The organism is Changpingibacter yushuensis (assembly GCF_014041995.1).
GTDB lineage: Bacteria > Actinomycetota > Actinomycetes > Actinomycetales > Actinomycetaceae > Changpingibacter > Changpingibacter yushuensis.
In genome coordinates this window covers 2,016,913-2,074,583 of sequence record NZ_CP059492.1, presented here as the reverse complement: position 1 = coordinate 2,074,583, position 57,671 = coordinate 2,016,913, and the positions used below count along the sequence as shown (strand labels likewise).

38 protein-coding genes and 1 tRNA gene (2 of these 39 only partly in view) are annotated in these 57,671 nt (G+C 57.7%); 25 read left to right on the top strand and 14 right to left on the bottom strand.

From position 1 onward, the window contains the following. A protein-coding gene (locus H2O17_RS09075) for a YceI family protein (RefSeq protein WP_182049385.1) crosses the window boundary here: on the top strand, positions 1-511 show its 3' portion. 17 nt of this gene lie to the left of the window's left edge; the window shows 511 of its 528 coding nt (coding positions 18-528); the start codon falls outside the window, past its left edge; the stop codon is at positions 509-511. Between the two features lie 257 nt (positions 512-768). Here the strand turns inward: H2O17_RS09075 and H2O17_RS09070 are convergent, their stop codons facing one another. Together H2O17_RS09070 and H2O17_RS09065 are read right to left on the bottom strand one after the other, a co-directional pair. Continuing rightward, on the bottom strand, positions 769-1,749 hold the full coding sequence (locus H2O17_RS09070; protein WP_182049384.1) for a DMT family transporter: 981 nt from the start codon (positions 1,747-1,749) through the stop codon (positions 769-771). Positions 1,750-1,825: 76 nt separating this feature from the next. Continuing rightward, on the bottom strand, positions 1,826-2,581 hold the full coding sequence (locus H2O17_RS09065; RefSeq protein WP_182049383.1) for a TetR/AcrR family transcriptional regulator: 756 nt from the start codon (positions 2,579-2,581) through the stop codon (positions 1,826-1,828). Between the two features lie 264 nt (positions 2,582-2,845). Here H2O17_RS09065 and H2O17_RS09060 point away from each other — a divergent pair, with 264 nt between their 5' ends. Then, entirely contained in the window at positions 2,846-5,413 is a 2,568-nt protein-coding gene (locus tag H2O17_RS09060) for a glycoside hydrolase family 94 protein (RefSeq protein ID WP_182049382.1), read from the top strand. Between the two features lie 145 nt (positions 5,414-5,558). On the opposite strand, the gene H2O17_RS09055 is transcribed toward H2O17_RS09060, so the two are convergent. Then, a complete protein-coding gene (locus H2O17_RS09055; protein WP_182049381.1) occupies positions 5,559-7,028 on the bottom strand; it encodes a catalase in 1,470 nt (489 codons plus the stop codon). Between the two features lie 495 nt (positions 7,029-7,523). Further along, positions 7,524-7,967, bottom strand: a complete 444-nt coding sequence (locus tag H2O17_RS09050; protein WP_246311211.1) for a Fur family transcriptional regulator — start codon at positions 7,965-7,967, stop codon at positions 7,524-7,526. A gap of 306 nt (positions 7,968-8,273) precedes the next feature. Between H2O17_RS09050 and H2O17_RS09045 the strand changes: the two genes are divergently transcribed. The 8 genes from H2O17_RS09045 to H2O17_RS09010 all read left to right on the top strand — a co-directional run bounded on the left by H2O17_RS09045 (position 8,274) and on the right by H2O17_RS09010 (position 21,041). After that, the gene (locus tag H2O17_RS09045) at positions 8,274-10,343 is read left to right on the top strand and encodes an HtaA domain-containing protein (RefSeq protein ID WP_182049380.1); all 2,070 of its coding nucleotides are present in this window, start codon (positions 8,274-8,276) and stop codon (positions 10,341-10,343) included. 96 nt (positions 10,344-10,439) lie between these two features. After that, entirely contained in the window at positions 10,440-11,537 is a 1,098-nt protein-coding gene (locus H2O17_RS09040; protein WP_182049379.1) for a heme/hemin ABC transporter substrate-binding protein, read from the top strand. Then, a complete protein-coding gene (locus H2O17_RS09035) occupies positions 11,534-12,631 on the top strand; it encodes a FecCD family ABC transporter permease (protein WP_182049378.1) in 1,098 nt (365 codons plus the stop codon). The genes H2O17_RS09040 and H2O17_RS09035 overlap by 4 nt, the downstream gene beginning before the upstream one ends. 40 nt (positions 12,632-12,671) lie before the next feature. Beyond that, positions 12,672-13,481 carry a heme ABC transporter ATP-binding protein gene (locus H2O17_RS09030; protein ID WP_182049377.1) on the top strand — a complete coding sequence of 270 codons (810 nt, stop codon included), beginning with the start codon at positions 12,672-12,674 and terminating at the stop codon, positions 13,479-13,481. Between the two features lie 108 nt (positions 13,482-13,589). Further along, positions 13,590-15,308: an ABC transporter ATP-binding protein/permease gene (locus tag H2O17_RS09025; protein ID WP_246311209.1), complete on the top strand. Its 1,719-nt coding sequence runs from the start codon at positions 13,590-13,592 to the stop codon at positions 15,306-15,308. Beyond that, the gene (locus H2O17_RS09020; protein WP_246311208.1) at positions 15,305-17,143 is read left to right on the top strand and encodes an amino acid ABC transporter ATP-binding/permease protein; all 1,839 of its coding nucleotides are present in this window, start codon (positions 15,305-15,307) and stop codon (positions 17,141-17,143) included. The genes H2O17_RS09025 and H2O17_RS09020 overlap by 4 nt, the downstream gene beginning before the upstream one ends. Positions 17,144-17,319: 176 nt before the next feature. Beyond that, positions 17,320-19,152 (top strand): dihydroxy-acid dehydratase, encoded by a 1,833-nt coding sequence (gene ilvD, locus H2O17_RS09015; protein ID WP_182049376.1) that lies wholly within the window; start codon positions 17,320-17,322, stop codon positions 19,150-19,152. Between the two features lie 287 nt (positions 19,153-19,439). Continuing rightward, positions 19,440-21,041, top strand: a complete 1,602-nt coding sequence (locus tag H2O17_RS09010) for an aspartate:alanine exchanger family transporter (RefSeq protein WP_182049375.1) — start codon at positions 19,440-19,442, stop codon at positions 21,039-21,041. An 88-nt stretch (positions 21,042-21,129) separates the two neighbouring features. Here the strand turns inward: H2O17_RS09010 and H2O17_RS09005 are convergent, their stop codons facing one another. Together H2O17_RS09005 and H2O17_RS09000 are read right to left on the bottom strand one after the other, a co-directional pair. Continuing rightward, entirely contained in the window at positions 21,130-22,533 is a 1,404-nt protein-coding gene (locus H2O17_RS09005; RefSeq protein WP_281363048.1) for a threonine/serine exporter family protein, read from the bottom strand. A 117-nt stretch (positions 22,534-22,650) separates the two neighbouring features. Then, the gene (locus tag H2O17_RS09000; protein ID WP_182049374.1) at positions 22,651-23,229 is read right to left on the bottom strand and encodes a hypothetical protein; all 579 of its coding nucleotides are present in this window, start codon (positions 23,227-23,229) and stop codon (positions 22,651-22,653) included. A 540-nt stretch (positions 23,230-23,769) separates the two neighbouring features. Here H2O17_RS09000 and H2O17_RS08995 point away from each other — a divergent pair. From H2O17_RS08995 to H2O17_RS08980, 4 genes are all read left to right on the top strand, one after another. Next, complete coding sequence (locus H2O17_RS08995) at positions 23,770-25,560, top strand: acetolactate synthase large subunit (protein WP_220456861.1); 1,791 nt, start codon at positions 23,770-23,772, stop codon at positions 25,558-25,560. A 19-nt stretch (positions 25,561-25,579) separates the two neighbouring features. Continuing rightward, on the top strand, positions 25,580-26,110 hold the full coding sequence (gene ilvN, locus H2O17_RS08990) for an acetolactate synthase small subunit (RefSeq protein WP_182049372.1): 531 nt from the start codon (positions 25,580-25,582) through the stop codon (positions 26,108-26,110). A 172-nt stretch (positions 26,111-26,282) separates the two neighbouring features. Beyond that, positions 26,283-27,311 carry a ketol-acid reductoisomerase gene (gene ilvC / locus H2O17_RS08985; protein ID WP_182049371.1) on the top strand — a complete coding sequence of 343 codons (1,029 nt, stop codon included), beginning with the start codon at positions 26,283-26,285 and terminating at the stop codon, positions 27,309-27,311. 441 nt (positions 27,312-27,752) lie between these two features. Continuing rightward, positions 27,753-31,139: a PPi-type phosphoenolpyruvate carboxykinase family protein gene (locus H2O17_RS08980; RefSeq protein WP_425486313.1), complete on the top strand. Its 3,387-nt coding sequence runs from the start codon at positions 27,753-27,755 to the stop codon at positions 31,137-31,139. A gap of 264 nt (positions 31,140-31,403) precedes the next feature. On the opposite strand, the gene cas5e is transcribed toward H2O17_RS08980, so the two are convergent. From cas5e to H2O17_RS08965, 3 genes are all read right to left on the bottom strand, one after another. Then, entirely contained in the window at positions 31,404-32,132 is a 729-nt protein-coding gene (cas5e, locus tag H2O17_RS08975) for a type I-E CRISPR-associated protein Cas5/CasD (RefSeq protein ID WP_182049369.1), read from the bottom strand. A gap of 1,100 nt (positions 32,133-33,232) precedes the next feature. Beyond that, a complete protein-coding gene (locus tag H2O17_RS08970; protein ID WP_182049368.1) occupies positions 33,233-33,916 on the bottom strand; it encodes an ABC transporter ATP-binding protein in 684 nt (227 codons plus the stop codon). 8 nt (positions 33,917-33,924) lie between these two features. Then, positions 33,925-34,974, bottom strand: coding sequence for an ABC transporter permease (locus H2O17_RS08965; RefSeq protein ID WP_182049367.1), 1,050 nt, complete (start codon positions 34,972-34,974; stop codon positions 33,925-33,927). A 233-nt stretch (positions 34,975-35,207) separates the two neighbouring features. Here H2O17_RS08965 and H2O17_RS08960 point away from each other — a divergent pair, with 233 nt between their 5' ends. The 5 genes from H2O17_RS08960 to cimA all read left to right on the top strand — a co-directional run bounded on the left by H2O17_RS08960 (position 35,208) and on the right by cimA (position 41,295). Next, positions 35,208-35,843: a SanA/YdcF family protein gene (locus tag H2O17_RS08960; RefSeq protein WP_182049366.1), complete on the top strand. Its 636-nt coding sequence runs from the start codon at positions 35,208-35,210 to the stop codon at positions 35,841-35,843. A 118-nt stretch (positions 35,844-35,961) separates the two neighbouring features. Beyond that, positions 35,962-37,068, top strand: a complete 1,107-nt coding sequence (gene tal, locus H2O17_RS08955; protein ID WP_182049365.1) for a transaldolase — start codon at positions 35,962-35,964, stop codon at positions 37,066-37,068. 144 nt (positions 37,069-37,212) lie between these two features. Beyond that, a complete protein-coding gene (locus H2O17_RS08950) occupies positions 37,213-38,274 on the top strand; it encodes a 3-isopropylmalate dehydrogenase (protein ID WP_182049364.1) in 1,062 nt (353 codons plus the stop codon). 173 nt (positions 38,275-38,447) lie between these two features. Continuing rightward, positions 38,448-39,593, top strand: coding sequence for a branched-chain amino acid aminotransferase (locus H2O17_RS08945; protein ID WP_182049363.1), 1,146 nt, complete (start codon positions 38,448-38,450; stop codon positions 39,591-39,593). 73 nt (positions 39,594-39,666) lie between these two features. Continuing rightward, the gene (gene cimA / locus H2O17_RS08940; RefSeq protein ID WP_182049362.1) at positions 39,667-41,295 is read left to right on the top strand and encodes a citramalate synthase; all 1,629 of its coding nucleotides are present in this window, start codon (positions 39,667-39,669) and stop codon (positions 41,293-41,295) included. Positions 41,296-41,315: 20 nt separating this feature from the next. On the opposite strand, the gene H2O17_RS08935 is transcribed toward cimA, so the two are convergent. Then, the gene (locus H2O17_RS08935) at positions 41,316-42,071 is read right to left on the bottom strand and encodes a YggS family pyridoxal phosphate-dependent enzyme (RefSeq protein ID WP_182049361.1); all 756 of its coding nucleotides are present in this window, start codon (positions 42,069-42,071) and stop codon (positions 41,316-41,318) included. After that, entirely contained in the window at positions 42,072-44,798 is a 2,727-nt protein-coding gene (locus H2O17_RS08930; RefSeq protein ID WP_182049360.1) for a DEAD/DEAH box helicase, read from the bottom strand. Between the two features lie 204 nt (positions 44,799-45,002). Between H2O17_RS08930 and H2O17_RS08925 the strand changes: the two genes are divergently transcribed. Then, a tRNA-Lys gene (locus H2O17_RS08925) sits at positions 45,003-45,075 on the top strand. A gap of 141 nt (positions 45,076-45,216) precedes the next feature. On the opposite strand, the gene H2O17_RS08920 is transcribed toward H2O17_RS08925, so the two are convergent. Next, on the bottom strand, positions 45,217-46,419 hold the full coding sequence (locus H2O17_RS08920; RefSeq protein ID WP_246311178.1) for an IS1249 family transposase: 1,203 nt from the start codon (positions 46,417-46,419) through the stop codon (positions 45,217-45,219). A 769-nt stretch (positions 46,420-47,188) separates the two neighbouring features. Between H2O17_RS08920 and H2O17_RS08915 the strand changes: the two genes are divergently transcribed. The 3 genes from H2O17_RS08915 to H2O17_RS08905 all read left to right on the top strand — a co-directional run bounded on the left by H2O17_RS08915 (position 47,189) and on the right by H2O17_RS08905 (position 53,255). Beyond that, a complete protein-coding gene (locus tag H2O17_RS08915; RefSeq protein ID WP_182049359.1) occupies positions 47,189-50,620 on the top strand; it encodes a DUF5979 domain-containing protein in 3,432 nt (1,143 codons plus the stop codon). Positions 50,621-50,741: 121 nt separating this feature from the next. Then, entirely contained in the window at positions 50,742-52,232 is a 1,491-nt protein-coding gene (locus H2O17_RS08910) for a SpaH/EbpB family LPXTG-anchored major pilin (RefSeq protein ID WP_182049358.1), read from the top strand. Between the two features lie 87 nt (positions 52,233-52,319). Further along, complete coding sequence (locus H2O17_RS08905) at positions 52,320-53,255, top strand: class C sortase (RefSeq protein WP_182049357.1); 936 nt, start codon at positions 52,320-52,322, stop codon at positions 53,253-53,255. A 184-nt stretch (positions 53,256-53,439) separates the two neighbouring features. Here H2O17_RS08905 and H2O17_RS08900 read toward each other — a convergent pair whose 3' ends face one another. Continuing rightward, the gene (locus tag H2O17_RS08900) at positions 53,440-55,011 is read right to left on the bottom strand and encodes an aspartate:alanine exchanger family transporter (protein ID WP_182049356.1); all 1,572 of its coding nucleotides are present in this window, start codon (positions 55,009-55,011) and stop codon (positions 53,440-53,442) included. Positions 55,012-55,186: 175 nt separating this feature from the next. Between H2O17_RS08900 and H2O17_RS08895 the strand changes: the two genes are divergently transcribed. Then, positions 55,187-56,113 (top strand): ATP-grasp domain-containing protein, encoded by a 927-nt coding sequence (locus tag H2O17_RS08895; protein WP_182049355.1) that lies wholly within the window; start codon positions 55,187-55,189, stop codon positions 56,111-56,113. A 64-nt stretch (positions 56,114-56,177) separates the two neighbouring features. Continuing rightward, positions 56,178-56,843, top strand: coding sequence for a TetR/AcrR family transcriptional regulator (locus tag H2O17_RS08890; protein ID WP_182049354.1), 666 nt, complete (start codon positions 56,178-56,180; stop codon positions 56,841-56,843). A gap of 102 nt (positions 56,844-56,945) precedes the next feature. Here H2O17_RS08890 and H2O17_RS08885 read toward each other — a convergent pair whose 3' ends face one another. After that, positions 56,946-57,671: the 3' portion of a hypothetical protein gene (locus H2O17_RS08885; RefSeq protein WP_182049353.1), read on the bottom strand. It continues 27 nt past the right edge of the window; 726 of the gene's 753 nt are visible here — the last part of the coding sequence; its start codon lies beyond the right edge, outside the window — the gene reads right to left on this strand; its stop codon occupies positions 56,946-56,948.

Here is a 57,671-nt window from a genome sequence, read left to right as displayed (position 1 = left end):
CGATCCCAGCCACTCGACCCTCGGCTTCACCGTTCGCCACGCAGGCATCGGCAAGACTCGTGGATCTTTCGAAGAATTCTCAGGCTCCATCAGCGTTGCTGACGAGTCCACCCCCGCCGGTGCGTCCGCCGCGGCCACAATCAATGCAGCATCTGTCAACACCGGCAATGGCGATCGCGACAACCACCTGCGTTCGGCAGACTTCTTCGAGGTTGAGAAGTTCCCAGAGTGGACCTTCACCTCCACAAGCACGTCGGGTTCCCGCGACGAATTCGTGCTTTCCGGTGACCTGACCATCCATGGCGTTACCAAGAAGGTAGACATCGATGTGACGTTCGAAGGCACTGCTACTGACCCGTTTGGCAATGAGCGTGCAGCTTTCGAAGGTTCGACGAACATCTCGCGCAAGGACTTCGGCTTGACCTGGAATAAGGCACAGGCCGCTGGCGGAGTGCTCGTTGGTGACAAGATCGCGATCACACTTGAGATTGAGGCCACCAAGGAGGCCTGATCCACCTAGGAGGCCTCGGCTTCCGGGGGAGTTGAGTGCCCGGAGGGCCTCACTTCCACTGCACTAATGGTTCCTGTGCTTGTCTTAGGTGAGCGCAGGAACCATTTCTGTTTAGTGCGGGCGCTGGGTTCCTTGCTGTTAAGTGGGGGACCTGTTTAGTGCGGGCGCGGTAACCATTTCTGTTTAGTGCGGGCGCAGGGTTCCTTGCTACCGCCGAATTGAGTGGAGGTCGTTTAGGGGCGGTGGGGAAGCGACTCTCACGATTTCTTCTGTGTCGGCTGCTGGGCGACCAACAAGGTCGCGAGCACCATGATGATTGCCGATGCTACTGTGATCGGCGACAGCCCAATCCCAGAGAACGCATCTACGACCAAAGCTGTGACCATCTGCCCGGCCACAACTGCGAGCGTCAGGCGGAATGTGCCAAGCCTGCGCACAGCCCACGCTGCGCAGAAGGTGATGCCAGCACCCACCGGCCCACCCAGATACATCCACCAGTTCGAGCTCCCTGGGAAGCCATACCCGTCGAGTCCACCCACGATCCACGATCCACCCGCGATGAGCGAGATAAGAATGGTTCCGCCGATTGAGCTTGTCAGAGTTGCCATGAGCGGGTTCCCGATATGGGCGACGACGGCGCCGTTACCCGCGCTTTGTACGGTGAGAATTGCGCCAGAAAGAAAGACGAGCACGCAGGCCGCAATGGCGATGATGAGATCGGCATCGCTGGTGCCGGATGTGATGGCAAGGCTCACCCCTACTAACGCGATGCCTGCGGCGAGGAGCCGACGGGTTGTGAGTGGGATTCTTGCAGGCAGTCCGACCCCGTATCGGTCCAAAATGAGGCTCATGATTGTCTGGCCGGCTACCGAACATACTGAGGTGATTGCAATGCCAACGATCGGGATGCCCCACGACATCGAGATGACAATTGGTACGCCGCCGATGCCGACGCAGTACCACCACCACTTGCTTTGGTGGCGGAGGATCCGCCACATGTTTGGGGCGTTGCCTCCAATGACGAAGACAAGAATCACGGCAAGAAGCGTTCCGATGTAGGAGACCCAGCCCGCAATGAGTGGACCTCCACCCGCCGCAGTGAATGCACCGTTGAAGATTCCTTGCACAGCCACGAGAGCACCAGACAACACTGCCACCAGCACCGCAGCAAGAGGAGCTTCGTGGCGGGCGGTTGCGGGGGAACTCGATGCTGCTGGCGGAACCGGAGATGTGCTCATAAGAGGAGCTTAGTGGGCGCGCGCCGCGCGGTTTGACATCCCGTTGATTGCTCAGCGTTGCATGCTGATTGCGCTGCTATGTGCCTTGTGTAGCTTCGGTGGGATCTCGGAATCCCTTCCAGACTTGCTCGGGGAACAGCTCATCGGAGAACGCAAGCCATTCGGTGAGCATGTCGGCGGCATCGTCGGCGAGCCACTGGTACTGCAACCCATCCATCGCGCTCATTGCGAGGGTGTAGAGCGCTTGGAATCGTGGCACATCATATTCCGTGGGAAGGGACCACTGCATCGTGCGTACATGGTTCCACAAGCGTCGCTGGCGGCCAACAAAGTAGTCATGGGCAGGATGCTGAGGCGCAAGTGCCTCCCCATTGAGAGTGGCAAAGAGCTTTACCATCTCAATGCGCCCCACGTTATAGGCGACGATGTTGAGGCAGTAGCGCGGGAAGAAGTAGAGGTGTTGACCGTTTGGGAGCTGACGGGATGACGAGGCGTCGATGAATTCGTCGGCTTCTCGGGTGTCATAAGCGCTTTCGAGGACCATGGTCAGGAGGTCCCCTTTGGAGCGGATGTAGTGGTAAAGGCCAGCTTCTGTGATTCCAACTTCGTCGGCAACATCCTGCAAAGCCATTCCCCAGAAGCCCTTTTGTCCGATCACTCGCGTCGCGGCGGAGATAATCTGTTCGCGTCGTTCGCTTGGCGACTTCCTTTTGCGCGCGTCCAGCGGAGCAGCCAGTGGGATTTCGCGAGCCAAAGGCGTGCTTGATGTGGCAAATGTGGTGGAGCGTGAGGATGCGTGGTTGCGAAACTGGTCCCATGCTTCGATTGTCATGTTGCCTCCTTCTAGCATCGACGCTGGTCAGATAACTCAAACAGGCTATACGGAATCAGGCAAGATTTCAGCCGATTCCAGCGGGCTTTCGCCCTTTTCGATCTGTTCATAATCAGTCGCTGATAAGTCTATAGATAAGTGGTAACATCGCATTTGATCAAGATGAAAGCGCTCTCAACGATGACGTTGATACGCGGTTCACGCATGCAACTGGACTCCCGGCTGCACAGCCGCTTCGAGCGCAGCGCCTGAATGGGGACAAGGATGAGATTCGGACAGTTCGACGACGACGCGATGGAATACCGCATCGACACGCCAGCCACACCTCTGCCGTGGATTAACTACTTGGGCAACTCTGACTTCTTCTCGCTCATTTCTAATACAGGTGGCGGCTATTCCTTCTACAAGGATGCGAAGCTGCGGAGGCTTACGCGCTACCGCTACAACAATGTGCCTGCCGATGATGGAGCGCGGTTCTACTACATCAGCCGGATGGTGCCTGCAGATGCGCCAGCAAGTGGCCAGGCACATCATGAACGTGGCGCCGAGGTGGAAGAACTTGTCCCAGAGGCTACGTGGTCTCCCGCATTCTTGCCGGTTCGCACGCCTCTCGATTCCTACGTGTGTAGGCATGGTCTGGGCTACACGATCATCGAGTCCAGCTACCAGGGAATCGCAACTGCGTTTACGGCCTTTGTCCCGCTGGGTGCGACCTGCGAAATCAACCGGTTGGAGCTGCGCAATGAGACCTCCGCTCCTGTGACGCTCGATGTCACGGGCGCTGTGGAATGGTGCTTGTGGAATGCGGTGGATGACGCCAATAACTTCCAACGCAACTTCTCCACAGGAGAGGTGGAAGTAGAACGAAACGCTGACTCCACCGTTATCTACCACAAGACGGAATACCGCGAACGCCGTAATCACTACGCCTACTACTCGGTCAATGCCCCGGTGCTGGCATTCGATACCTCGCGCGATGCCTTCCTCGGTACTTTCAACGGGTGGGATCGCCCTGAGGCGATTGCCCGCGGATCACTCTCTGATTCCATTGCCCATGGTTGGTCTCCCATTGGAGCGCATCGCGTTCGGGTTGAGTTGGCGCCAGGTGAAGCCCGTACGCTCGTGTTCAGCACCGCATATGTTGAGGTTTCCAAAGCCGAAAAGTGGGAGGATCCTGATGATCCGGCAAAGGTTGGGATCATCAACAAGGCGCCGGCCCATGATCTGCTTGCTCGCTTCAATACACCCGAGTCGGTGGAAGCAGCTTTCAACGAGCTCCGCGAACACTGGCTCAATCTGCTTGGGATTTTCCATGTAGATACGGGAGATGCCCGCCTTGACCGCATGGTGAACATTTGGAACCAGTACCAGTGCATGGTCACCTTCAATATGTCGCGTTCGGCTTCTTACTACGAATCCGGGACGGGCAGAGGAATGGGCTTCCGCGATTCCAATCAGGATCTCCTCGGATTCGTCCACCTCATCCCGGATCGCGCTCGCGAACGCATCCTTGACATCGCTGCCACCCAGCTGCCCGACGGATCGGCGTGGCACCAGTACCAGCCACTGACCAAGCTGGGAAACGCGGAGATCGGCGGAGGCTTCAACGACGATCCATTGTGGCTGATAGCTTCCGTCCATGCGTATCTGGCGGAAACGGGAGATGCATCGATCCTCAGCGAGCTGGTCCCGTTTGACAACACGCCGGGAAGTGAGAGGACCCTGCTGGAACACGTGCGCCGGTCGTTCAGCTACTCAACTGCCCACCTCGGCCCCCACGGTTTGCCCTTGATTGGACGTGCGGACTGGAATGATTGCCTGAATCTCAACTGTTTCTCTGTCACCCCTGGGGAGAGTTTCCAGACGGTTGAGAACAATGACACCGGCGTAGCCGAATCCGTGTTCATCGCAGGAATGTATGTGCTGTATGGCGGCCAATTCGCAGAAATCCTTGAACGTTGGGGGACCAGTGTGACGGCCGCGGGGCAGGTAGATTCGAGTGAATCGGATATTGCGGAAGAAGTCTCGTACGTTCGCGACGCCGTCGTCGCCATGTCCGCGACTGTGGAGGACGCAGGGTGGGATGGCGCATGGTTCCGCAGAGCCTACGATGCCTATCAAAACCCCGTTGGGACTGCCGCCGATTCCGAAGGACAAATCTACATCGAACCGCAAGGTATGTGCGTTATGGCGGGCATCGGTGTGGCCAGCGGAAAGGCCAAGCTCGCGTTGACTTCGGTTAAGGAGCGCCTCAGTTCAAGATGGGGAACGGCACTGCTCGCACCCACCTACTCGACGTACCGGGTGGAGCTTGGTGAGATCTCGTCCTACCCCCAGGGATACAAGGAAAACGGTGGGATCTTCTGCCACAACAATCCGTGGATATCGATCGCACATGCGATTGTGGGGAACGACGCCGCCGCCTTCGACGTATATCGCCGGACCAGCCCTGCATACGTAGAGGAGCATTCCGAGATTCGGCGCACGGAACCCTACGTGTATTGCCAGATGGTGGCAGGGCCAGAATCCGCATCTTTTGGTGAGGGCAAAAACTCGTGGCTGACTGGAACGGCAGCCTGGACCTTTGTGAACGTCTCCCAATACCTCTTGGGAGTGCGGCCGAGCTTTGACGGGCTGACGATCCAGCCTCACCTACCCGAAGAGTTCTCGCATCTGCACATCACGCGCATGTTCCGCGGGGTCAGGTATGACATCACAATTGAACGCACCGGTCACCGCTCCTTGACAGTGGATGGCACAGAGGTGGCAGGAGACACGATTCCGTTGAGCGCCGCCGGTGTGGAATCTGTTCACGTGGAGGCCACATTCTGAGGTGCGCGTAAAGCCCAGCGCATGCGCCTTCTGAAGAGGGACAGCGTAATAGAGCTGCCCAATGATCGCCCGGCAGCAGATGGCAGCTCGGCCGCTGGCAACTGGGCGGGTGGGAAGCAGATTGCTTCCCACCCGCCCTACCACATCAGCCTTCGGTAGTCTGCGCCTTAACGCGCGCTTCGATTGCCGAGCCGACCTCCTCATCGATGTTCTTCCAGTACCTGAACACATGAGAGAGCACAGGCTCACGGACGGAGCCAACTAAGCCACCCGTGACTGTCTCGATAAGGCGCTCGCGGGCGGCGTCGTCGTACACATCCCGAACCAGAGTGTGGGCCTGCCCAAAATCATCATCTAGCTCATGGAGAGAGTAAGCCGAGCGAACCAGCTGGCCATCAGACTCCCAACCGTTCTCCACAATGCCGTCGTCATCTTGGTAGGCACGGCCGTAAGAATTGGGGGAGTAGACAGGAGCATCGCCCGAATGGAAGAACTGCATCGAACCCTCCTTGTCATATGAGTTGGTCGCGTTCTTGGGCTGATTCACGGGAAGCTGGTTGTAATTGGTACCAATGCGGTTACGTTGTGAATCGGGGTAGGAGAACACCCGGCCCAACAGCATCTTGTCAGGCGAGAAGCCTGTTCCAGGAACGAGGTTCGACGGGCTGAAGGCGGCCTGTTCTATCTCTGCAAAGTGGTTCTTGGGGTTCTCATTAAGGGTGAAACGGCCAACTTCGAGCAGCGGGTAATCTGCGTGCGGCCACACCTTGGTCAGATCAAAGGGGTTGTACTTGTAGGTCGCCGCGTCAGCGTACGGCATGATCTGCACCTTGAGGGTCCACGAGGGGAATTCACCGCGCTCAATGGCATCGAAGAGGTCCCGGCGGTGGAAGTCGGCATCGGTCCCAGCCATCTGCGCTGCTTCGGCGTTTGTCATGTTCTCAACTCCCTGATCCGTTAGGAAGTGGTACTTGACCCAGAACTTCTCGCCGGTTCCATTGACCCACATGTAGGTGTGGGACGAGTATCCGTTCATGTTTCGCCACGTGCGGGGAAGCCCTCTGTCACCCATAAGATATGCAACCTGGTGTGCGCTTTCCGGAGAGAGTGACCAGAAGTCCCACTGCATGTTGTTATCACGTAGGCCGGAGGCAGGCAGACGCTTCTGAGAGTGAATGAAATCGGGGAACTTCATGGGGTCACGGATGAAGAACACAGGAGTGTTGTTTCCGACCATGTCAAAGTTTCCTTCTTCGGTGTAAAACCGCAGCGCGAATCCGCGCACGTCCCGCCAGGTATCTGGCGAACCCAACTCGCCAGCCACCGTGGAGAAGCGGGCCAACATGCGAGTCTTCTTTCCTTTCTGGAGGAAGTCAGCTTTTGTGTATGCGCTGACGTCGCCCAAAACTTCGAACTCACCGAAGGCTCCGGAGCCCTTGGCATGAGGGCTGCGTTCGGGTACGCGCTCGCGGTCAAACCGAGCAAGCTTCTGCACCAAGGCGACGTCGTGCAGCAAGATCGGGCCATCGGGTCCAACCGTCAAAGAACTCGCGTCAGATTCCCGTGGCGCTCCATTCTCAGTGGTGGATGGATGTGTGGCATCGAATGTAGTCATCGATTCTTCTCTTTCTGTACGTTGCCATTGACATGAGTAATGTGCGTTGCCATTGGCGGTGATACTTGGCATCGACCAGCAGGTATGCGCCGCTGATGTCAGCCACTTGTTGGTGGCAGTGCGATTGCACTGCCAGGTCATATGAGCGTGGATCTGTGTAATAACGCCTAAAAATGGGCGCACTGATCACCGGCCTTGGGTGGGTCGTGAGAGTTACGCAGTGATCTACGTGTGGAGGTTAGGGGATCCTGAGATGTGGTCCGCACTGTGTGAGACGTGAACGAGATCGGGGAGCGCGTAACCGAGAGGATTGAACGCAGGACCAGGAATGGTGAGCGCGTGACCGGGATGAGTGTGCGCGTGACCGAAGACAGGTTTCCCTACGCGATATCTGTTAACCGCTAGCTTGGGCAGTGACTAGGTTGAGCCATTCTGAGTGACTAGGTTGAGCCATTCTGATCCAAAGGTCGCCTACTCTGAACGTGCGAGGCAAGCTCAGCTTGCGGCTTCCTCGGATCTCACCTTTGCTGTGCAAGAGGAGCACAAGCCGCGGTACACGACTTCCGCTATGTGGACAGTGACCCCGCTTTCTTCGGGTGGTTCCATGCAAGGTGCATGTCCGGTTTGACAGGGGACGTCTTCGATTCGGCCGCATTCATTGCATACCAGGTGATGATGGTTATCGTGATGCTCCAGTTCGTAGATTGAGCCATGTCCGTCAGTGATGACGCGGCGGACGATGTGGTGGCGGGAAAGTGTGTGGAGCACGTCGTAGACGGCCTGCTTCGATGCTGTGCCCAGCTGTGCACGCACCGAAGTGAGTATGGAATCTGCATCGGTGTGGGGATTGCTAGCAAGAGCTGTCATTGTGGCTAGCCGGGGGGCGGTCACCCGCAGGCCGGCCGAGCGCAGCATCTTGTCGAAGTTCTCGTTCTCCACGGTCATCACCTTAACAACTTATTTGGACAAGTTCCAGAAACGGAAACCTTCGATTCTTCGAACCGGTGTCTCAATCCGTGAACATTCGAGTGTTTCGCACAGTTTGGACTTCTTCCAATCGGCCTGAAACGGCCTTGATAATTCGCCGTTCCTGTGCCATTTCTGTAGAGTTTAGTTCCGCTGGCATCCAATAACGAAATGTCTTTGTTGCGAAATCAAGATTAGGTAATGCTAACCTTACCAAGGCGACTGTTGGGTGTCGCCACTTCTCCCGCGAACTGCTGGAGATATATGGAAAGGACAAGCATGTCGTCATCGCTGAAGGACAGGCTCATTGCGGGCATCGCTGGCCTGTCAGTGCTCGTTGGTGGATTGGCAGTAGCTGGTGCTGCATCGGCTGATGGGCCGCAGACCAAGGCATCTGCCACAGAGACACTCGATGGGTCACTTAGTTGGGGTATCAAGCAGACGTTCCGCAACTATTTCTGGGGACCTTATGCAGATGGTGCTACCACCGCATCTGGTGGTGCCAGCGTAACCGCGAATGATTCTTCTGGGCTCTTCACTTATTCGCTGGCTGAGGGTCAATCGTTTGACGCAGCTAATCCTAGCGATCTGACTTTTGAGGGCTCAGTCAACCTCACCGCCCACGCGGGCGCATTGAACTTCACCCTCTCTGACCCAGTCCTAGACATCACTGGCACAACAGGTGTACTCAAGTTGACGGTTACAACGGATCCGGCGGGCGGAACGCCCACCAATTATGGCCAGATCAGCTTCGCCACTATTGCCAACATAACTGTTACTGGCGATGAGCTGACTCCTACCATTACCGCCACGGGTCTTGCGCTCACAGCAGAGGCGGTCCCCATCCTGCAGAGCTACAGCGCAGGCACGGTACTTGATGATCTGACCGTATCCCTCACAAAGACGGTCACCACTGTGGATCCAGATCCAACCGCATCGGCCACTACCCCCACGGATGATCCGACGGCCACGCAGTCCCCGTACGCTTCTGCAACACCGTCTACGCCGACGACGTCGACCTCTCCCACGGCATCTGCACAGACGTACGATAAGGGCGCGTTGAACTGGGGAATCAAGTCAACGTTCATCTCATACGTCTCTCGCTTCGGCACAGTCACTGCCGGTGATGGCGCAACAGGTACGTTCAGTTTTCCGCTGGCCAGTGGTCAAGACATTGATCTAGATGACCTTACGAGCCTCGCCTTTACTGGAAACGTCCATCTTTCGGCGCACGACGGGGTCCTTGATATCACTCTCTCGAACCTGAGCGTTGTCCAAGAAGAAGGTAAGTGGGTTCTCAAGGCCACGGCATCTTCTCGGAGCATGGGCACGGGTGAAATGGTTGAGTACGGAGAGATCGTTATTGCCGAACTCGACGGTATCAATGTTGCCGTGGACGACGACGTCGCCACGATCACCTTCGCAAGCGCCGTGCTGAGCGAAGCGGCTGTGCCCGTCTTCGGCTCCTACGCAGCTGGCACAGAAATGGATCTTCCGGCCATTACCCTCACAGCCGCTACGGCTCCCACCACCGAGCCAACCGAAGGACCCACCACCTCTGCACCAACCACCGCGCCAACCACGTCGGCACCCACCACGCCGGGCAACACCGCGTCAGCCACCCCGGCCCCGTCAGCAAGCTCGTCCGCCACGGATGTCAAGGAATGCACGGTTGATACCGCACAGACCCGAGTAACCTCCGGTTCCTTCTCATGGGGCATCAAGTCTTCTTTCACCACCTACATTCGCAGCTCCATTGCGAACGGTGGATGGACGCTGAGCGGCGCCACATGGAACGGCTCGAACTTCGGGTTCTCCGCTTCTGGTGGTCTCTACAACACGAGCACCCGCACTGGAACGCTGTACTACACGGGCTCAGTGCACTTCACGGGGCATGACGGCGTCTTGGACTTGACGATGTCCAACCCCACGCTGAAGATCTCGGGTAATTCGGCCACGCTTTCGATGATTGTCAAGGGAAGCGATATGGCTGGCACTGTCACCAACTATGGCACTGTGGCGATTGCGAATGTGACATTGTCAAACGTATCGGTCTCTGATTCGAAGCTCAGCTACTCCAGTTCATCGGTGGCGTTGACGTCCACGGGCGCCAAGGCGATGGCGGGGTTCTATTCAGAAGGCGAAGCCATGGATCTTCTTTCGGGTTCGGCTTCTTTGACGCCAAACAGCCAGTGCGATCCTGAGACGGGCGAGCTGAGCGTGTATGACGCATACGGCAACTTGGCCTATACGGGCACGAACACTGCTGGTGTCGCGCTCGCTGGTTTGCTCATGATCGGTCTGGGCGCGACCGCTCTGGTGGTTCGCCGCCGTGGAGCCAAGGCCTGATTAATCCTTAGGGGCCTGTGTGGTTACGACGTGATTCGTAACCACACAGGCTTTTGGGTGAGTGCGGCCTGGTGAGAGGCCAATGTGAGAGGAAAAATGAAGAAGCGATTCTTCGCAGTCGTAGTAACCGCAAGCCTGCTGTTGGGGGGTTGCGGTGCTTCCAATTCTGAGAGTGATGCTAGCGCAGCTGGTCTGCCCACAACCGCGGCGGCAACGCCTGAGGCCACACAGACCTCAGAGGCAGTAGAACTTCCAGACCCGCACACCATGACGGGTTTGACAGAGGCGGCCAGTCTGCCTGATCCGCAGCCTTTGGACGATGATTACCCGCAGAAGCTGCCTGCGGCGGTAACGGACGCCGAGGGTCGATCAGTCACTGTTACTGATACTTCTAGGGTCCTCGCCCTTGACCTCTATGGCACGCTCTCTCGCACGGTCATCTCGCTCGGATACGGTGAGAACCTCGTCGGCAGAACAGTATCTTCCACCGAAGAACAACTAGCCGATCTGCCGGTGGTTACCGAAAACGGGCATTCGCTCAATGCAGAAGCGGTTCTTTCTCTGAACCCCACTCTGATCATTGCCGATCGCTCGATCGGCCCGACGGAGGCCATTGAGCAGCTTCGTTCCGCAGGTATTCCCGTGGTGATCGTGGATTCTGAGCGTTCCATCGATACGAATACCGAACTCATCGAGCAGATCGCAAACTCCCTCGGTGTGCCGGAGGCAGGGGCCGCCCTTGCCGAACGAACCGAACAAGAAACCCAAGCTGCTCTGGACCAGATCGCCCAATGGACGCCGGAAGTGCCCCTTGCGGCAGCATTCCTCTATGTCCGCGGCACCGCGAGTGTGTTCTTTATTCTGGGCGCTGACGAAGGCGCTGACGCTCTTATCACTTCCTTGGGCGCTACCGACGTCGCCACCGCCAACGGAATCACCACCACTACGCCTGCTAACGCGGAGTCTCTTGTGGCGTTGAATCCTGAAGTTATCCTCACCATGACTGAGGGCTTGGCATCGGCTGACGGCTTGGATGCATTTCTTGCGCGCCCCGGAGTGAGCCAGACAAGAGCTGGGCAGAACTCGCGTGTGGTGGCCATACCTGATGGCATAGCTCTCTCCTTTGGCCCCCAAACGGGCGATATCCTGCTCTCCATCGCGCGGGCTATCTACGGTGTGGAGGACCCGCGATGAGCACCACAGCCGAGCCTCGCGTGAGCGTGGGTGACGCGCATCGGATTGTTCACCACGGAATTGCACGCCGGCGCCAGCGTCGAATCGTGACTTTCGTGTGCCTGCTTGTGGTGCTCTTCCTGTCGATCCTGGTTTCGTGCGCGATGGGGCAATACCCGATCTCGGTTCCAGACGTGATGCGTGGCTTCTTTGCGCACTTCGGTCGGGCGCGCGAACCTACTGACCCCGTGGTGATCTCTACTCTGTGGAGCATCCGCTTCCCCCGAATCGTCTTGGGTCTTGTGGTCGGTGCCGCATTGGGTGTCGCAGGTACTGTGATGCAGGCAGTGTTTTCGAATCCGCTGGCCGAACCTGGCGTTATCGGAGTCTCTTCTGGTGCCTCAGTAGGCGCCTCGCTAGCAATGGTTTTTGCGCCCACGGCGCTCGCGGGATTTGGTGTGCCGGTGGCAGCGTTCGTCTCTGGCCTTGCGGCAGCGTTGATCGTCTATTTCGTTTCGCGTTCAGGTGGGCGAGCTGAGGTTCTCACTTTGGTTTTGACGGGAATCGCAGTTACAGCGGTCTGTAGTGCACTGACGTCGATGGCAACCTATATCGCACCGACGACGGCGCGTGATCAGATCGTGTTTTGGCAGATGGGTTCGCTAAACGGTGCAACCTGGACCCAAGCGGCCACCGTTGCGGTCGTGGTGGGTGTTGGAGTCTCATGGGCGTGGCACATTTCCGCGAAACTAGACACGCTGGCATTGGGGGAGAGAGCTGCGGGTCACGTTGGAATCAATGTGCAGTCACTGCGCATTTCTTCGATTGTCCTGGCTGCGTTGCTCACTTCGGCAGCCGTTGCCTACGCCGGAGTCATCTCATTTGTGGGCCTCATCGTGCCGCACGTGCTGCGATTGGCAATAGGACCCTCGAATCGTTACCTTGTTCCGGCATCGATGCTTGGTGGTGCGCTTCTCATAACGCTTTCTGACATCGCTGCGCGCAATCTGGTTGCTTTCTCTGATTTGCCCATCGGGATTTTCACTGCCTTGGTGGGCGGGCCCACGTTCTTCATCCTCTTGCGCCGCAGGATTCGTCCTGGAGGCCATTCATGAGTACACCAACACGTCTGCCAATCCAGGTTCGGAGGATCCCATGACGCGGCTCGCAACTGCACTGACCGCTTCGAATATCGACTTCTCGTACGGCGAGAAGAAGATTCTCCACTCAACTTCGATCGAGGTGCTTCCGGGGCAAGTAGTGGGGTTGCTGGGCCCAAATGGCACAGGGAAATCGACACTTCTTGGAGTGCTTTCAGGAGATCTTGATGCGACTTCGGGAAGTGTGGAGCTGTTTGGCCGGCCGCTCACGAGCTACGGCAGGAAGGAGTTGGCGCAGACTCGTTCCGTCATGCCGCAGGCGTCCGAGTTTCCGTTTGCCTATCTGGTTCGTGACATCGTGGCGATGGGACGGTCGTGTTGGTCCGGTTCGGATAACGAGGACAGAACCATAATCGAGGATGCCATGTCTAGCACAGACGTGTGGGATATGGCAGATCGTGACGTCACCCGGCTTTCAGGCGGTGAGAAGGCACGTGTGACGTTGGCGCGCGTGATCGCTCAGAAGGCGCGGCTGGTGTTCCTTGATGAACCGACAGCTGCGCTCGATATCTCTCATCAGGAGCGCACCATGGAAATGTGCGGGCAGATGGCTGACGAGGGTTGTGCAGTGGTAGCGGTCATGCATGATATTCAATTGGCGGCGGCCTACTGCGATGCCATTGCATTGATGAGCGGTGGCCGGATTGTTGCTTACGGCAAGCCGCGAGAGGTCCTAACCACGGAGGCATTATCGGAAGTCTATGGTTGGCCCATCAGCGTCATGGAGTTGGCGACCGGAGATTTAGCGATTATTCCGGGACGCACCGCCCGCTCGGCGCGGAGCAGTGCCGAAAAGTGGGGATGACGACACGCGTCGCCATCTTGGAGGTTCGGTGGGGTTAGGGTAGCCTAACTGCGTGGCGCGATTCGTCACTTTCGAGATGCTTATGTTGCGAAAACAAGGGGAAGCGCCGTGGCAAGAGAAGCCCGAGGCAAGAAGGCCAAGCGGCCGTCCTATAAGAAGGTCGTGTTGTCACGGCCAGGTCAGCGGGATATCAAGCTTGTTGCGCTAGGACGGTTGCTTTCCGCACTTGGCGTGGGTACAGCTCTGGTTAGCGTGGCACACATTGTGGGTTCGTACTGGGCTGGCGAGAGTATCGAGCAAGGGCGTTGGGTACTTCCCATCATGGCAGCCATCGTGGCAGGCGCTGGAGCCTTCTATGAGATCTGGTACGGAGGGCGTGCGGCGCGCAACGAAGAGAAGCGTATTCGCCATCGTCTCCTTGGCACGGTGTTCGATTCGGCTTCGCTCCCAACCGATGAGGAGTCAGGATTGGGCTCAGGCAAGCTCATCACTCTCATGACGGACAACGCCGAACGCGTCACTGAATACCGCCAAGTGTACTTCGGTGCAACGGTTGCGGCTATGGCCATCCCGTTTGTCACTCTCGCCTACGTTGCGATCGCAATTGATCCGGTAGTTGGCCTCTCAATCATGGTGCTGTGCCCGCTCATCCCCGTCCTCATCGGCGCATTCATGAGCCTCTTCCGCAAGACCTCAGCTAACTCACGCAAGGAACGCGGCATTCTTTCGGGTCAATACCTTGACGCCATCCGAAACCTCGTGACAATTCGTCTATTGGGTGCAGGCCCACGCACGGAGAAGCACTTGCGCGAACAAGGCGAACGCAACCGTGGCGCCATTATGAAGTTGCTGGCAGGCAACCAGATCGTCATCATCATCATGGATGGCCTCTTCTCACTCCTCCTCATCTGCTGCTCCGCGTTCCTAACCGTGGGCCGTTACCACGCCGGCGCGCTGGACCTAGGCGAAGCCCTCGCCGTCATGTTCTTGACGGACCTCCTCATCGAACCGTTGGTGCAGGTAGCAGGCTTCTTCTACATCGGGATGGGCGGCATGGCCTCGGAGCGGGCGATCGGTTCGTACCTGGCGTCGTCGTCGAAAAACAACGATTCCACGTCCCAAGGGACCGCGATCACCGATGCGGGCAATATGGCCATAGCAGCCAGAGACCTCGAATTTGATTACGGCCGCGGAACGGTGCTGGGCGGTATCAGGCTAGATGTGCCGCGCGGGGCAAAGGTGGCAATCATTGGGCGATCGGGCGCTGGAAAATCAACGTTGCTTTCGCTGCTGCGGGGCTCACTCCCACTTCAAAAGGGTGGAATCGCGATCGACGGCGCCAACGTGAACGGTTTAGGCTCCACGGAGGTTCGCAAGCTTACTGCGTCTGTCTCTCAAGCAACGTGGCTCTTCACCGGGACCATCGCAGACAATCTGAGGATTGCGGCGCCCGAGGCCACGACCGAAGAGATGTGGGAGGCTCTGCGCAAGGCCCAGGTGGCTGATGAAATCGAGCGCATGGCTCAGGGCATTGACACGTACGTGGGCGAACAGGGCGTCCTCATCTCTGGAGGGCAGGCCCAGCGGATTTCGCTCGCCCGGGCACTCCTTTCTGGGCGCCACATCCTCCTCCTCGATGAGCCGACCTCCCAAGTGGACATCGAATCGGAGGAACGGATCATTCAAGCAATTCGTGAGCTTGGGCCTGAATGGACGCTGCTCATGGTGACTCATCGCCGTGCGCTACTTGAAATCGCTGATCAGACATGGGAAATGAAGGGTGGCGTGCTTTCACCGTTCGTCACACAGGTAGGGAGTGCACAGTGAGCCACACAGTACGTGAGACGCCGAAGCCGTCTCAGGTTGCCATGTCAGCAGCTTCGCCCGCATCTCCGGCGAGTTCTGGAGATACAACGAACTCAACGAATCCGCCGAGCCCAACGCTCCGCCAGCTTCTTATCTGGCTGACCGGAATCACCCGGCCGGTGCACAAACCTCTCTACGTCTCCACCATCTTCCGCATTATCAATCTGACGCTGGATATAGTGCTGTTTGGTCTCGCCGGAGGCGGGGTTGTGGCCATCGTGGCGGACTCTGCGCGGGCGTGGCCGATCTTCCTCTGGTTGGTCGTGGTGGCCATAGTCAAGGCAACGGCGTACTACCTTGAGCAGCTGACCGGCCACTATGTTGCGTTCAAGGCACTCGAACTCCTGCGCACAGCCGTTTTCGCCAAGCTGTGGCCGAAGGCCCCGGCGATCGTCACGCATTCGAAGTCTGGTGACATCCTCACGAGCCTTACACGCGACGTCGACCGAATTGAGGTGGTCTACGCTCACACGTTCGCTCCCGTGATCTCGGCGTTCGTGGTTCCCACGGCAGTGCTCATCGTTACGGGTGCGAATGTGGGGTGGGGCATCGTGTTGGTCCCAGCCATCTGCATCGCGCTGGCACTCCTCGTGGTTCCCTTCGTTGGATTCAAGCGGTCGATGGATGCCACCCGTGGAACGCTGGCGATTCGCCGCGAACTCTCCCATCACATCTCCGATTCCGTCTTTGGTGTGGAAGAAGTGGTGAGTTACGGGCGCCAAGGCGAACGCCTAGACCAGACCGATGTGCTGGGTGAGAAGGTGGCACTTTCCTCGAGCACCTCGAAATCGTTTAACGCTTTCCGCCGCGCTGCAAACGTCATCCTCATGCTCGCTTCCGTGATCGGCGTGACGATGGCCTGTGTGTCCGCTTCTGATTCAGTGGTGCTGACCGCGGCACTAGCGGCCGGAACGCTCCGACTCTTTGAAGGCCCGCGTGGCATTGAGGACGCCGTCGGCTACCTAGACCACTCCTTTGCCGCGGCCCGCCGGCTCTGGGAAATCAGCCACGCTCCCGAAGCGGTGTCAGACGGTCCGCGCGTGTACTCGCCGTCGTCTTCGCCAACTGTGACCTTTGAATTGGTCTCCTACGCCTATACAAACGAGGATGGTAGCCCGGCAGGGTTTGCGCTCGACGACGTCGCCGTCTCGGTTCCAGCAGGTACCCGCACGGTCTTTGTGGGTCCATCGGGTTCAGGAAAATCCACAACAATTCAGATGCTCCTGCGCTACGACGATCCGCGGTCTGGACGCGTATGCCTCGATGGCGTGCCCGTCAGTGAATACACGCTCGATTCCTTGCGCGCCAATGTTGTGGCGGTCTCTCAGAAGAACCAACTGCTCAACGCAAGCATCTGGGAGAACGTTACGCTGGGCGCGCCGGAGGCGAGTGAGGATCAGGTGTGGAGGGTATTAGAAGCTGTTCACCTGGACAAGGAGATTCGCAGCATGCCCGAAGGTCTCCAGACCAGCACAGGTCAGGGTGGCTCCGCACTTTCGGGTGGCCAAGCGCAGCGTTTGTGCCTAGCGCGGGCATTGCTCATGAACCCGCGGGTGTTGGTGCTTGATGAGTTCACGGCTAACTTGAACGTGGATCTTGAGCAGGCAATCCGCAGCGATATCGCCGCGGCGCTTCCCGGTGTGACGATCATCGAAGTGACCCATCGCCTCGAATCCGCCGCCGACGCGGACCACGTCGTGTTGTTGGACCGTGGGCGCGTGGTGGCCCAAGGTGAACCACGCGAAATGGCTGGATCCGATGGCACGCTTGGAGATTTCTTCCGCCGCAACGTGTGACGTGTGGGCGCGCATGGAACAAGCTGAGTGATTCGCGCGTTGCTGAAGTAAGCTCCGGGCCGCGGTACAACGGTGGTTCTTTGGGGGCGTTGTGTAATAGTTCGGGTGGCGGGCGTCATCCATCCCTCGCGGCCCGGACTAGTAAGCTGGCAGCAACCGCTTCCTTAGGAGGAGTCATGCCTACGTTGCGCTCCGCAACATCGACCACCGGCCGGAACATGGCCGGTGCCCGCGCCCTGTGGCGCGCCACAGGAATGGGATCTGAAGACTTTGGCAAGCCAATCATTGCCATTGCTAACTCGTTTACCCAGTTTGTACCGGGCCACGTTCACCTCAAGGACATGGGGCAGCTTGTTAAGAGCGCAATCGAGGAAGCGGGCGGCATCGGCCGCGAGTTCAACACCATCGCTGTAGATGATGGCATTGCAATGGGACACGGCGGCATGCTCTACTCGCTGCCTTCACGCGAAATCATTGCCGATTCTGTGGAGTACATGTGCAACGCGCACACCGCCGACGCCCTCGTGTGTATCTCCAACTGCGACAAGATCACCCCGGGAATGCTCATGGCGTCGCTGCGCCTGAACATTCCGACGATCTTCGTTTCCGGCGGTCCCATGGAATCGGGTAAGTCGGTTGCCGGCGTGATCGATCACAGCATCGACCTCATCGACGCGATTGCAGCTTCCGCCGATGATTCCATTACAGATGCTCAGCTCGGCATGGTGGAAGAGAACGCGTGCCCCACCTGCGGTTCGTGCTCCGGCATGTTCACAGCCAACTCTATGAACTGCCTGACTGAAGCCTTGGGCCTTTCGCTTCCGGGTAACGGATCCACCTTGGCCACCGCGCTCAAGCGCAAGGATCTGTTCGTTGAAGCCGGCCATCGCATTGTTGAGTTGGCGAATCGGTATTACAAGGACGACGACGATTCGGTGTTGCCCCGTTCTATCGCCACGCGTGATGCTTTCTTGAATGCAATGGCCATGGATATCGCGATGGGTGGTTCCACCAACACGGTGCTTCATATTCTTGCCGCGGCACAAGAAGGCGACGTGGATTTCAATTTGAAGGATATTGACGAGCTTTCGCGCCATGTCCCGTGCCTGTCAAAGGTGGCCCCAAACTCCACGCAGTTCCATATTGAGGATCTACATCGCGCAGGTGGTATTCCAGCGCTTCTCGGTGAGCTGTACAGGGCGGGCCTGCTGCGCGATTCAGTTCATTCTGTGCATTCGTCGGATATGAAGTCATGGCTGGAGAAATGGGATATCCGTGGAGTAGCACCGAGTCCGGAAGCCATCAGCTTGTTCCACGCCGCGCCGGGTGGTGTGCGCACCACGCTGGCCTTCTCACAGAACAATGAATGGGAATCCCTCGATACCGATTCCCAGGCTGGGTGTATCCGCGATCTTGAGCACGCTTACACAAAGGATGGCGGGTTGTGCATTCTCTTTGGCAATCTGGCCGAAGATGGGGCAGTGGTTAAGACTGCTGGTGTGGACGAATCCCTGTTCCACTTTGAAGGTCCTGCCCGTGTGGTGGAGTCCCAGGAAGAGGCAATCGAACTCATTCTCTCCAAGTCGGTGAATCCGGGCGACGTGGTGCTCATCCGCTACGAGGGACCAAAAGGCGGGCCCGGCATGCAGGAAATGCTCTACCCAACCTCCTTCCTCAAGGGGCTGGGCTTAGGCAAAGTGTGCGGTTTGATCACTGACGGCCGCTTCTCTGGCGGGACATCTGGCCTTTCTATCGGCCACGTTTCACCAGAAGCTGCTTCAGGCGGCCTTATTGGGTTGGTTCACGAAGGCGACAGGATCGTTATTGATATCCCGTCACGCACCCTCAAGGTGGACGTTCCCGATGAGGAACTCGAAGCACGGCGTAAGGCTCACGGGCCAACCCCATGGAAGCCAGCGAACCGCGACCGCCCCGTATCAAAGGCATTGCGCGCATACGCCTCTATGGCAACCTCTGCGGCTACCGGGGCTGTGCGCCACGTGGAGTGATACACGCTAGGTGGTGTGAGCCAGATAGTGCAAGCCCCGTGGTAGCGGCTGCACTGAAAGACTGGTGGCGCTGCTGAATCTATGAGATGGGCCGCGTTCCGGGTGGAGTGCGGCCCATCGTTTTGTAGCGCGGAATGTGCGCTACGTAACATCGGGACAATCGACCCCAATTGCTGAGTGTGACGTACGAGATACTTAAGGAGCCGCTTCGGCGGTGCAATCACGATGATTCGAATGCTGATGTTCGATTCATCACCTGAATACGGATGAAAGTAGCGCCGGCCAGCATGACTAGTGTTTTTACTTATCTGGAAGAGCAGCCCATTGTGCTGCTCTTCGCTCTTATTGGCTTTGGAATGGTCATTGGCCGCACCAAGGTAAAGGGAGTCGGGTTGGGAGCGGCAGCAGTACTGTTCCTCGCAATCGGAACTTCTGCATGGGCGCAGGCCTACGGCATTGAAGTTCGCGTTCCACCTGTCATGGGCACGTTTGGACTTGCGCTCTTCGCCTTCTCAATCGGCAACAACTCAGGCGCCACCTTCTTTCAAAGCCTCAAGCGGGCGGCGGGCCCAATTGCAACGATGGTGTTGCTTTTCATCGTCGCAGCCGCTGCAGGTCTTCTCATCGGACGTCACGTCTTGGGGATGGACACGGCAACCATTGCGGGTACCTTTGCTGGTGCCACCACGAATACGCCGGCGCTCGCGGCAGCAGGCGAGGCCTCTGGTGACCCGGGCGCTGCCACCGTTGGATACGCGGTGGCCTACTTGTTCGGTGTGATCGGAATGATCATTGCTTCTGGAATGGCGCTGCGCCACGCAGCTGAGGATCTGGACAATCCAACTCCCGTTACCCACACAACCATCCGAATCGAACGCGATGACAATCCGACCGTTGCTGCATTTGTGAAAGAAGTTGATGGCGCGGTGGAGATCTCGCGCCTGCGGCGAGGCGAAGAGGGAAAGATCTGGGTTCCCGATCGCACCGACATTCTTGAGCGCGGTGACCTCATGACGGTGGTTGGCGAGGTAGACAAGGTCAACGAAGCAGCTGCCTTGGCTGGTCACAAATCCACCCATTCGCTGCGATCGGACAGGCGATACCTCGACTTCCGGCGCATCACCATCTCACAGACGCGCTTCGCAGGCATGACCGTTGGGGAACTAGACGTGCTGCTCGAAGAGAAGTGGGGCGCGAAGATCTCTAGGGTACGCCGAGGTGATTCGGACATGTTGGCAATCCCGAACTTCATGCTGGAGCTTGGCGATCGTGTGCGCGTTGTGGGTCCAACCTTGAAGCTGAAAGAGATTTCGAGGTTCTTGGGCGATTCCTCGCGAGGACTCACTGACATCAACCCGGTGGGCCTAGGTATCGGCTTGGCGCTTGGCGTGATGTTGGGTGAAGCAGAAATCCCGATTCCTGGTGGAGGTCACTTTTCACTGGGCGCCGCCGCAGGCGTGCTTATCATGGGCCTCATCATGGGCAAGTTGGGGCGCATTGGCCCTGTGATCACAGCGCTGCCAAACTCTGCGAATGCTGTTCTGGGTGAGCTGGGCCTGCTCATGTTCCTCGCACAAGCTGGTACCAACGCCGGTGGTCAGATTGCCGTGGCGTTCACTGGTGGAAGCTGGTGGAGGATCTTGGTGCTTGGCGTCATCATCACTGCCATTATGGCCTTTGGTCTCTACTTCTCAATGCGCAAGATCTTCAAGGTTGGTGGGACAACGCTTTCGGGTCTGCTGGGCGGTGCCCAGACTCAGCCAGCTGTGCTGGCCTTTGCTAATGACAGGACCGGCGCGGATCCTCGCGTGGCGCTCGGATACGCGTTGGTGTACCCCGTTGCCATGATTGGCAAGATCCTCGTGGCTCATGTGTTGGGTGGAATGTAGACGGTAGCTGTAAGCGGGGTTCCCCGGAAGTTGCACCAACTTCCGGGGAACCCCGCTTTTGTGCTGTGAAGCCGGTGAGCCGACCGAACTATTCGTCGGGACTGCTCGCGGCTACGATTTCCTCAATTGTTCTATCTTCTGGGATGAGCTGCGAGGGAATCGTGGTGATGGAGTCACCCAATGAGGGGACCGGGTGATGCTGGTCAAAGAGCCAATTGCGATCTGTTGCCATTCGCGCCACTGCCAACCCCACACCGATCGAGGTAATCACGAGGATCACCGTGACGACTTGGGACAATGCATCGGTGACTTGACCATTGTTGATGGCAACCACTGCGCGATAGAGCGGCACGCCCGGGATCATGACCACCACAGCGGGCACCGAAAGGGTGACGCGAGAGAACTTGCTGACGTTAGAAAGAGGTTCGGCCAGCAATCCCGCGGCCAAGGCGGCTAGACCCACAGCCGCCAGCCATGCCAGCCCTGCGTCTTGGGCAGTGAGGCGCCCAGTATTAATAACTGCGCCGATCGCTGCTGCCAGAAGGCAGGCCTTCTGCGGTGCGTTGAAGAGCATTGCAAACCCGTAGGAGGCAATAAAAGTCATGATGGCGCGCCCACAGAACAGTGCCCAGGGCGCCAGAGTGTATCCGTCATCCGTGGGAAAAACCGACCACGAAAACACAGCGGTGGTGGCCCACACTGCAACCGCAATCGCGATCAAGAGCATGGCCACATATACTGCGCGGGATATCCCCGCTGAGAAATCCTGACGAATGATATCGAGGATCGATGTGACCAACGGGAAGCCCGGAATCAGGAAGAGAATGGCAGAGACTGCACCGGCTTCATGCGTGGAGCCAATTGCGTTGACATGAACAAGCCCCCACACCAGGCCAATGTAGATCGTGACGGCAACAACGCCGCACACCAGCCATACTCCGAAGTGATTCATGTGGCGCTTCATGAGGCTCTTGCGAAGGAGCTGACCAAAAAGTGCCGCCACCAAGACGGCTAGACACTCAACAACGCCACCCTTGTTGAGGAAGCAGAATCCCGCACAGGCAACACCGGAAGCGATGGCGGAGACAAAGGGGGAGTAGAGCGGGCCGCGTGCTGCGATCACATCGAGTTCGGCATCGGCCTGTTCAACTAGGAGCTGATCGGGCAGTGTCATGACAAAGTGATTGAGCCGGTCAATCCGGGCAGCGTCCACCCCCATCGCGCGCTGTTCAGCTATTTCGGTCCGAAAGGTGCCGTTGGCGTAGGACGTGGTGGTGATTTCGGTGTAGGTCACTTGAGCATGGTGTTCTTCGATACCCACGGCCCTTGCCAGCCGAGCCATTCCATCTTTCACACGAAAGGATGAGGCTCCGGCTGAGAGCAACATAACGCCCAGACGCAGGACAACTCGGGACTGGTGAGCCAGTCGCGTGTGCGCGGCGAGCCGTTCGCTCTCCGAGGCGTCGTTGACGGGCAAGTCAGGATTGTTCACACAAAAAACTCTAGTTTGCCCTCTCAGGCACGCCAAGGACCGAAAGCACAAGATTGGACCTTCGTCCGTGTGTTCTATACAACGTCGCGGCGGGACCTAGGGTCCACCTCTGACCGGCTAGTTTGCCGTCTCACGAGCCAAATACGCATCCAAGACGTCATCATCAACAATGCCACGAAGCGCGGAGGCGGCTTCCTCGGGTGTGGAGAGAATAGAGGAAACGCCGTTCCAATCGGACTGGACCACCTCGCCGTCTTCAGTCCAGTGGGTGGAAGCGAGTTCGCCATTGGTCTCGATCTCCCACAAGTTGAGGCCAGGACTCCAAATGGATGCTTCCTGTGCAACCCCGTGGAAATCGGCGGGGGAGAGCACATGGTAGGAAAGCGTTTCTTCCGAATCAGGAGCCATATGGGCGATTGCTCCCTTCAAGAGCAGGAACTCCATATAGCTGGGTACTGCGTCTTCTTCCTCAATGAGGGTCTCAGCATCAATGACGATGGGGTCGTTGCCGTCCTCGCTGTAGGTGGAGCGGCGCCACTTGGCGTCCTCCAGCGCAATTCGACTGGTGATCCGGTGGGATTCTGGCTTTCCGAAGATGATGTCGGTAAGAAGCTCGGAATCATCCCATGCTCGATAGAGCAGCCCGATTGGGGCGCCTTTTGAGATGTAGATTTCCCATCGGGTCTGCATAGTCATGCGGATAATTCTATATTCGTCTGGCGGGCCGCTTTGCACATTCCGGCAAGCCGTCTTCAACCAGATCGCATAACGGGAGGTTGGTGGCCCTCTGGAGAGGCACGTATGGCAGCCATCAAATCCTACGATCGTGTTACCGGCGGCTGGGAACGCGCATGCGAACACCCGCGATGAGTATCTGTTAAACGTTGACGCGACGCCAAAATGTGTGGATTGCGGGCGACGACGTCGTCGTTCCATTGGTTCCGAATAGTGAGAACATGGACCAATATGTGAGACAAATGCTTCTTGGGTTGGCATGTGCCGCGCGCCTCAGCTAGGCTCGCACCATGACGAAATCACTGGTACTTATCTAGCGCGGCACAGCCCAGCTAGTCATGTGCCGCGCGCCCCTCGAAGGATCGAGGGGTTTTTTAGTGCCCGTGGGCGGGTACACATTGTGAATCCACCCCTTGGAGATCAAGGGACTGTAGAAGAAAGAAGGAGGGACACATGGCAAAGTCACCGACACCTGCTGATGTGGCCGCCGGCCGTGCTCCAATGACGGAAGCCGCCGCAGAGCCGCACGTCATTCGCGAAAAATCAACAGGCGCACGTTCGATCATTCGCTCCCTGGAAGAGATTGGCGTCGATGTAGTGTTCGGCCTGCCCGGTGGCGCGATTCTTCCGACTTACGATCCGCTCTTTGATTCCAAGCGGCTCACCCATGTTCTGGTTCGCCACGAACAGGGAGCAGGGCATGCTGCCGAAGGCTATGCGGTTTCTACCGGCAAGGTGGGCGTATGCATCGCCACGTCCGGACCGGGCGCCACCAACCTAGTTACCGCCCTGCTCGATGCCAACATGGACTCCATCCCCATGGTTGCCATCACCGGGCAGGTGGGCGCCAGCCTCATCGGCACTGACGCCTTCCAAGAGGCCGACATCGTGGGTGCCACCATGCCTGTGACCAAGCATTCATTCCTTGTCACTGAGGCATCGGAGATTCCCGCACGCATTGCTGAAGCTTTCTACATCGCCTCCACCGGCCGCCCGGGCCCCGTACTCGTGGACATCACGAAGAGCGCTCAGGTTGAAGAAGCGGACTTCATCTGGCCGCCAGTGCTGGACCTGCCCGGCTACCGCCCGGTCACAAAGCCCAACATGCGCCAAGTACGCGAGGCCGCCCGCCTCATGGCAATCGCCCAGCAGCCCGTGCTGTACGTGGGTGGCGGCGCGATTCGCGCTGATGCCTCCCCGGAGATTCTGGCGCTCGCGGAGCTCTCCAAGTCACCAGTGGTTACAACGCTGACTGCTCGCGGCGCGATTCCGGATTCGCATCCTCAGAACCTTGGAATGCCGGGCATGCACGGAACCGTGCCGGCGGTTGCCGCACTGCAAAAGTCTGATCTCATTGTTGCCCTCGGTGCGCGATTTGATGATCGCGTGACTGGCAAGCTGGACGCCTTTGCTCCCAATGCGAAGGTGGTCCATGTGGATATCGATCCCGCTGAGATCTCCAAGAACCGCGAGGCCGATGTGCCGATCGTAGGTGACCTCAAGCTGACGGTTGCGGACCTTGTGGAGGAACTCAAGGCTGCTTATGGCCAGTACGGCCGCCCGGACCTCAACAATTGGTGGAAGCAGCTCAACCATCTGGTGGAAACCTACCCAATGGGATGGGCGGAGCCGAAAGACGATCTCATGTCCGCCCAATACGTGGTCTCCCGCCTCTCCAAGGTTGTTGGGTCCGACGACGTCATTTGGGTCACGGGCGTGGGCCAGCATCAGATGTGGGCGGCGCAGTTTATTGATTTTGAGCATCCGCGCCAGTTCATTAGCTCTGGTGGAGCCGGAACGATGGGCTTCGGAGTGCCCGCGGCTATGGGCGCTCAGGCAGCCAACCCGGAGAAGACCGTGTGGCTGATTGACGGGGACGGTTCATTCCAGATGACCAACCAAGAGCTGGCTACCTGCCGTCTCAATGGCATCAATATCAAGGTGGCGATCATCAACAACTCGTCACTCGGAATGGTCCGCCAATGGCAGACCCTGTTCTACAACCAGCGCTACTCCAACACTGACCTTGAGACTGGTAAGGGTACGCAGCGCATCCCTGACTTCGTCAAACTCTCTGAGGCATACGATTGCGTAGCGTTCCGCTGCGAAGTGCCCGAGGATGTGGATGAGACGATCCGTCAGGCGATGAACGTGACGGACCGACCCGTCGTCGTCGACTTCGTGACGTCCCCAGAATCCGAAGTGTGGCCTATGGTTCCAGCCGGGGTGCCAAACGACGAAATCATGTACGCCCGCGATCTGCGGCCGGCATTCAACGAAGAATCCAACTAACGAGGGAGAGGAGACAAGCATGAATACCCGACATACGCTTTCCGTGCTCGTGGAGAACAAACCAGGCGTCCTCACCCGAGTGGCTGGCCTATTCGCGCGCCGCGCATTCAACATTCACTCACTGGCCGTGGGGGAGACGGAAGATCCGGATCTATCCCGCATTACCGTGGTGGTGGACGCGGCCGAGCTGCCGCTCGAACAGGTGACCAAGCAGCTCAACAAGCTAGTCAACGTCATCAAAATCGTGGAACTCGAAGAGAATTCCTCGGTTGAGCGCGAACTCCTGCTGGTGAAGGTGGCTGCCAACGATGCCTCCCGCGCCAACGTGCTCCAAGTAGTGGACCTGTTCCGTGCCCATGTTGTGGACATGGTTCCGGACACAGTGACGATTGAGGCCACCGGATCCTCCCACAAGGTGGATGCGTTCCTCGCGGCGCTGGAGCCATACGGCATCAAGGAGATCGTCCAGTCTGGTGGCGTGGCCATTGGCCGTGGCTCCCGGTCGCTTTCCGAGCGCGTTTCGCAGGAGATTCAACTCCGCAGGGCGTGAGTTGGTGATGAGAGTTGGCGATGTGTTGGTGATGAGGTGGCGGCCGGCGTTTGTTCGTGACGTGCGGGCGCACCGGGCCCAACAGATCGACTCGTGAACTACGCACAAGAACCTCAAGCTTTTTTCATATAGTTAGACCGAATTCAAGCCCAACTTCTAAAGGAGAAGAACCGTGGCAGAGATTTTTTACGACGACGACGCAGACCTTTCGCTGATCCAGTCCAAGCGCGTTGCGATCATTGGGTATGGCTCACAGGGGCACGCCCATGCGCTCAACCTTCGCGACTCAGGCGTTGAGGTTGTTGTTGGCTTGCGTGAGGGCTCGTCATCCATCGAGAAGGCACAGGAGCAGGGCCTCGAGGTCAAGTCTGTTGGGGACGCGGTCAAGGATGCCGACGTAGTGATGATTCTGGCGCCTGATCAGTCGCAGCGCACCATCTGGGCGAACGATATTGAGCCTAACCTCAAGGATGACGCCGCGATCTTCTTCGCACACGGCTTCAACATCCACTTTGGCTACATCAAGCCTGCTGCTGGCCATGACATCTGCATGGTTGCTCCCAAGGGCCCGGGCCACACAGTTCGCCGCCAGTACGAAGAGGGACGCGGCGTGCCGGTCCTAGCGTGCGTGGAGCAGGATGCTTCAGGCAAGGCCTTTGATCTGGCACTTTCCTACGCCAAGGGAATCGGCGGCACTCGCGCAGGCGCAATCAAGACCACGTTCCGCGAGGAAACTGAGACGGACCTGTTCGGCGAACAAGCAGTGCTCTGTGGCGGCGTTTCCCAACTCATCACCTACGGTTTTGAGACTCTGACCGAAGCTGGCTACCAGCCTGAAATGGCCTACTTCGAGGTGTGCCATGAGATGAAGCTCATCGTTGACCTCATCAATGAGGGTGGCCTCACAAAGCAGCGCTGGTCGTGCTCGGATACCGCTGAATACGGCGACTACATCTCTGGCCCGCGCGTGGTAACCCCGGATGTCAAGGAGAACATGAAGGGCGTTCTGGCCGATATCCAGAGCGGTGCGTTCGCCAAGCGCTTCATCGACGATCAAGATGCGGGCGCACCGGAGTTCAAGAAGCTCCGCGCCGAGCATGCCGAAGCTCCAATCGAGAAGACTGGTCAGGAAATCCGCAAGATGTTCTCGTGGAACACGGGCGTCGACGCCGATTACCACGAGGGTCAGGCTCAGCGCTGATCTAGCACGTGATGCGGGCGGCGTGGCTGCCAGCGGGCCGTTGGTCTAGTGGCGGCACGTGCATCATGAGCAATAACTGAAGAAGTCAAGAAGTGGGGGTCCAGCTAAACAGCTGGACCCCCACTTCGTGCCCCGCCTGCGCGGTTGCTTATGCCGTCAGTTTTCGAGATTTGTCCGAATGTTGAACCTCTCATGATCGTTCGCTGTTGGGGCAACGCCGTCGTGTAAGCCTTGGGTTTTCGTCGTTGAGCCGTACAGGGAAGAAAGGCCCAATAGGCATAACGGCGCGGTTTCTGGAGACCCGATGGCGCTTGTTTGTACAGTGCAGCAAGCCCAAGAAGGTGGCGGCACGCATTGTGCGAAGTCTCACCCAATGAAACAGTCCCTCATCGGTGCTCCGAGGGACGGACGTCGTGGATGAAACGACGTTGAGCGCTTAGGCTGGAAACCGTGGACAACAATTTGGACATCGCCGCTGTAAACCTTCGCCTCGAACTGCTTGGCCTTCCAGTGCCGAGCGGAACTCAGGGTGCCGATGCGACTCACTTAGTCGAACCGATCATCGCGCGTCAGCGCGAACTGGATCGCCGGCTTGCGCATCGCCTGCCCGCCGCGGATTCACGCATCCAAGCATTCTTGGATTCTTACCTAGAGGGGACTGGAGCTGCTCCGAAGCTCCCGCGTGAGACCTTTGTGCTCGATCAGCGCGGGCTCTCCCGTACGCTTTCGCTTCCACTCAATGGTGATTCCTTCACGTCAGAACATCTGACTAGTTACCGGATTCTCAATGGAGTTTTGCACAATCCGGCCAATGACCGGCGCACGACCAAGGGTGTATTCCACATCGCTGACGGTGGTCTACCCGTGCAAGATGACAAGATCGAGGTGCCGCGCGAGGTGTTTGGACGCCTTCTCGAGCACGCTTTCCAACCACCGGAAGATGCGCTCACCTTGCCATATACCGCGGGCACTGATCATCCCGTTGGCTGCTGGGTATCTCTGTTGCTGCGCCCCGTCGTCGTCCCAGGAGTTCCCGGATTTAGCCGTCAACGTTCGATGGAAACTCGTTTCTTTGCACCAGGAACACTGGTTGCAAATCTCGATTTCGTTGAGGGTATCTTCGGAAACGGCGGGGATCCGTACCTGCCAGATTTCGATGCTTCCTTGGATCCGGAGGCGTGGACTGGGCATACGGGACTCGTCGTTTTGGCACCGCATCTCACCAAGCTCACGAAGAAGGAACTCGGCCTTCCTCATTACGACGACGCCACAGAGCGCCAGCGTCGCGATGGTCAGTGTTGGTCTGATCCGAACGAGCTGTATAACAACGGTGGCGCTTTCAAGTGTTGTGCTCGTGATGAGCGTGGTGTCATTACTACGGTTATCGCGGATAACTACTTCGGCTATTGCAAGAAGGAAGTTAAGGCACAGATTAGCTATTCGGCAAATCTCTTTGGTTTGGTCGAAGAGGAACATGCTGGCGGCGCTCGAGTTTATCCGCAGTACAACTTGGGCCAGCACTACACGGAATCACATTGCGATGCGAGCTACACGCTTGCGGAGATCGTAGAACGGGATCCGCAACGCTTCGTGCCGCAAGCCGACGGCTACCTGTTGGATCTCGAGAACAAGAACAACGTTTTCGTGCCAGCAGGCACCACTTTCAGCCTTCGCACCAGCACTGTTTCGTGGAAGATCAACGGAGCAAAGCACTCTGTGCCGCTTCACAACGGCACGGCCTATGTGCTTCCTGATGGTTATCAAGTCCATCTCGCTCAGCTTGAGAATGATCCCTCGCAGTGGACGCTGATCGGCACCGCGCCAGAAGCGACCACGTGCCATAAGCCGGCAACGGTCTCAGGTGGTGGGAAGTCGGAGATTTCCAAGGCGATCTCCGATGCAGTCATTAATGGCGATGCCTACTCAGCAAACTTCGATGCTGATATGAAGGAAGTTGGAGAAATCCTCGCTCGCGATTTCCAGTATCGATTTGTTGATCCGGCGAACGTCAGTCAGAACAGCCGGAGGATTCTCTCCGATCGTCGTTCTGTGGGTTCAGTTATCAAGCTGTTGACGCCCAGCTCGGATTACACGGACGAATACAATGCGTGGCTGGATTCCATCCCGGATTACATCAGGGAACTGGTGTTTATCGTCAAGCGTTTCTATCAGCCAGAATGGGGTGAAGATTGGCTGAGCCACTTCACAACTGGCGTGGTTAATGGCCGCAAGGGCACCTCCCTTCGCCTTGATGGGGACAAGATTCGAGTCTCAATGCTTCGCGTGGGTTATGAACCCGATGGATCGTGGCGGCTTTTTGGCTTGCGCCATGACTTTCACCCAGCCGCGAAGGTTCAGACGGAGGATGACATCACGGCGAGCATCGTTGCTCCAGGCAAGGATGGCGGGCTCTCACGCAAGTACGTTCGTAACTGCGAGGAGTTGCTTTTCCAGCGCCCAGACGAGGCGATTCACCGCGGCTATGACAAGCAGGCGGAGAAGGATATCGCAGGGCCGGATACGTTCCTGAGTAACTACGAGCCGCTTTCACGGGAACAGGCCGTTGCACTGGTTGAGGATGCTGTTGGATTCAGCAGCTACACCGAACCTATGCAGGACGTCATTCGCAAGGCCGCATTTGGTGATACTGATCAAGCGGGCTATGTGGTCTCTTCGGCGCATCCTCGCCTTGTTGGTGGCAAGCCTTCAAAGAATCCCCGCTACCTGCAGATCCGCCCGGATATTTCGCATCCGGAGGCAACGGCGAGTGCAGATCTTGCGTCCCGTATTCATGCGCGGATCTCAATGGCAACGCCGTTCGAATCACCTGTTGATGTGATCGCTGCCGGCCGTCGTAATAATCCTGCCGACGACGGCGTACCACCACTTGCTTCATACGCTCCGTTGCATTACATGGAGCTTCCTGAGCTGTTCATGGAGTTCATCAGTTCGATGACAGGCAAGTCGCCATCGACCACTGGTGCCGGATCTGAGGGCGCGATGACCAAGGGGCCGTTCAATGCGTTGCCCTCCATTGTGGATCTCAATGCTGCATTCTTGTCCTTCGCGCTAACCGGGTATGACGGCTGGCTTTCTTCGGCTGGCTATGTGGGGCCGCAGGTGCGCGTTGATCACGACATCAGCATGTTGATTCCGGAAGTATTCTCGCGAATGTCTTCGGAGGAACGCTCTGCAAAGAATCTTCTTGCGGAGGGCTCGCTGGAGCCGGTGGCTGATCTGATGGTGGACGGCAAGCTGGTGGAAGCCAGCCGCTTGGGCTATCGCATGACCAAGCGCTTCGCCACAAAGTACTTTGGACGTATCTTCCTACATCCGCATCTAGTGTTTACGCAGGAGATGCTGCGGCCTGAGCTTCAGGATGAAGCGGTGTATGCGGAATCGGTGGCCACGATTGTGGAGACTCATAGGCGTGTGGCTCAGTCATATATCGACGACGGCACCTTGCCGCTGGGCGTTCCCCCGATCAGGGCGTTGCTTGAGATCATGGCGAATGGCCATTCATCTGAGGGTTGGACGCTGGCCGACGAGGAGTTCCGTGGCATGTTTGGGCGGGAAAATGTACTCGCCTCCGACTGGTACAGGGAACGCCTCGAAGCACAGCGAGCCTCGCAGATATCGTTCGCAGAGCGTGAAGTGGCTGCGCTGGAGGACTTCCTTAATCGGCCGCAAGGTGACGCCGCTAAGCGACGCCTCAATCTAGCTGATCGAAAGGCTCGTCTTGTGGCCGAACGTGATCGGCTGCGTGAGGCTCCGCTGGAGGAACTGAGTGGCACGCTGGGCCGCCAGGTAACGTGGGATGCCCGCTGAGCAACTGGGCGCCTAGCTCGGTGTAGGCAAGCGGCTCGCCGGACTCAATTGGGGCCGATCCAAGGCTCAGGTCAATTGGGTTTGCCGGTGTCTTCTTGCCCCTGACGTAAAGGATGCCGGGTGGCAGTGAAAACTGCCACCCGGCATCCTTGTACTTAGTGTTGAACATCTGTCCATTCTGATCATGGTCCGGGCGTTTCGAACATTTCTCCGCTCATGTGGGCCTCGTAAACGTTGGCTCGGACCATCACACGGTCACAAGACTCACGTGCGGTCGAATGTATCCGAGATCAACTTGATCCAATCATTTTGTGGTAACGCTTCCACATTCACGAACTCAGGGGAGTGCGTTCCCGTGCAGCCGAGATGGTCGATTCTCAGCTGTGGGCGTTCGGGGCCAGCTAACGCATCGAAGTAGTCGTTGGAGAGCTGGACTGCTCTGGCCGTCTGTTTGACAGTTGGAAGGTCCTTGAGCGCTCCTTCCGGGCCTACCCCCAAGAAGAAGGGAAAGGTGGGTGCAAATGCCTTCCGGCCTAAATAGGAAGTGAACTGTGGCTTTCTCAATGCGCTTTTGATTTGCTCGAGTCTTGTTCCATCTGAGACTTCCACGAGAAAAACGGCATCGGCAATATATGTGCGGTTCACGATTGACGTCTTGTTCTGGCCATCAGGCGTGAAGTTCGCTCTCTTGCTCCACCTCCTTCCTGTCATTAGCAGATAGGCGCGTTCTTGGTACTCGAGATCCTCGTCGCGGGGATTGATCGTCTGAAACTCGTCAACACGATTTCCGAGACGATCGGAACGCACTGAGATGCTCGTATCCCGGATCCATTCTTCCCACTCGCCACGACGCCATCCCATTGCCGCCGCCAGCAGACCTTCCAGTCCACTCCTCGTAGGTCGTGCCTCAGTTCTCACCACGTTTCCAGTGACTCTAGGGCCAGCCCATGATTGAAGTGGGCCAGCCAATCTGAGATAGAGAGACTCAGCCATTGGCGCCATACGCACGTATGGGCAAGGTGCACCGACGGTCTACGACTTTGACGGCATTCGGTTGATTCCTCGTCGGCAAGCTGCACAGAATGGGGAAGCTCTGTAGAGAGAGGCGAGGGCCATTAGTCCGCTCCCCGCGCACGCGGGGGTATTCCTATTCATTACGAGTGAATCGCTCTGCCGACTCACCGTTCCCCGCGCACGCGGGCGCATTCTTGCCGTTACCGACCCCGGGCTCGGCTCCTACACATGTTTCACGGACACGTAAGGCCATCCATGGTCCAGCTTCAAGAGAGGAGCACGCACGTCGCGCTGCGTCCTCGCATTTGGGTTCACCTTCGGTTAGTTACAGATTCACTCTTGACCGAGCGAAGCGGTTGATCTTGGTCTGTCCAGGACAGAAGGTGAATTCGCTCCTCTGACGGGCGATCATGGAACGCCATGGCGATAGGTCTTCTCCCGCAGATCAAAGGATGATTTAGGCCCACGGCTGCTTTGGGCCAGATATGGTCCGGGTCTAGATTGACTCTCATATCTACTGTGTGATCCCGAGATCTGGCCGCGCGCAGCAGCCTGCACTGCCTCAGCCCGGCGGTACATGCAGTTCTCCGGAAGCCCTTCGCTTAATCGTCATTCGAACCGCTGAACGATGAATGCCCTTAGATCCGACTGAACGGCGCTCAAAGAGTAATGCACCGCAGACGCAGCCTAGAGGCTAGTAGGCTTGGGGGACCACGATACTAACTGAACGAAAGGCACGGCCATGGCCAAGCGATACGGCCTCTTTAGCTTTCTCGGCGACGTCATCATGACCGTCATCACCGCAGGGTTCTGGCTCATCTGGATATTCGTTCGGGAGATGCGGCATCGGCGTTAAGTAGCCGGCATCGGCAAGAATGTGCGTACCCGCCACCGGCGGGAATGCGCATAGCCTGCGTCGGCAGACCTCCGTGGCACGTCCAGTTTCACCACGTGACTGGCTCCAGTTTCACCACGCGAACGGCTCCAGTTTCGCCACGCGAATAGCTCCGGCACCTGCCACGTGACCAGCTCCGAATCTGCCGCGTGGCGGGCACCGTTACCTGCCACGCGGCAACAACCTAACGGCCGCCAGTGACCTCTTCGAGGGCGCCATCGGCGATATGCAAGACTCTATCTACGTGCTCCACAAGCCGTTCATCATGGGTCACCATAATGATTGCCGTGTTACGGCTGCGGGCCTGTTCGCGCAGAAGGTCCGCCACGTCAAACGCTCGGCTCGTGTCAAGCGCCGCGGTAGGTTCGTCTGCAAGTATCAGCGCGGGGGAGCCATATAGTGCACGTGCGATCGCCGCACGCTGTTGCTCGCCGCCTGAAAGCTCACGCGGATACTTCTTAGCTAGTTTGAGTATCCCAAGCGAATCCAGCAGTTCATCGCGATCCTTCTGCCGCGCAGCCCTATTCCCAGCAGCACGGTCGTGCAACTCGAGTTGCTGATTGACTGTCAGAAACGGCACGAGGTTCGCAGACTGAAGAATGAATCCAATTGACCTTAAGCGCGTGCGTGAGCGTTCTTTATCATCCATCGACGCGAGGTCTTTGCCATCCACAAAAACTGATCCGCCCGTGGGTGCTTGAAGTCCGCCTAACAGCGTCAACAGCGTTGATTTCCCAGAACCGGACGGCCCAATCAGTGCGATGAATTGCCCTGGTTCTGCTGCGAAGTTCGTGGGCTTGAGCGCATGAATCGTCTCGTCACCCTGAACGAAGTCTTTGTACACGTCATGTGTTTCAGCAATTGCCATGATTACTCCTATCGCAGCGCTTCCAGCGGATCAATCTTGGTCGCGCTTCTCACGGAGAACAATGCTCCAATCAAACTGAATACCACGATAATCGCCCCAATCACGATCCAGAAGAAGACTGGAATGGTGAATGGCACGCCATCAGGAAGAATGACCCCAAGCGCAGTCGAAACGGCAACCGCGAAAACCGAGCCAAATATCGAAAGAAATGCGGTCTGCCATAGCACGGACCACCCGATCATCCCATTTGATATTCCCTGGGCCTTCATCACCCCAAATACCTTCTGTTTTTGCAGCGTAAGCACGTACGTGAACACGCCGAGCACAACCGCAGATATGATAATCAACGCTGCAATCATCAACCCGAAAGTGATGTTCTGAGCCGATACTCCCGGAATGGCGTTGATGAAGTCTGTTGTGGAAAGCGCCGTCAGATCACCGCTGACGCTGGCGGTATCCACATCCCCGTCTGTTGCAACACCGCTGACCATTCCGTCATACTGAACGCCCAGGGCCTGCCAATCTGCAATAGAAATGTACATGACGGGATACGAGGAGTACGTGGCGTTATCGGTGAATCCTGTGATCGTCAGTTCTTGATCCGATTGTGCAAGCGTAAATGTATCGCCTATTGCGTATCCCTCATCACGCATAGATTCGTCGACGACGGCGTCGCCGGGCTGCGCCCACACGTCACCTTCAGTCAGTTTGGGAGCAATGAATGAATCCGCATCCATACCCATCGCAAATGCGTTGACTTGCGATCCATCGGACTGTTCCACTGTGACGGATGTGAGGCCAAATAGGGCTGTGTCAGTGCCTTGAAGGGCGGAAGCCGACTCTTCTGGGACAAAGGATGCTAGGACTGACTCGTTCGATGTGGACGACAAGTACACGGTACTGGCGGGCCAGCTTCTGATGGAACTCGTCATCGCGCTGTTCAGTCCCACCGCCAACCCTGTCAGGAAGAACACCAGCAGGCCCACCAGCGTGATCATCGCCGTGATGAGGGTGTAGTGGCGCACCTCGTGTCGGATTTCGTTGAATGCTAGAAACACGATGCCCTTCCAACTGATGAATTCCTGCTGATAGCGACAGGTGTCGCAGTGCCGTACATTTTATACATTGTGACACCGAAACAATTGGGAGGATAGTGGCGGCGGGTTGCTGGGCCTCCAGTTTCACTGAAAGGGGAACCTCACCGCGCCAGACGTCTGCATCTGGGTGTGTGACCTAGATATAAGCCACCGATAGTTGTGGTGAGTACCTATTTCACGGCAGTGTGGATCATATGCGTTCAAGAAAGTGGCGCCGAGCAATCGCGCTGGCAGCAGGGGGAGCCGTGGCTGCCCTAAGCTGCGCCTGTATCGGCATCAATGTCTTTATTTCCACCTCCACGAACGATTCGGTGGTGGGACTGGCGCAAGCGTCGCAAGCGGGTGCGGACGCCGTCGTCGTGCTTGGAGCGAGGGTGTATGCAAACGGGACTCCCAGCCCCATACTGGAGGACCGCCTTCACACAGGGCTCGATCTGATGGAAGCCGAGGCGGCGCCAGTCATTGTGGTCTCGGGGGACAACTCGGCCCAAGCAAACTACCAAGTGGACGCGATGGCTCAGTGGTTGGTGAGCCACGGGGTGAATGAGTCAGCGATTGTGCGGGACGATCAGGGCATCAGCACATATGACACGATGTGGCGGGCGCGCCACGAGTACCGATACTCATCGGTGATCGCAGTGTCGCAGGATTTCCATCTGGCGCGCATCATCTGGGACGGAGAACGGCAAGGGCTCGAGGTAACGGCAGTGCGCGCAGACCGCCAAGAGTACGAGAAGGCCGTGCAGTGGCGGGCGCGTGAATGGCTGGTTCGCACCAAGGACTTCGTCATGGGGTTCGTGAGGCCCGACGCCGGCGTAGTGGATCTGTAGTTTCTGTGAATAGGAGGCCGTTGTGGCTGATTGTCCAACGCGGAGTTCGTGCATCAGCGCGCGCAATCAAGAGCGTTAGGATTCACTACCAAAGAGAAGTGATACTCAGGGGGCACATATGGCAGACGGTAATGGCGGCGTTCTTGCAAGCATTTCGGAGGCAGGCGTCAGCTTGTGGCTGGATGACCTTTCGCGCCAACGCTTTAATGATGGAAGTCTAGACGAGCTGATTGCGCGCATTGAGGTGGTAGGCGTGACCACGAATCCGTCCATTTTCGATGCCGCCATATCAAATGGCGCGGTGTACAACGGCGCCCTCGTTGCGGCGAACACCGCAGATCCAGAGCAAGCCGCCTTTGCCGTCATGATTGAGGACGTGGCCAAGGCATGTGACGTGTTTGCGCCCGTGTTTGAGGCAAGTGATGGCCGCGACGGCCGCGTCTCCATCGAGGTCTCGCCGCTTCTGGCGCACGATACGGCCGCCACGGCCTCCCAGGCGGTGGAGTTGTGGAAGAGGGTCAACAAGCCCAATGCGATGATCAAGATCCCGGCCACGAAGGCAGGCTTGCCGGCTATCACGGCTACGATCGCCCAGGGTATCAGCGTGAATGTCACGCTCATCTTCAGCCTGGAGCGCTACCGTGAAGTCATCGATGCGTATATGGCCGGCCTAGAACTGGCGATTGCCGATAACAAGGATCTCTCCCAAATTCGATCGGTAGCATCGTTCTTCGTCTCCCGCGTTGATACGGAGGTTGATCGCAGGCTCGCTGAGATTGGCGACGACGCCGCCGCAGCGTTGCGTTCGAAGGCAGGACTCGCCAACGCACGCCTCGCGTATGAGGAGTTTGAGAAGTCGATTGCCACAGAGCGTTGGCAAGTGCTTGAAGCGGCCGGGGCCAATGTGCAGCGCCCGCTGTGGGCGTCCACTGGTGTGAAGGACCCACGCTTGCCGGGCTATCTGTATGTGGCTGGGCTCGTGGCGCCAAGCGTGGTCAATACGGTGCCGGAAAAGACGCTTCTGGTGACTCGCGATGAGGGCGTTTTCGAGGGTGACACCATTCACGGAACCTACGACGATTCTGCTCAGGTGTTCGCGGATGTGGAGAAGGCCGGCGTTGATTTCGAGGATGTCACGCGCGTGCTCGAAAGTGAGGGAGTGGACAAGTTCATTGCCTCGTGGAAGTCGTTGCTCGCGACCGTGGAGAAGGCCCTAGCGCAGTAGTGCAGAATGGCACGATATGGCGGTTTTAGTGCCACTGTGTGACGATTGTGGAAGGGTGCCACGTGAACGCTGTGGCACCCTTCGCAGCGTCCATGATCTGAGACCGTTGTCCCACCCTTTGAGCACAGTCCTAGCATTGAATCCATGACACGCTCTCTTGATCTCGCCGTTATTCCTGGCGATGGCATCGGCCCCGAAGTAGTAGCCGAAGGCCTGAAAGTCCTTGATGCCGTTCTTGCCGGGACTGATGTAGAGGTCAGTACGCAGAGCTACGATCTGGGAGCTGCCCGGTGGCATCGCACGGGCGAGGTTTTGCCTGATGAGGAGCTCGAATCCATCAAGGGGCATGACGCCATCCTTCTGGGCGCAGTGGGCGATCCTTCCGTTCCGTCCGGAGTCTTGGAGCGCGGCCTGCTGCTCAAGCTCCGCTTCTCTTTGGATCAGTACGTCAACCTTCGCCCCAACAAGTACTACCCGGGCGTTCCCACACCGCTTGCCAACCCGGGCGAAATCGACTTCTTGGTAGTTCGCGAGGGTACCGAGGGCCTCTACTGCGGCAACGGAGGCGTGCTGCGCGAAGGCACCCCACATGAGGTCGCAACTGAGGTTTCCGTCAACACCGCGTTTGGTGTGGAGCGTGTGGTGCGCTACGCGTTCGAAAAGGCAAATGCGCGTCCGCGCAAGAAGCTCACCTACGTTCACAAGCACAACGTGCTTGTGAACGCCGGCCACCTGTGGCGCCGCACGGTTGAGGCCGTTGGCGCAGAGTACCCCGAGGTGAGCGTGGACTACCTGCATGTTGACGCCGCAACAATCTTCCTGGTCACCGATCCAGGCCGCTTCGACGTCATGGTTACCGACAACCTGTTTGGTGACATTCTGACGGACGAAGCAGGTGCAGTTACCGGAGGCGTAGGACTGGCAGCATCGGGCAACATTAATCCCGAAGGTGCCTTCCCCTCCATGTTCGAACCCATCCACGGTTCGGCCCCCGATATTGCTGGCAAGCAGTTGGCAGATCCCACGGCAACCATTGCTTCCGTGGCGCTCCTCCTGGACCATCTGGGATTTGCGGAGCAAGCACGCAAGATTGAAGCAGCAATCGACGCCGATATGGCCGACCGCGCTGCCGCCGCGGAAGCCGGCGCCCCGCTGGTGCGATCCACCAGTGAAGTAGGCGAGGCGATTACCGAACTGCTCGTCTGAGGGGTTGCACAGCTTCGCAGGCGAACGCAGGTGAGCAATCCTCACCTGCGTTTGGTGCATCTGGCTGGCATCCCGATTCTTTCCGCCACCCTCGTTCGACTGACCCAGACAGAGAACGAACGTCGCGATCCATATTTGAGTACTCTTGAGACCAGTCACAAGAAGGGACTGTCATGACAACGTCGTTTACGCCCACGGCTCTGGAAGTAGCAGCAGCCGAGGCCGTTCCGAGCGCCGATGAACTTGCTGGAACGTATGAGCTCCAGCCCAACAACAACAAAGCCACGCAAGAGGTCCGTGAAGCCAAGATGGCTAAGCTCTTGTTTGGTAAGGACTTCTCCGATTCCATGGCGCATGCCACTTGGACCACGGAAGATGGCTGGCACAACCGGGCCATTGAGCCCTACGGCGCCTTGTCGCTAGATCCGGCGGCCGCGGTGCTGCACTACGGTCAGGAAGTATTCGAAGGCCTCAAGGCCTACCGTCACGATGATGGTTCCATCTGGACGTTCCGGCCCACCTACAACGCGGCTCGCCTCAACCATTCAAGCCGCCGCCTGGCAATTCCCGAACTCACACATGAAGATTTCATGGCATCGATCGTTGACTTGGTGCGCGCGGATAACGAATGGGTGCCTGATGTTCCTGGTTCCTCCTTCTACTTGCGGCCGTTTATCTTCGCTTCCGAGGCCTTCTTGGGCGTGGCTGCGGCATCGCGCTATGAGTACTACGTGATCGCATCTCCATCCGGCCCCTACTTCACTCACGGATTCCAGCCGATCAACGTGTGGGTTGAGCCCACCTACCATCGCGCTGGCCCGGGTGGAATGGGAGATGCCAAGACGGGCGGAAACTACGCCGCCTCTTTGCTCCCCAAGGTCAAGGCACACGATGCCGGCTACGATGAAGTGCTCTTCCTCGACGCTAAGACGGACAAGAACCTTGACGAACTAGGCGGCATGAACGTCTTCATCGTCATGGCAGATGGTTCGATCAAGACTCCACAGCTGACAGGCAACATCTTGGCAGGCAATACCCGCTCCTGCATCATTCAGCTGCTTCGCTCCCAAGGTCGTAGCGTCACCGAGGAAACGATTCCTCTGGCAGAACTGCTTGAAGAATTCGGTTCCGGTCAAGCAGTGGAGATGTTCGCGTGCGGCACCGCAGCAGTGGTCACCGCGATTGGCTCCTTGACCAGCGAGGACTTCCACGTGAAAATCCCAACAGGTCCCACCACGAAGAACATCTACGACGAACTCACGGCCATTCAGCTTGGCCATGTTGAAGACACGTTCGGCTGGACCTACCGCCTGATGTGAGGATGGACCGTCACGTGCACGGCTCCCCGCCGGTCAGGGGGCTCCGGTACTTCCCAGCCCTGAAGGATGCATCATGAAGATCGACGTTTACGACGTGACTCTGCGCGACGGTGCGCAGCAGGAGGGCATCAACTTGTCTGTCTCAGACAAGTTGGCGCTCCTGCCGCTCATCGAGTCAATTGGTGCGGACTATATTGAGGGCGGGTGGCCCGGCGCCATTCCGCGGGATACCCAGTTCTTCGCTCAAGTGGATCAGAGTTCGCTTCACACTGCGAAGCTGACTGCTTTCGGTGCCACCCGCAAAGCTGGGTTGACCGCCGCCACCGATCCCCAGATCGCCGCCTTGATCGATTCGGGTGCGCCCGTTATCACGCTGGTCGCAAAGTCAGACATCCGCCACGTGGAGCAGGCCCTGCGTACCACCCCCACGGAGAACCTTGCGATGGTGCGCGATTCGGTGGAGTACGTGCGTTCCCAAGGCCGCGAGGTCATGATCGACGTCGAACACTTCTTTGACGGCTACCGATTCGATCCGGAGTACACCACATCCGTTGTGGCCGAATCGTTTGCCTCCGGCGCAAAGTGCGCTGTGCTCTGCGATACAAACGGTGGATCCTTGCCCCACGAGGTCTTCCACATCGTTCACGAGTTGCTGGAACGCCTGGCCGCCGTTGGTATCACCGATCCGTATCTGGGCATTCACGCGCACGACGACGCCGGATGCGCGGTTGCGAACACGATCGCTGCGGTACGCGCTGGGTGCCGTCAGGTTCAGGGAACCATCAATGGCTACGGAGAGCGCACCGGCAACGCAAACCTACTCACGATTATCGCGAACCTCGCGTTGAAGACGGACTTCGATGTTGCCACACCAGAAGAGCTTTCGCAGCTGACGTCCGTATCTCACACAGCTTCGGAGATCACAAACATCTCTCCGTATGGGCGCCAGCCATACGTGGGTGCGTCCGCGTTTGCGCATAAGGCTGGCCTGCACGCCTCAGCCATCCGGGTCAATCCAGATCTCTACCAGCACACTGATCCATTGGCCGTGGGCAATGACATGCGGATGGTCATTTCCGATATGGCCGGGCGCGCATCCATCGAACTGAAGGCCAGAGAGTTCGGAATCGATCTGGCTGGACGCAAGGATGCCCTCATCGCGATCACAAACCGTGTCAAAGCGGCTGAAGCTCAGGGGTACACGTACGACGCTGCGGATGCGTCCTTCGAACTGTTGGTGCGCGCCGTCGTCGGCGAACTTCCCGAATACTTCCAGGTCGAAGCATGGAGGGCGAACATCTCTACGTCGCCCAACTACTCCCAAGCGGGCGATACCTTCTCGGAAGCCACAGTCAAGTTGTACGCGGGCGGGCGGCGCTACATGCGAGTGGGGGAGGGCGTGGGCCCTGTTGAGGCGCTAGATCGTGCGCTGCGCACCGCGTTAAAGAACGTGTACCCCGAACTGCTGGCCATCGAACTCATCGATTTCAAGGTGAGAATTTTAGACACCCACCAGGGCACGGGTGCGACCACCCGCGTCATGATCGAACTGTCGGACGGGCACAAGGTGTGGCACACGGTGGGCGTTGGTGCCGACGTCGTCGAGGCCTCATGGGAGGCGCTGACCGACGGCTACATCTATGGGCTGATGCGTGTTGGCGTGGAACCTCGCGTTGATGAACCGAGCGGGGATTGTGAGTAACAGTTCTGCGGCCGCACGCACTACGCAATTTCGCGCGGCCCGAACACCGCGGTGCCAACCCGGATGATCGTAGATCCTTCTGCGATCGCGATATCCATGTCATGAGTCATGCCCATGGAGAGCTCGGTAGCGCTCGCGATACCCGCCGCGATTAGGGAATCGCGAAGCGTGCGCACGATCTGAAATGAGTGTGCGATCCCGGCCGTATCCTCTGTGTGTGCGCCGATGGTCATGAGGCCAACGATGCGCAAATTCGGTAGCTCGAGAACCTGACTGGCAAGTTCGCTGACTGCTGCTGGCTCGATCCCGTACTGGGATTCGGCGCCTGATGAGTTCACTTGGAGCATGACGTCGAAGGGGCCGTGAGCCTCCCCGGAATCCCGCCGCACCTGTTGGAGCATATTGATGCGCTTGGCCAGCTTGATCGAATCGAGCGTTTCAATGCACTGCGCGTACTGAACGGCTTTCTTGGCTTTGTTCTTCTGGACGTGCCCGATCACATGTGTGCGATGAGCGGGCGCGTTGGCTTCCTGAAGTGCGGTTTCGGTGGCCTCGAGCTGTTGAATTATGTTGTGGCCCATGAGCGTGCCGCCCGCGGCCAGTGCCGCCATCACACGCTCTGGTGCCTGATATTTGACGGCCAGTTCAATTGCTACGTCAGTGGGTTTGCGCCCGGCATTGATGGCAGCTTTGGCCACCTGCTCCTGTAAGGCTTGGAAGCGCCCGGCGATCTCTTCCACGGGCGGCACAACTGTGAGGTCCACAGCGTCTTTCATCTATCGTTCTCCCACCGAAATAACGGAGAGGCGCAGGCTGTTTTGTTCGTCAGATGCATCCAGATCCACAAGCGCCCAGAAACCCCACGAACCATCACCTCGTCCATCATCAAATGTTTGGCGCACCAGCCACAGCCGGCCCTTCTCATGCGCGTCAGCGATGCGTTGAGCGTGCTCCGCGTCCATTCCCGCGTCAATAAGTGCGGAAGGTTCGACGGCGTCGTCGACCTCAAAGTATGCAGACCCACGCGCGGCGTTATCAATACCCACGCTCTCATACTCATCGAAATAGGAATCGGTGGCATCAGCCCAAGCGTCGCCGTCCCAGACTGGCGCACCCGGCCACAACGGGGCACTGGCTAGAGTATCTAGGAGGTCGTAGTCCTCGCGTTGGAGGGCCTCCACACGGCGGAACATGGCGTTTCGTACGGCGGTCCGAAGGGCATGCCGGTTGCGCGTGAACGCAACGTTGCCATCGGAATCGGCACCGAAGGCAAGCTCGCGTTCTCCGCCCTTGGGATCGCCTTCAAGTTCCGTAATTTCTTGTGTGGTCAGCGTTCCGTCCCGCAGCGCTTCCCATTCATCGAGCAAGGATGAATCCACGGATCGCACCAACGCGCCGAGCCAGTCGATGATCGCGTCGAGTTCCTGCGTCCGCGCCTCAAGCGGAACGGTTTGGCGGAGAGCCTTGTAGACATCGGTGAGGTACCTCAGTACCACGCCCTCTGAACGTGCCAGATCGTATGTGGAGATGAGTTCGGAGAACGTGAGGGCCCGCTCCACCATCTCTCGAACGACCGATTTTGGTGAGAGCTCGTATTCGTCTACCCACGGGTTTGTCTGACGGTAGGTTGCCAACGCGGCCCGAAGCTCCTCTGCGAGAGGTTGAGGCCACATAATCTGGTCGGCTTCGGCCATGCGTTCGTCATACCCCATACCGGCGGCCTTCATCCGGCCGATAGCTTCGCCCTTCGCTGCGCGCTGCTGCGCGTAGAGCAAGGGGTTGGGGTTTTCCTGCACCGACTCCATTACGCTGACCACGTCCAGCGCATATTCTTCGGATTCCTTGTCAAGAAGTGAGAGCGCGGCCAGAGCGAATGGCGCCAGCGGAGAGTTGAGTGCGAAATCATCGGGAACTTCGTGCGCGAATCCAATTGCTGACTCCCCAGGATGAGCCTCTTGCCATTGCAAATCGTGATGCACTAACACGCCGGCCGCATGAAGAGATGAGTAGATCTCTACCTCGCGACGAAGCAGAGGGTTGGATTCGCTTGTGGGTTCGTGGTTATCGGTGAGGAGTTTGGTGGCGGCTGCCACCGCATCCCCGGGGCGCTGCAGAATATTGAGGATCATCGCGTGGTTGACGTGCATATGCGACGTCAGAGTCTCTGGTTCGGCGGTCTGAAGGTAGTCAAAGGTCTTCTCAGACCACAGCACCACACCTTCGGGTGCCTTCTTCTTCTGAATCTTGCGTAGCTTCTTTGGATCATCGCCCGCCTTGGCTATCGCCCGTGCGTTCTCTATTTCGTATTCGGGTGCTTGCACGACGACGTCGCCGACGGTATCGAACCCTGCGCGCCCGGCTCGCCCGGCGATTTGGTGAAACTCTCGAGCCGAGAGATGACGCGACTTGGTTCCATCGAACTTAGACAGCGATGTGAGAAGGACCGTGCGGATCGGCACGTTGATACCCACACCAAGCGTGTCAGTGCCACAGATGACTTGGAGGTGGCCTTGCTGGGTGAGGCGTTCAACCAGCCTGCGGTACCGGGGGAGCAGGCCAGCATGGTGAACTCCAATGCCGGCCCTCAGCAGTTTGGAAAGGGTCTGGCCGAACCCGGGGCCAAATGCGAAAGACCCTATCGCAGCCACGATCGCTGCCTTCTGCTCCTTTGTGACGAGGTTTATTGGCAACAGCGCCTGAGCTTGCGTGACGGCTTCCTTCTGAGAAAAGTGCACCACGTATACAGGGGAGCGGTGAGTGACCGTCATTTCCTTCACGAGCTCGCCCAGAGGCTCACGGGAGTAGAAGTAGCTGAGAGGTACCGGCCGGGGTGCATCCTTGATAACGGACACATGGCGGGATGTGCGGCGCTCGATGTCTTGCTCAAGGAACGTGGTGTCGCCGAGGGTTGCGGAGAGCAACACGTGTTGGGTGGAGGAGAGTTCCAGAATCGGAACTTGCCAAGCCCAACCGCGCTGAGGATCACCATAGAAATGGAACTCATCATGAACCAGCACGCCGATGTCTGAATCGTCTCCGTTGCGCAGAGCCATGTTGGCCACGATCTCAGCGGTGGCACACACAATCGGCGCACCGGCGTTAATCGATGAGTCACCGGTAACCATGCCGACGTTCTCAGCACCGAACACGTGAATGAGGTCGAAGAACTTCTCTGAGACAAGCGCCTTAAGCGGAGCGGTGTAATAGGCAGTCTTGCCGTTTGCGAGCCCGGCAAAGATGGCGGCGAGCGCCACCATCGATTTCCCCGAGCCCGTGGGTGTGGCAATGATCAGGTGGTCGCCCTCAAGGGCTGCCAGAAGAGCTTCTTCCTGATGTGGGTACAACGGACGTCCGGTGGAATCAGCCCACTGTGTGAAGGCGTCATAGATTGAATCCGGTGTGGGATCGATGCCGAATGCGTCCTCGAGCTTGTCGAGTGCAAGGTTGAGGGCTGGTTGAGGAGAAACGCGAATCCCTGGGGACTCTGAAGAGGAAGCGGCCACCTATCAAGGGTGCCATACTGCGGGTTTCGATGCTGAGCGGAGAGCATCGCGGAGCACGTGACGAACCTGACTCGAACCACGTGAAACATTGATATCGCGCCGAAATGTAGGTTGGCGTGAGGCCTCAAAGAAGCGCAGGACCTGAAAAACGCGACTCGTCGATTTGCCTGAATCCGCGAACGTGGGTAAGTTATTTCCTTGTCAGCACCGCTAGCTCAACTGGCAGAGCAATTGACTCTTAATCAATGGGTTCAGGGTTCGAGTCCCTGGCGGTGTACAGAATATGAAACGCCCGGCTGAAAAGCCGGGCGTTTTGCTTTGCACCGTAACGCTACTCAGAACAGCGAGGCGGCCATGGGGTTTGAATGGGGGTTAAAGGCCAAAAGTGGTGTTTTTATTTTGGTGGGTGTGTTGCGGTTTAGTGTGATCGTCCTGCCCAGCCTTTTCGGGGCCAGAGGCCTTCTTCTTTGGTGAGTGCGGTGTCGTAGTGGACGGGCATGTCCCCGACGGTGGGTTTGAGTTTGGCTTTGGTCTTTCTCTTTGGGATTGTGCGGCGTTGTGGCCTGCCAGCTGTGTTCCATTCTCGGAGTATGTGGCTGGCTGATTGAGGGTTTTCGGTTGTGGAATGCAGGTACCAGTTGATCATTGCTTGCATGTGTGTTTCCGTCATTCCCCGATGTGCGTAGGTGAGTGCGCGGATGCGTGAGTTGATTGATTCGACAGGGTTCGTGGTGCGTTCCTGTGGCGGGTCGAAGTCGAGGAAGGCGAAGAGGCTTCCCTCTTGTTGGAGGCGTGCCAGGCGGTGGTAGACACGCCTGTCACGTTCATGGGTGTACCACCATGTTCGCCCTTCCCGACGCTGGGAGGCCGGGACATCACGGGCCCAGGTTCGTTCCGTGAAATAGGCCTGGTACTGGGTGTGGAGCTGGACAAGCAGACCAGACCAAGCCGCTGCTTCCTGCCGGGTTTTGACTTTCAAGAGTCGGATGGATAAGCCATAAAGAGCTTTCCCTGCAGGGGTGGCAGGACGGTGGGTCAGATCGCGTAGGTTGTTGCGGTGAACATGGACCAGGCAGCGTTGAACAGGAGTATCAGGCCACAGGTCATGGAGGGCTTTCAGGGCTCCACCGGCCCCGTCGGTGGTGACAAGACAGGGAGGAGCGATCTGGTCCAGTAACGCCATGTAGGCGGCTTTCGTTTCGCGTGTCGTCCACTGCCAGGTAACAACATGACTCTGGCTACGAGCGATCAGCAGGCACCAGCCGTAGGGAAGGTAGATGCCGTCAATGAAGACTTGGGAGTAGACCTCGCCTGTTGGTTCTACCTGCGGAGTAGGAATGCTCCAGCACCATTGCCAGTCACGGCGCTGAGTTCTCAGGCTGGTGCCAGTCATGTGTGCCTGTGTGCTGGTGCCCGTCACATATTCAAGGAATCGGGTCAGAACAGCTGTGTCGGTAATATCTGGCCGTCCAGCACTGAGGCGGTGTGGATCTTGGCCGCAGGTCGCGCACCGGTATCGGATTCTTCCGTTGCGGTACCCATTCTTCAGGACTGGGCCACACGCGCAGATGGAGCAGGGTCGTGTTGATCGTTGTCTTCCCACACACCCATATGCAGGCATTCCAAGGCGCTACCACATAACCAGAGGAAAGTGGGAGAAGCAGACACAATCACGCCTCATCTTGCCTCACAAGCAAGACGATCCCGACCTTTCCCCACCATCACACCGAAAACCCAGACATAAAAACACCAATCCTGGCCTTTAACCCTTGAATGGGGGGTCGAACTGACCGCTGCGTAGCTTCCGTCCTGAGAATGTGGATCCAAGGTTCTCTTCCTGGGTAACGCACTGACCATGAAACGCCTGGCTGAAAAGCCAGGCGTTCTGCATGTAGGTGCAACTCTGTTCACGAACGGAAGAGCTTGGGGCGCCTCCTCGAGGTGTCAGTCAGGGTTCTGAGTGGGCCGATTATGGGACGGTGCAGTCCCATTTCGTTGCAAACTCTGACTCTCATGTTCTCGATTTGGTTCATATTGTAGCAACGCGAACGACCCTTCAGGCTGGATCTGTACCGGTACCATTAAGGTCAGGCTCCCCTTGTGAAATGCTGTCAAACTCGTGAGAAAAGGCAGAATTGGCGAAGAAAAGATCTTGTTACAAATGTGGCATATATCAGTCAATGAGCTGCTCAAATTGTACCTCGGGGTGAAGAAAACACTACAGTAACGTGATTAGTGGAAAGATCTACCAAACTGACAAGATATGAGATCGTTACAATCTGACTGTCGAGTTATCGAAGTGTTACAGCTAAAGTGTGAATCAATAGTGGCGTGAGTCTCTTCACGTTATCAACGATTTATTCTGGGAGGTGAGAACCAGAATGCACAATTTGCGCAAATCTCGACTTTTAGCATTTGCTGTGGCGTTCGGCATGTTGATCGGCCTTATAGCGTCCATGGTTCCTGCGTTCGGAGTGGACGCAACATCAACTGTCGCTGCTGCAGAGGACTCTGCGGCATCCTCTGAGCTTTCTGTGCAGGATGCAGATTCTGAGGGATCTGAAGATGCCACCACTTCACCAACACCGCAATCCACCACAACTACAACTGCGGCGCCGGAAGTTACGACTCCAACCACAACTCCAACCACGGCCCCCACGTCGACGGCCACAGCTTCGCCGACGCCATCAGGTACGCAGAGCACCACGGCCGCAGAGCCAGATCAAGTTACCGCGGCACCGCCAGACAGCGAATCAGACCTCTCAAGCAGTGACGCGCTTATCACGTCAGACGACGTGGCAATTACTCCGTTGCTCGCAGGCCCGGATGGTTCAGGCTTGACTGCTCCCTATGTGTACTGGAATGTCCAGACGTCCAGCGGCACAAAGGTCGGTGGAGCTACGGTGACATTGCAGGGCCCGCGCGCGGGACGCACCAATTGGGGATCTTCGATATCGGTGCTGGACAACACAGGTCAAGCTGGCTACAGCGGCGCGGATGTGGACACTGATCCCGGTGAGTTTGCCGTGATGTGGATCGGCTCCCATCGAATTTCCGACTCAAATAGGTATCGGATTCGTCAAGAAACACCACCGGCAAGCTACAGCTTCACAGCGGGGGACGATTGGGATACGATCTCCGGCAACTCGAACTCGCCAAGCGCCGGTCAGTGGAATAACCGTGTTCACGGATTCAGCTCCATCCTCGTGGGCCAGAACGGAAGTTACGCCGCACAGTGCAGTTCGGGATATGTGTATGGCGTCAGTTCATCAGGTCAGATCCAACAGATCACCCCGGCTGGTGTAGTGACAAACATAGGCTCCAGCGTTTCTGGTGCCAACAGCTTTAATGGCCTCGGCATCGGCCGTGGCGGCGACCCAATCTATGGGTACAACAGGTCAGGAAATCAGGCGGATAACGCGACGATCTACAAGTTCAATACCGCGACAGGGGCATGGGCTTCCGTTACGTCGGCGTATGACACCAACCTGGGAAACGGACTTGTTACCGGAGCAGTGGACCTCAATACGAGCGTCTACTACTTCGGAGGGTTCACAAGTAACGGCTCGCAGTTCCATCTGTGGAAGCTTGTGGGCACAAGTGTTCAGTATGTGGGCTACTTTCCGACAGGATCAACGGCTACAGCCCAGAACGGCGACATGGCTTTTGACTCACAGGGAAACCTGTTTGTTGTCAGAGGAAGCGGAGACACGACTACTGTCTATAGCCTGACTGCTTCGGATCTAGGCTCGGCGACAGGGGGGCGGATAACAGCTTCTCAGTCAGCGAGTTTCACCACTGAGTCAAACGTCAACGGGGTCACCTTTGATGCTAGTGGCAGGGGTTATCTGGGGACCAATAACACTGTCTATTCATACACGATGCCCAACTGGACGGGCAGTACCAACGCGATTACGAGTGGAACTTACTCCGGAACGGATCTGGCCTCGTGCTCGTCACCGGCGACCATCGAAGTCGAAAAGGTCGTCAACGGAAGAGTCGATCCGAGTGACCAATTCAAGTTAACGCTTCGGCAGGGCAGCACCGATCTTGGTACGGCCGAAACCTCTGGTGCATCTACGGGTGTACAGACTCAGCGGATTGGACCTCTCCCGACCGCGCGGGGCGTGACTCTGACCTTCTCGGAGGTCATGACAAGCGGATCGGTATCGTCTTTGAGTAAGTACGCCGCTCAATGGCAGTGCACGGTTGATGGGGTGGCCATCAGCGGTGCCAACGGCACGGGTAGTAGTGGAACTGTGACCATTCCGGCCACGGGTGCTGCAGTTCTCTGCCAATTCACAAACTCTCCTCTGGTTGCCACTGTGCACGTGAACAAGTTGATTCAGGCGAATGACGGAACCACGTCACCACGCAGTGGCTGGATCGTGGGGTCTGTGGCATCGGCAACCACCGGGACTGTCTCTGGTGAGCCAAGTGCTACCACGCAGGCAACAAACAGTTCGGGAACGGCCACGTGGAGCTACACATTTGGTGCAGCCACAGGACGAGCTTCGGTAGTTGTCTCTGAGCAACCTAGTGATGGGTATCAGTTCGTCTCCGGCCAATGTGACATTACAAAGGCAAACGGCGACGAATCCACGGTTTCGCTCAGTTCAGTGACATCCGCTCCTATTACTGGTGTTGGACCTGGAGACGTACTTGACTGTACCTACGTCAACAAGGCGTCACCTGGAACCTTTGCCATCATGAAGGCTTTTGACAACTCGGTGCCGTCAGGTTCAGGCAACTCTACGGTTTTCACGGGAGACTACAGCTGCCTCATCTCTGGCCAGGTCGTTGCAACCGGAACATGGACAAGGACCGGCACGGGTGCGGCGACGCTTACACCCGCGGCGGGATCGCCAGCGGCCAACGCTATTCCGGCCGGAGCAACTTGTTCAGCCACTGAGAATCAGCCTACGGGCAGCGGCGGATTGCCGAACACCTCGTACGAATGGGATACCTACTCCGCGAGTGCCGCAGTCCCTATTTCTTCCAACCAAACTGGCACAGTAACTGTCACAAACAAGGCCAAGCGGATCTATGGCAACTTCTCCGTGACGAAGTTCGTGCCGGTAAGCAGCACTGTCGACAGCGGAATGACGTTCACGGGTACGTGGACGTGCAGCCTTGGTAATGAAGTCAAGACAGGAACCTGGGGCCAGATCGCCGCGGGTGCCACGTGGACATCAACCAACGCAGATGCGATTCCACTTGGCGCCACGTGTTCTGTAGCTACTGAGGTTCGCCCCGGTTCTCCTGTTGCTGGGGACCCGTCATATGTGTGGGACGGTGATGCAGACCTTGGTACGTCTGTAGCTGCAGTCAACACCACTCCGCTCAAGATCATCACAGTCACGAATAAGACGACTCGCGTTCTGGGTTCTGTCACGTGGACCAAGGTCGACGGCGAGGGCATCACGCTTAGTGGCTCTGAATGGTCAGTGAAGGGGCCGGGTGCTTCGGGTGAGACTGTCGCAGTCCTTGATTGCACAGGTGCTCCGTGTGCCGGGCCAGACAAGGATCCCGTGGCAGGGCAGTTCCGCATGGAGAACCTCTTGTGGGGCGAATACACCCTGACTGAAACAAGGGCACCGGCGGGCTACTACCCGGCTGATCCAGTCAACTTCACGATCGGGGAAGGTTCCCTCGATCTCACGCTTGAACCAATTGTCAACCTTCCGATTAACGGTCCGGACCTGCCCCTCTCGGGCGGAATCGGACGTGACGCATTCTTCATCGGTGGAGCTCTCGTCGTCGTGATGGGGCTGGGTGGTATGGGCCTCGTGCGCCGCCGCAATCGCCGTTCGCAGGTTTGATCCTTCCAGACCCAACCTTCTTCAGATCACCACATGACGGCGATCTTGCATAGCTTGCCAATCCAACGAGTCTCGTTCTCAGCTCAGCCGCACAGGCGGCTGAGGTAAGAAAGGAAAACACATGTCCACGAACAGAACTAGGCTGCAGCGGTTTGCTGCAGGCGTAGGTGCTATCGCCGTCGCAGTGACCGGCGCACTAGCCATGGGAGTCGCTTCGGCCGACGAGGGTGACAAGGCAGTCGCCTCCAACGTCGCGCCCGGGCAGCCTGGGGCTCCAACAGCTGGAACTCTGACAATTAATAAGTACTCGGGAGGCCACACCGCCACTCCGGACCCGGATGACCTCATGGACGGAGTCGAATTCACGGTGACCCGGGTTGGACGATTGGTTGCGGGAGTGTGTACCCCGATTGATCTGACGGTCGACTCCCAGTGGGCCGGCCTCACGGACTTGTTCGATTCAGCACCAGCAGCGCCCACTGGCGACTTCTGCCCCACAACCACAACATACGTTGATGAGACAGTAGACGGTCAAGTAGTCTTCGACTTGCCAGTTGGTATCTACTACGTTGTAGAGACTGGAGACAATGGCGGAAACAACATTGTTTCGAAGGTTCCTAACTTCTACGTCTCAATCCCAACTTCCGCGGGTGAAACTGCCGATGGCTGGAACTACAACGTTGTGGCCGACCCCAAGAACCAGGTAATGGACGCGCCATCCAAGGTCATCGCTGAACAACCATCAGCCCTAGTGATTGGCAGTACCGTCACGTGGACCTTGACGGTGCCAGTTCCAACGTTGAACAACGATGAAGAGTTCACCGAAGCAGTTGTCAAGGATGTCCTAGACCCGCGGCTTGCCTATTCATCGTCCGTTGTGAAGATCAATGACAATACGATTTCGGCAACGAACTACGTGTTCGACCCAACGGGTCTCACATGGACGTTCAACGATGATGGCAGGGAGTTGCTTGATGCAGCTCAGGGCGGCACAATCACCATTGATCTGGTCACAACGGTCACATCTGTAGGTGACGGTGCGATCCCCAATGACGATTACTCGAGCACATTCAACGGCACGACGGTTCCCGGCGGGCCAGTCCCGTACACCTACTGGGGCCAGTTGAAGGTCCTCAAGGCCGATAACTCGTCGCCTGTCAAGTACCTCAAGGACGCAGAGTTCACGGTGTACTTGCCTAATGCAGGTGGCCAGTGTGAAGCAACCGCACCCACTACTGGCGCGATTGCCACGGGAGTATCCGATGCAAATGGTGTTGTGCAGTGGGCTGGTGTAACGCCAACTAACGTGCTCGGGCTGTGGATCGCGAACTCCAATACACCTCTAACTGCCCCCACGAAGGACTACTGCCTATATGAGACAAAGGCTCCGGCAGGCCACACCGCCTCCGCAGCCGGGCAAAAGGTCACTATCTCGGTTGGCACGGCCGCAGTGAGGGAAGTGACGGTAGTCAACTACAAGACCGATGGCCCAGACCTTCCTTTGACCGGCGCGCAGGGAACGGCCGCCATGACCATCGGCGGCCTCCTCCTGGTGGTTGTGGGTGGAGGAGCGATCGCGGCATCCCGTCGTCGTCGTAACTCAATGTCCTGAAGCCATCCCTTAGCGAACTGACATGAGCTGGCGGCGGTGCCGAAGGTACCGCCGCCAGTCTCATAAACTGACTTGGAAGGCAGAGCGATGAGTGTCGATACGGCCACAACCGGCAATACTGTTCACAAGGATCGGACATGGAGATTCCCGTGGCTACCATTCGTGGCTTGCCTCGTAATCCTGGCCGGTGTGGGTTTGTTTCTCTATCCTCATGCCGCTTCGTGGTTCTCACAGAAAGAACAGTCGCGGGTAACAGAACTTGCCCAGGAGGCGCTGGAAAGCCCTCCATACGATGACGCCTCTTATCGTGACAATGAGCTTTCGCTCGCCCACGCTTACAACGATGCGCTCGCTTCCGGTGCAGTCTACCGGGCGAACGAACGGTTAGCTACGGGCCAAGGTGATTCAACCGCCCTCGGGTTCACCTACGATGATCTGCTTAACAATGCGGACCACGGATTCATGGGCAGACTGCAGTACTCTGCGCTGGACATTGATCTGCCGATCTACCATGGCACGAGTGATGAGACTCTTGCGATAGGGGTCGGGCATTTGGAAGGCACGTCACTGCCAGTAGGTGGGGTGGGGACACGTTCGGTTCTCACAGCTCATCGCGGGCTGCCTTCCGCTACGTTGTTCACGCATTTGGATCAAGCGAAAGTGGGGGATACCTTCACTATTTCGGTCCTAGATCAAGTTCTCACCTACAAGGTCATTGAGTTCCAAGTGATTGAGCCGTCGGAAACCAAAGAGATCCTCGCGGATCCTGATCGTGACCTCGTCACGCTCGTCACCTGTACTCCTCTGGGGATCAACAGCCATCGAATCCTTGTTACGGGGGAGCGGATTTCGCCCACGCCGCTTCAAGATGTTACCGCGGCTCAGGCGACATCGGATCTACCCGGATTCCCGTGGTGGGCGGTCGCACTTGGCGGTTCACTGATCATCGCTGCCGTCTACATATGGCGTTCGGGGTACTCGCTTGGACCGGCGAAGCCCATCGGTGAGGACCAAGCTCTTTGATGGAGCCTTAGCTTTCTTGGGTGCCGGACGCACGCCTTTTGGTGAGCATTTCGCACAGTTTGCGCTGTTTGGCGCAGCGTAACTGCGCCTGTATCAAGAGTGAATGGGCGGGATCGTCTTCTGGAGAGAAGCCGGCCCGCCTAAGCGCATGGATGAGGCAGCGATCTCTGGCTCACGTGGGCGCTCAGAGATTCCAGACGAGTGGAACTAGGATGATCTTTACGACGATCGAAAAGGCAAATAGCGCCGCATATGCCGAAGAGATCCGTTCATCGGCCACCTTGGATTCGGCCGCATACAATACTGCCGGCTGACCGAGGAAACCCGCCACGCCGCCTGCGGTTCGCGGCGCTGAGAGCTTATTGATCCACTTCCCGGCTACCACAACGCCCAAGCAAGAAACGAGGGCCACCACCAGCGCGAGGAGCCCTGCCCGCCACGCCATCGACGATGTCAGGACCGAGGCGAACTTGGGCCCTGCCGTCAACCCGAGTCCTGCCAAGAAGAGCAGCAGCCCGAGCTGGCGGATGGTCAGGTTGGCTGCTTCAGGTAGCGTCCAAATGATCGGGCCCGTCTTGCGTAGCGCGCCCAACATCATTCCAACGATCAATGGCCCTGCCGCTGGCCCGAGCGAGAACTGCGCACCACCGGGCATCGGTAACGTAACGGTCCCAAGGAACATTCCCAAGACCAACCCTAAGCCGAGTCCCAGAGCGTCGATCTCAGAGACCTGCCGTTCCGAATCTCCAAAGAAGTCTTGGACCGCATCCAGTTGGTCCCGTGGTACCACGACGGCCACCCGGTCACCCATCTGCAATGCAAAATCGTCGCGGGCCAAGAGATCCAAGTCTCCGCGTTTGACCCGGGTAACGACCGCACCATAGGTGGCAGGCAGGTTCAGTTCAGCAATTGTCCGCGATGCAAGGTCGGGGTTGGAAACGACAATTCGTTCGAAGTCAACGTTGCTTCGATCATCGGCCAAGTGGATATCCAGAATAGTGCCCACATGCTGTGCGGCAGCTTCTACGTCGGCTGGCACACCTACGATCACGACTTCGTCGTCGACCTCCAAATCTTCACCGGGAATAGCAACACGCACAGTGTCGCCACGGTGAAGGTAGGAAATACGCACCCGCTGTTCCCGCCATTCGGGAATATTGCGTAGATTGACATGCCGATTCACGCACACTGATATCGATGTGAGGCCTTGGCCCACCAGCGAAGGCGTGTCCTTTTCGCCACGCCAGGCACGCCCGGAAATCATCGAAACTACGAGGATGCCCACCACCACACCGATCGGATATCCGAACGCATAACCCACCGATGGTTCACCGGAACCAGCGATGCGGCTGGCGGCGTCGAGCGCAGGAGCGGCCGTGAGGGCGCCCGTAAACAAGCCGGTGGCCAGCGCTCGCGGAACATCGAGGAGCCACGCAAAAAGGAGTGTCACCACTGCACCAAGCACCGAGCAGACCGCGGCCGTAGCCATGAGCGGGAGCTGGCGGCGCACCTGACTAAAGAACGCCGCACCCGCGCCCACGCCCACCGTATATACAAACAAAGCGAGTCCGAGCGACTGGACGATTGCCATGCCGTCGCCCAGTTCAGGAGCAGCTGCCGATAAGGCGAGACCAATGAACAGGGCGCCCGCGGCTCCCAACCTCACCTTCCCAAATGGGAAAGCGCCCAGAATCGCGCCACCTGCAACAACAATGAACAGGGTGAGAAGAGGGTTATCCGCCAGGATTTCGATCATTTGTCCTTGGTCCCTTTATGACATACGGATGCGGCACTCACATGCTGCTGCGATCGCCGAGACGTACGATGGCGGCAGCTCGCGTGCCAGAGACGTTCGCCTCAACTTGTGCATTCTCCATCATACTGAGCGAACAATGCGCGTGATGCTCACCGGATTCAGTAAGATTGGAAACATGTCTGCTCCAATCGTGACGCTCATTACAAGCGCCGATCTTCCGCACCTTGATCCTGACGAAGCCGGTTTGCCCGATGCGCTGCGAGAACGCGGCCTCGAGCCACGGATCGAAGTCTGGAGTGACCCCTCGGTTGATTGGACCAAATCGTCCCTCAACGTCATGCGATCCGTACGCGATTACGCCAAGGATCGCACCGCCTTCCTGGAATGGGCAACATCGGTTCCGCGGCTCCTTAATCAGCCATCGGTGATCAGGTGGAACTCTGACAAGCATTACCTGCGTGAGTTGGCCAAGCGTGGCTTGCCCACCATTCCCACCACGTGGTTGGAGCCGGAAGAGCATTACTCGAAGCATCAAGTGCACACGCGTTTCCCCGCGCACGGCGACTTCGTGGTCAAGCCAGCCGTATCATCGGGCGGGCGCGGCACCGGGCGCTACACAGCTACTGACCCCCTGTCCCGCGGCGAAGCCATTCGCCACGCGAAGCACGAACTGGACAAGGGCCGCTCCGTCATGGTGCAGCGCTACCTCTCAGAGATCGATCGCAGTGGCGAAATCTCGCTCATTTACTTGAACGGCGTTCCCTCCTACCGCGTGGACAAGCAAGCAATGCTTCATCCTCGTTTCCGAGCCGGCGATACCGTTCAAGAAGAAGTGGTTGTTGGAACAGCCACCGCTTCCGAAGCCGAATGGCGTTGGGGTGAGGAAATCCGCAGCGCCCTACACAGCTATATTGCAGACGAATCCGGCCGCGATGAACTGCTGCTGTATAACCGCGTGGACTTGGTGCGCGGTGGGCCGGACGATGAACACGAGTTCTACGTCCTGGAGGTTTCTCTCATCGACGGCTCCCTTTATCTCTCTGCAGATCCAAGCCACATGGCCAAGTTCGCCGACGCCGTCGCGATGCGCGCTTTTTGGTGACAAGACTATAGCGGCTGGATGTGCGGCGTGATAAGCGGCGCATTCTGGTTGGGAACTGGTGAGCATGGCGCGCCCAAGAAACCTTGAGAAGCGAGAATCAATCCGCATCATTGCGGAGAGATTGATGATGGAGCACGGCTACCGCTCCACGTCATATGCCATGATCGCCGAACAAGCTTCGGTTCCTCGCGCACAGGTGCAGTATTACTTCCCAAAGAAGGCGCAGATCGTAACGGGCCTTCTCAATAGGGCGCTAGATCTTTCCATTCGTTACATTGACACATACGGTTTGCGGGGATCTGACGGCTACGCGACGCTGTTCCGAGCCGGCCAGATCTACTTCACGTTCCTGTTTCAAGATGAACAGTTGCGGCGACTCACCTTGGATGTGATGGCCGATCGCGAGATCTCTTCTGAACTCCTATTTCTCAACCAACGGTGGGCAGATGATTTCTTGAGTCCCAATCTGCGGGTTGAAGGCGAGTCTGAAGAAGCCTTCGCAATGGTCGTAGGCGGAACCTATGACCTGTGTTATCTCCACCTCAGCCGCGGTGAGAAGGTCGACGTCGTCGGCACTGTCCGGCGCATGCTGATCGCGTTCATGACGCTCACGGGCACTGGGGCTGCGGATGCCCGACGTGTACTAGAGGGCGCCGAACTGGACGCGAAGAAGACCTTTGACTTGGCACACAAGATGCGGCGAGAACTCCCGGAGATGCCGCAGTCCTGAGATGGGCTGTGTGGGCCTGTTGTGTGAGGTGCTGGGCGCTTGTGTGCTGGGTGCTGGGCGCTCGTGTGCTGGGTGCCGGGCCAAGGTGTGGCTCGAAGCGATCTACGGCATCGGGCGGAGTGCGGGTTCGGGTGCGTTCTGCGCAGTCTTGCGTGGTAGGCGCGCAGTGGCCACAACATTCCAGACTGCGCCAACCACCGCAATTGCACCAAGGAAGAAGTACCCGGGTTCGTTGAACACAGCAGCAGCCTGCGTCCAGTAGCCAATGCGTGGGGCAAACGTGAACAGCGTGCCGACGATCACGAACCAGCCAAGCACAATCGAACCACCCCAGCGGCTGCGGCGGCGTTGAACGATGAGAAGTGGGAACACAGCCACCATGAAGTTGGTGGACATCGTAAGGGTGAGCAGCATCGGATCACCTATTGCGATGCGTGCAATAACGAATAGTGCGACCGCGAGGACGTAGTAGGTAATTCCACGAGTCCACGCAGATCGTTCGCTGACGGGGCCATCGCTGTAGGTACCCCAAAGCTCATCGCGTTCGTGTCTGACGGAACGGTATAGGCAGTATAACTCGATGAAGACGAACACAATGCAGCCGGCCCACATGACCTTGAAGGTCCAAAAGTCCACTTCGTAGAACCACTGGTGGAATAAGAGCACGAACGTCAGATCATGCGCAAAGTACCACGCATGCTGGTAGAAGTGCCACGGGGATAGCTTCTCCCGGATCTGAAGCGCGATTGCGTAGAAGTACTGGGCGAACCCGATCACCCAGACCATGACTGCCGCAATTGAGAATGCAGTGGGATTTTCCGCTGTTCG

What these genes read in the sequence shown, in the direction of transcription:
- H2O17_RS09070 (WP_182049384.1), bottom strand. Translation starts at nt 1,749, where the DNA reads ATGAGCACATCTCCGGTTCCGCCAGCAGCATCGAGTTCCCCCGCAACC.
- H2O17_RS09065 (WP_182049383.1), bottom strand. Translation starts at nt 2,581, where the DNA reads ATGACAATCGAAGCATGGGACCAGTTTCGCAACCACGCATCCTCACGC.
- H2O17_RS09060 (WP_182049382.1), top strand. Translation starts at nt 2,846, where the DNA reads ATGAGATTCGGACAGTTCGACGACGACGCGATGGAATACCGCATCGAC.
- H2O17_RS09055 (WP_182049381.1), bottom strand. Translation starts at nt 7,028, where the DNA reads ATGACTACATTCGATGCCACACATCCATCCACCACTGAGAATGGAGCG.
- H2O17_RS09045 (WP_182049380.1), top strand. Translation starts at nt 8,274, where the DNA reads ATGTCGTCATCGCTGAAGGACAGGCTCATTGCGGGCATCGCTGGCCTG.
- H2O17_RS09040 (WP_182049379.1), top strand. Translation starts at nt 10,440, where the DNA reads ATGAAGAAGCGATTCTTCGCAGTCGTAGTAACCGCAAGCCTGCTGTTG.
- H2O17_RS09035 (WP_182049378.1), top strand. Translation starts at nt 11,534, where the DNA reads ATGAGCACCACAGCCGAGCCTCGCGTGAGCGTGGGTGACGCGCATCGG.
- H2O17_RS09030 (WP_182049377.1), top strand. Translation starts at nt 12,672, where the DNA reads ATGACGCGGCTCGCAACTGCACTGACCGCTTCGAATATCGACTTCTCG.
- ilvD (WP_182049376.1), top strand. Translation starts at nt 17,320, where the DNA reads ATGCCTACGTTGCGCTCCGCAACATCGACCACCGGCCGGAACATGGCC.
- H2O17_RS09010 (WP_182049375.1), top strand. Translation starts at nt 19,440, where the DNA reads ATGACTAGTGTTTTTACTTATCTGGAAGAGCAGCCCATTGTGCTGCTC.
- H2O17_RS09000 (WP_182049374.1), bottom strand. Translation starts at nt 23,229, where the DNA reads ATGACTATGCAGACCCGATGGGAAATCTACATCTCAAAAGGCGCCCCA.
- H2O17_RS08995 (WP_220456861.1), top strand. Translation starts at nt 23,770, where the DNA reads ATGACGGAAGCCGCCGCAGAGCCGCACGTCATTCGCGAAAAATCAACA.
- ilvN (WP_182049372.1), top strand. Translation starts at nt 25,580, where the DNA reads ATGAATACCCGACATACGCTTTCCGTGCTCGTGGAGAACAAACCAGGC.
- cas5e (WP_182049369.1), bottom strand. Translation starts at nt 32,132, where the DNA reads ATGGCTGAGTCTCTCTATCTCAGATTGGCTGGCCCACTTCAATCATGG.
- H2O17_RS08970 (WP_182049368.1), bottom strand. Translation starts at nt 33,916, where the DNA reads ATGGCAATTGCTGAAACACATGACGTGTACAAAGACTTCGTTCAGGGT.
- H2O17_RS08960 (WP_182049366.1), top strand. Translation starts at nt 35,208, where the DNA reads ATGCGTTCAAGAAAGTGGCGCCGAGCAATCGCGCTGGCAGCAGGGGGA.
- tal (WP_182049365.1), top strand. Translation starts at nt 35,962, where the DNA reads ATGGCAGACGGTAATGGCGGCGTTCTTGCAAGCATTTCGGAGGCAGGC.
- H2O17_RS08950 (WP_182049364.1), top strand. Translation starts at nt 37,213, where the DNA reads ATGACACGCTCTCTTGATCTCGCCGTTATTCCTGGCGATGGCATCGGC.
- H2O17_RS08945 (WP_182049363.1), top strand. Translation starts at nt 38,448, where the DNA reads ATGACAACGTCGTTTACGCCCACGGCTCTGGAAGTAGCAGCAGCCGAG.
- cimA (WP_182049362.1), top strand. Translation starts at nt 39,667, where the DNA reads ATGAAGATCGACGTTTACGACGTGACTCTGCGCGACGGTGCGCAGCAG.
- H2O17_RS08935 (WP_182049361.1), bottom strand. Translation starts at nt 42,071, where the DNA reads ATGAAAGACGCTGTGGACCTCACAGTTGTGCCGCCCGTGGAAGAGATC.
- H2O17_RS08920 (WP_246311178.1), bottom strand. Translation starts at nt 46,419, where the DNA reads ATGCCTGCATATGGGTGTGTGGGAAGACAACGATCAACACGACCCTGC.
- H2O17_RS08910 (WP_182049358.1), top strand. Translation starts at nt 50,742, where the DNA reads ATGTCCACGAACAGAACTAGGCTGCAGCGGTTTGCTGCAGGCGTAGGT.
- H2O17_RS08905 (WP_182049357.1), top strand. Translation starts at nt 52,320, where the DNA reads ATGAGTGTCGATACGGCCACAACCGGCAATACTGTTCACAAGGATCGG.
- H2O17_RS08900 (WP_182049356.1), bottom strand. Translation starts at nt 55,011, where the DNA reads ATGATCGAAATCCTGGCGGATAACCCTCTTCTCACCCTGTTCATTGTT.
- H2O17_RS08895 (WP_182049355.1), top strand. Translation starts at nt 55,187, where the DNA reads ATGTCTGCTCCAATCGTGACGCTCATTACAAGCGCCGATCTTCCGCAC.
- H2O17_RS08890 (WP_182049354.1), top strand. Translation starts at nt 56,178, where the DNA reads ATGGCGCGCCCAAGAAACCTTGAGAAGCGAGAATCAATCCGCATCATT.